This is a genomic window from Gammaproteobacteria bacterium, from assembly GCA_029880545.1.
Lineage (GTDB): Bacteria > Pseudomonadota > Gammaproteobacteria > Acidiferrobacterales > SZUA-150 > JAOUOD01.
Map to the genome: position 1 here is coordinate 115,344 of JAOUOD010000001.1, position 57,671 is coordinate 173,014.

At 54.2% G+C, this 57,671-nt stretch carries 45 protein-coding genes (2 of these 45 cut by a window edge); 14 read left to right on the forward strand and 31 right to left on the reverse strand.

Features of this window, described 5'->3' with window-relative positions:
• Nucleotides 1–138: the 5' end (the start) of a TIGR00730 family Rossman fold protein gene (locus OEZ10_00515; GenBank protein ID MDH5631453.1), read on the reverse strand. 570 nt of this gene lie to the left of the window's left edge; the window shows 138 of its 708 coding nt (coding positions 1–138); the start codon lies at nt 136–138; its stop codon lies beyond the left edge, outside the window.
• A gap of 78 nt (nt 139–216) precedes the next feature.
• Between OEZ10_00515 and polA the strand changes: the two genes are divergently transcribed.
• Nucleotides 217–2,913 (forward strand): DNA polymerase I, encoded by a 2,697-nt coding sequence (gene polA, locus OEZ10_00520; protein ID MDH5631454.1) that lies wholly within the window; start codon nt 217–219, stop codon nt 2,911–2,913.
• A gap of 42 nt (nt 2,914–2,955) precedes the next feature.
• Here polA and OEZ10_00525 read toward each other — a convergent pair whose 3' ends face one another.
• The 5 genes from OEZ10_00525 to yihA all read right to left on the reverse strand — a co-directional run bounded on the left by OEZ10_00525 (nt 2,956) and on the right by yihA (nt 10,131).
• Nucleotides 2,956–4,599 carry a diguanylate cyclase gene (locus tag OEZ10_00525; GenBank protein ID MDH5631455.1) on the reverse strand — a complete coding sequence of 548 codons (1,644 nt, stop codon included), beginning with the start codon at nt 4,597–4,599 and terminating at the stop codon, nt 2,956–2,958.
• The gene (locus OEZ10_00530; protein MDH5631456.1) at nt 4,596–5,684 is read right to left on the reverse strand and encodes a response regulator; all 1,089 of its coding nucleotides are present in this window, start codon (nt 5,682–5,684) and stop codon (nt 4,596–4,598) included. Before OEZ10_00530 ends, OEZ10_00525 begins: the two co-directional genes overlap by 4 nt.
• Before the next feature lie 18 nt (nt 5,685–5,702).
• Complete coding sequence (locus tag OEZ10_00535) at nt 5,703–8,846, reverse strand: response regulator (protein ID MDH5631457.1); 3,144 nt, start codon at nt 8,844–8,846, stop codon at nt 5,703–5,705.
• Nucleotides 8,847–8,869: 23 nt separating this feature from the next.
• Nucleotides 8,870–9,262 carry a response regulator gene (locus tag OEZ10_00540; GenBank protein ID MDH5631458.1) on the reverse strand — a complete coding sequence of 131 codons (393 nt, stop codon included), beginning with the start codon at nt 9,260–9,262 and terminating at the stop codon, nt 8,870–8,872.
• Nucleotides 9,263–9,504: 242 nt separating this feature from the next.
• Complete coding sequence (gene yihA, locus OEZ10_00545) at nt 9,505–10,131, reverse strand: ribosome biogenesis GTP-binding protein YihA/YsxC (GenBank protein MDH5631459.1); 627 nt, start codon at nt 10,129–10,131, stop codon at nt 9,505–9,507.
• A gap of 272 nt (nt 10,132–10,403) precedes the next feature.
• Here yihA and OEZ10_00550 point away from each other — a divergent pair, with 272 nt between their 5' ends.
• The 3 genes from OEZ10_00550 to OEZ10_00560 all read left to right on the forward strand — a co-directional run bounded on the left by OEZ10_00550 (nt 10,404) and on the right by OEZ10_00560 (nt 12,387).
• Nucleotides 10,404–11,012 carry a cytochrome c4 gene (locus OEZ10_00550; GenBank protein MDH5631460.1) on the forward strand — a complete coding sequence of 203 codons (609 nt, stop codon included), beginning with the start codon at nt 10,404–10,406 and terminating at the stop codon, nt 11,010–11,012.
• Nucleotides 11,013–11,250: 238 nt separating this feature from the next.
• A complete protein-coding gene (locus OEZ10_00555) occupies nt 11,251–11,859 on the forward strand; it encodes a cytochrome c4 (GenBank protein ID MDH5631461.1) in 609 nt (202 codons plus the stop codon).
• Nucleotides 11,860–12,150: 291 nt separating this feature from the next.
• A complete protein-coding gene (locus OEZ10_00560; protein MDH5631462.1) occupies nt 12,151–12,387 on the forward strand; it encodes a hypothetical protein in 237 nt (78 codons plus the stop codon).
• A 76-nt stretch (nt 12,388–12,463) separates the two neighbouring features.
• Here OEZ10_00560 and hemL read toward each other — a convergent pair whose 3' ends face one another.
• The 4 genes from hemL to hemH form a co-directional block, all read right to left on the reverse strand.
• Complete coding sequence (gene hemL, locus OEZ10_00565; GenBank protein MDH5631463.1) at nt 12,464–13,750, reverse strand: glutamate-1-semialdehyde 2,1-aminomutase; 1,287 nt, start codon at nt 13,748–13,750, stop codon at nt 12,464–12,466.
• Nucleotides 13,747–14,397, reverse strand: coding sequence for a thiamine phosphate synthase (gene thiE, locus OEZ10_00570; GenBank protein ID MDH5631464.1), 651 nt, complete (start codon nt 14,395–14,397; stop codon nt 13,747–13,749). Before thiE ends, hemL begins: the two co-directional genes overlap by 4 nt.
• An 11-nt stretch (nt 14,398–14,408) precedes the next feature.
• Complete coding sequence (locus OEZ10_00575) at nt 14,409–15,224, reverse strand: hydroxymethylpyrimidine/phosphomethylpyrimidine kinase (protein ID MDH5631465.1); 816 nt, start codon at nt 15,222–15,224, stop codon at nt 14,409–14,411.
• Nucleotides 15,225–15,287: 63 nt separating this feature from the next.
• Nucleotides 15,288–16,268: a ferrochelatase gene (gene hemH / locus OEZ10_00580; protein MDH5631466.1), complete on the reverse strand. Its 981-nt coding sequence runs from the start codon at nt 16,266–16,268 to the stop codon at nt 15,288–15,290.
• Between the two features lie 113 nt (nt 16,269–16,381).
• Here hemH and OEZ10_00585 point away from each other — a divergent pair, with 113 nt between their 5' ends.
• Nucleotides 16,382–16,546, forward strand: a complete 165-nt coding sequence (locus tag OEZ10_00585) for a rubredoxin (GenBank protein MDH5631467.1) — start codon at nt 16,382–16,384, stop codon at nt 16,544–16,546.
• 96 nt (nt 16,547–16,642) lie between these two features.
• Nucleotides 16,643–17,974 (forward strand): outer membrane protein transport protein, encoded by a 1,332-nt coding sequence (locus tag OEZ10_00590; GenBank protein ID MDH5631468.1) that lies wholly within the window; start codon nt 16,643–16,645, stop codon nt 17,972–17,974.
• Between the two features lie 89 nt (nt 17,975–18,063).
• On the opposite strand, the gene OEZ10_00595 is transcribed toward OEZ10_00590, so the two are convergent.
• Nucleotides 18,064–20,598, reverse strand: coding sequence for a hypothetical protein (locus OEZ10_00595; GenBank protein ID MDH5631469.1), 2,535 nt, complete (start codon nt 20,596–20,598; stop codon nt 18,064–18,066).
• A 247-nt stretch (nt 20,599–20,845) separates the two neighbouring features.
• Between OEZ10_00595 and OEZ10_00600 the strand changes: the two genes are divergently transcribed.
• The 5 genes from OEZ10_00600 to OEZ10_00620 are packed head-to-tail and all read left to right on the forward strand — an operon-like array spanning nt 20,846 to nt 28,760.
• A complete protein-coding gene (locus OEZ10_00600; protein MDH5631470.1) occupies nt 20,846–23,275 on the forward strand; it encodes an acyl-CoA dehydrogenase in 2,430 nt (809 codons plus the stop codon).
• A gap of 47 nt (nt 23,276–23,322) precedes the next feature.
• Nucleotides 23,323–24,624: an acetyl-CoA C-acetyltransferase gene (locus OEZ10_00605; protein MDH5631471.1), complete on the forward strand. Its 1,302-nt coding sequence runs from the start codon at nt 23,323–23,325 to the stop codon at nt 24,622–24,624.
• The gene (locus tag OEZ10_00610; protein MDH5631472.1) at nt 24,621–26,630 is read left to right on the forward strand and encodes a 3-hydroxyacyl-CoA dehydrogenase NAD-binding domain-containing protein; all 2,010 of its coding nucleotides are present in this window, start codon (nt 24,621–24,623) and stop codon (nt 26,628–26,630) included. Before OEZ10_00605 ends, OEZ10_00610 begins: the two co-directional genes overlap by 4 nt.
• Nucleotides 26,631–26,660: 30 nt before the next feature.
• Nucleotides 26,661–28,331: a long-chain fatty acid--CoA ligase gene (locus OEZ10_00615; GenBank protein MDH5631473.1), complete on the forward strand. Its 1,671-nt coding sequence runs from the start codon at nt 26,661–26,663 to the stop codon at nt 28,329–28,331.
• A gap of 30 nt (nt 28,332–28,361) precedes the next feature.
• Entirely contained in the window at nt 28,362–28,760 is a 399-nt protein-coding gene (locus OEZ10_00620; protein ID MDH5631474.1) for a hypothetical protein, read from the forward strand.
• A gap of 81 nt (nt 28,761–28,841) precedes the next feature.
• On the opposite strand, the gene OEZ10_00625 is transcribed toward OEZ10_00620, so the two are convergent.
• The 5 genes from OEZ10_00625 to trxA form a co-directional block, all read right to left on the reverse strand.
• Nucleotides 28,842–30,083: a malate dehydrogenase gene (locus tag OEZ10_00625; protein MDH5631475.1), complete on the reverse strand. Its 1,242-nt coding sequence runs from the start codon at nt 30,081–30,083 to the stop codon at nt 28,842–28,844.
• Between the two features lie 78 nt (nt 30,084–30,161).
• Nucleotides 30,162–31,001, reverse strand: a complete 840-nt coding sequence (locus tag OEZ10_00630) for a thermonuclease family protein (GenBank protein MDH5631476.1) — start codon at nt 30,999–31,001, stop codon at nt 30,162–30,164.
• A gap of 17 nt (nt 31,002–31,018) precedes the next feature.
• A complete protein-coding gene (gene rpmE, locus OEZ10_00635) occupies nt 31,019–31,222 on the reverse strand; it encodes a 50S ribosomal protein L31 (protein MDH5631477.1) in 204 nt (67 codons plus the stop codon).
• 111 nt (nt 31,223–31,333) lie between these two features.
• Entirely contained in the window at nt 31,334–32,590 is a 1,257-nt protein-coding gene (gene rho, locus OEZ10_00640) for a transcription termination factor Rho (GenBank protein MDH5631478.1), read from the reverse strand.
• Nucleotides 32,591–32,892: 302 nt separating this feature from the next.
• Nucleotides 32,893–33,219, reverse strand: coding sequence for a thioredoxin TrxA (gene trxA / locus OEZ10_00645; protein ID MDH5631479.1), 327 nt, complete (start codon nt 33,217–33,219; stop codon nt 32,893–32,895).
• Nucleotides 33,220–33,412: 193 nt separating this feature from the next.
• Here trxA and rhlB point away from each other — a divergent pair, with 193 nt between their 5' ends.
• Nucleotides 33,413–34,843 carry an ATP-dependent RNA helicase RhlB gene (gene rhlB / locus OEZ10_00650; GenBank protein ID MDH5631480.1) on the forward strand — a complete coding sequence of 477 codons (1,431 nt, stop codon included), beginning with the start codon at nt 33,413–33,415 and terminating at the stop codon, nt 34,841–34,843.
• A 281-nt stretch (nt 34,844–35,124) separates the two neighbouring features.
• Here the strand turns inward: rhlB and OEZ10_00655 are convergent, their stop codons facing one another.
• The 4 genes from OEZ10_00655 to OEZ10_00670 all read right to left on the reverse strand — a co-directional run bounded on the left by OEZ10_00655 (nt 35,125) and on the right by OEZ10_00670 (nt 39,247).
• A complete protein-coding gene (locus tag OEZ10_00655; protein MDH5631481.1) occupies nt 35,125–35,637 on the reverse strand; it encodes a GNAT family N-acetyltransferase in 513 nt (170 codons plus the stop codon).
• A 23-nt stretch (nt 35,638–35,660) separates the two neighbouring features.
• Nucleotides 35,661–36,425: an NAD(P)-binding domain-containing protein gene (locus tag OEZ10_00660; protein MDH5631482.1), complete on the reverse strand. Its 765-nt coding sequence runs from the start codon at nt 36,423–36,425 to the stop codon at nt 35,661–35,663.
• Between the two features lie 133 nt (nt 36,426–36,558).
• The gene (locus tag OEZ10_00665; GenBank protein ID MDH5631483.1) at nt 36,559–38,373 is read right to left on the reverse strand and encodes an alpha/beta fold hydrolase; all 1,815 of its coding nucleotides are present in this window, start codon (nt 38,371–38,373) and stop codon (nt 36,559–36,561) included.
• 289 nt (nt 38,374–38,662) lie between these two features.
• A complete protein-coding gene (locus OEZ10_00670) occupies nt 38,663–39,247 on the reverse strand; it encodes a hypothetical protein (GenBank protein ID MDH5631484.1) in 585 nt (194 codons plus the stop codon).
• 135 nt (nt 39,248–39,382) lie between these two features.
• Here OEZ10_00670 and OEZ10_00675 point away from each other — a divergent pair, with 135 nt between their 5' ends.
• Together OEZ10_00675 and OEZ10_00680 are read left to right on the forward strand one after the other, a co-directional pair.
• Complete coding sequence (locus OEZ10_00675; protein ID MDH5631485.1) at nt 39,383–39,868, forward strand: TlpA family protein disulfide reductase; 486 nt, start codon at nt 39,383–39,385, stop codon at nt 39,866–39,868.
• A gap of 531 nt (nt 39,869–40,399) precedes the next feature.
• Nucleotides 40,400–42,637: a beta-propeller fold lactonase family protein gene (locus OEZ10_00680; protein MDH5631486.1), complete on the forward strand. Its 2,238-nt coding sequence runs from the start codon at nt 40,400–40,402 to the stop codon at nt 42,635–42,637.
• A 62-nt stretch (nt 42,638–42,699) separates the two neighbouring features.
• Here the strand turns inward: OEZ10_00680 and hemF are convergent, their stop codons facing one another.
• The 11 genes from hemF to OEZ10_00735 all read right to left on the reverse strand — a co-directional run.
• Nucleotides 42,700–43,611, reverse strand: a complete 912-nt coding sequence (gene hemF / locus OEZ10_00685; GenBank protein MDH5631487.1) for an oxygen-dependent coproporphyrinogen oxidase — start codon at nt 43,609–43,611, stop codon at nt 42,700–42,702.
• A gap of 18 nt (nt 43,612–43,629) precedes the next feature.
• Nucleotides 43,630–44,904: a mechanosensitive ion channel gene (locus tag OEZ10_00690; GenBank protein ID MDH5631488.1), complete on the reverse strand. Its 1,275-nt coding sequence runs from the start codon at nt 44,902–44,904 to the stop codon at nt 43,630–43,632.
• 139 nt (nt 44,905–45,043) lie between these two features.
• Nucleotides 45,044–45,646 (reverse strand): NapC/NirT family cytochrome c, encoded by a 603-nt coding sequence (locus OEZ10_00695; protein ID MDH5631489.1) that lies wholly within the window; start codon nt 45,644–45,646, stop codon nt 45,044–45,046.
• A gap of 19 nt (nt 45,647–45,665) precedes the next feature.
• A complete protein-coding gene (locus tag OEZ10_00700) occupies nt 45,666–46,115 on the reverse strand; it encodes a nitrate reductase cytochrome c-type subunit (protein MDH5631490.1) in 450 nt (149 codons plus the stop codon).
• Nucleotides 46,102–46,974, reverse strand: a complete 873-nt coding sequence (napH, locus tag OEZ10_00705; GenBank protein MDH5631491.1) for a quinol dehydrogenase ferredoxin subunit NapH — start codon at nt 46,972–46,974, stop codon at nt 46,102–46,104. The genes OEZ10_00700 and napH overlap by 14 nt, the downstream gene beginning before the upstream one ends.
• Complete coding sequence (napG, locus tag OEZ10_00710) at nt 46,971–47,741, reverse strand: ferredoxin-type protein NapG (protein ID MDH5631492.1); 771 nt, start codon at nt 47,739–47,741, stop codon at nt 46,971–46,973. Before napG ends, napH begins: the two co-directional genes overlap by 4 nt.
• A 20-nt stretch (nt 47,742–47,761) precedes the next feature.
• Nucleotides 47,762–50,248: a nitrate reductase catalytic subunit NapA gene (napA, locus tag OEZ10_00715; GenBank protein ID MDH5631493.1), complete on the reverse strand. Its 2,487-nt coding sequence runs from the start codon at nt 50,246–50,248 to the stop codon at nt 47,762–47,764.
• Nucleotides 50,245–50,511 carry a chaperone NapD gene (locus OEZ10_00720; GenBank protein MDH5631494.1) on the reverse strand — a complete coding sequence of 89 codons (267 nt, stop codon included), beginning with the start codon at nt 50,509–50,511 and terminating at the stop codon, nt 50,245–50,247. The genes napA and OEZ10_00720 overlap by 4 nt, the downstream gene beginning before the upstream one ends.
• A complete protein-coding gene (locus tag OEZ10_00725; GenBank protein MDH5631495.1) occupies nt 50,493–50,975 on the reverse strand; it encodes a ferredoxin-type protein NapF in 483 nt (160 codons plus the stop codon). The genes OEZ10_00720 and OEZ10_00725 overlap by 19 nt, the downstream gene beginning before the upstream one ends.
• A 434-nt stretch (nt 50,976–51,409) precedes the next feature.
• Entirely contained in the window at nt 51,410–52,729 is a 1,320-nt protein-coding gene (locus OEZ10_00730; protein MDH5631496.1) for an SBBP repeat-containing protein, read from the reverse strand.
• A 197-nt stretch (nt 52,730–52,926) separates the two neighbouring features.
• On the reverse strand, nt 52,927–57,671 hold the 3' portion of the coding sequence (locus OEZ10_00735) for an Ig-like domain-containing protein (GenBank protein ID MDH5631497.1). Its footprint extends 1,159 nt past the window's final position; the window shows 4,745 of its 5,904 coding nt (coding positions 1,160–5,904); its start codon lies beyond the right edge, outside the window; the stop codon is at nt 52,927–52,929.

A 57,671-nucleotide genomic window follows, 5' to 3' on the forward strand; every position in this document is an offset into this window, starting at 1 on the left:
CCCAAATATGCTCACGGATGGCTGAATCTGGGAAAGACGCTCAAATCCTTCGACGAATTCAGCCATAATCTGGAAGATTTTCCACGACTCGCGGGACATGACCCGAGACGGTGTGCCTGTTTGTAGTTTCTGCTTCATAGGCGCGTTTTAACACACAATCATTGGTTTCGCAGCATGAATACTGGTAATAACGATAACAGCTCCTCTTCACCGTCTATGGCCGCGCCCGGGAACCCGGATGCTCCGTTGGTGCTGGTGGACGGATCGTCCTACCTGTACCGCGCGTTTCATGCCATGCCCAACCTGAGTAATTCCAGGGGTGAAGCCACCGGGGCTATTTACGGTATTACCAATATGCTGCGTCGATTGCTGACCGACTATGACCCAGGTCATATCGCCGTGGTTTTTGACGCCAAGGGCAAGACCTTTCGTCACGATATGTACCCTGAGTACAAGGCCCATCGGCCACCCATGCCCGAAGAGTTGCGCAGCCAGATCCAGTCTGTACACGATATTGTCCGGGCCATGGGGTTGCCATTGTTGATGGTTGAAGGCGTCGAGGCCGACGATGTGATCGGTACGCTTGCGTCCCAGGCCGGTGCGGCTAAACGCGCTTGCGTCATTTCCACCGGAGACAAGGACTTGGCACAGCTCGTGGACGGTCACGTAACGCTGATTAATACCATGACGGATACGGTATCGGATCGCGCCCAGGTGGAAGAAAAATTTGGTGTTCCACCTGAAAATATTATCGACTACCTCGCGCTGGTCGGCGACAGCGCTGACAATATTCCGGGTGTGCCCAAGGTGGGCCCCAAAACCGCGGCAAAATGGTTGCAACAATACGGGTCGCTGGATCAGCTCATGGCCCATGCCGACGAAATTTCCGGCAAGATCGGCGATAACCTGCGGGACAGTCTCGAGCAGCTGCACTTGTCACGGGTACTGGCAACCATACGTACCGACATTGAGCTGAAACAGGGGATCGATGATTTGCAGCGCAAGGCGCCTGATGAAAACAGCTTGCGTGACCTGTTTCAGCGGTATGAATTTAAAACCTGGCTGGGCGAACTGGGCGGTGCCAATGTCAGCAACGACGCACCGGAGCAAGACTACGAAATCGTGGTGACAGAAGCGCGCCTCGACACCTGGCTTGAACGGGTGAACGCGGCCGAGCTTGTGGCCGTTGATACGGAAACCACCAGCCTTGATGCACAACAGGCCGACCTGGTCGGCGTGTCACTCAGCGACAGGCCGGGTCGTGCTGCATATATTCCGTTAGCACATGATTACCCCGGAGCACCGGATCAACTGGATAGGGCGATGGTCCTGAAGCGCCTCAGGCCATGGCTGGAAAATGAGCAAGCCGCCAAGGTTGGGCAGAATCTCAAGTATGACCTGAATGTGCTGGCGCGCCAGGGAATTCGATTGCAGGGTGTACGTTTCGATACCATGCTTGAGTCCTATGTGCTGGACAGTACCGCCTCACGCCACGACATGGACAGCCTGGCAATGAAATATCTTGGCCACAAAACCATCAAGTACGAGGACGTCGCCGGAAAGGGCAAGTCGCAGATCTGCTTCAACGAAGTGGAGCTGGAGCAGGCAGGACCCTACGCTGCCGAGGATGCAGATATAACATTGCGCCTGCATGGAACCTTGTGGCCGAAATTGCAGCAAACCCCGGAACTGGAAAAGGTCTTTGTCAGTCTCGAAATGCCGCTGTTGCCGGTACTGGCCCGCATGGAACGTCAAGGTGTGCGAATAGACTCGGACATGCTGCACAGCCAAAGCACAGCACTTGCCCACCGGATGCTTGAAACCGAACAACAGGCGCACACGCTTGCTGGCCAGACGTTTAACATGGCCTCACCCAAGCAGATACAGGAAATCCTGTTTGACAAAATGGGTTTGCCGGTTTTGCGCAAAACCCCGAAGGGGCAACCCTCTACCGCGGAAGAGGTGTTGCAGGAACTGGCGCTGGATTACGATTTGCCGCAATTGATTCTAGAGCATCGTGGCCTGGCCAAGCTCAAATCCACCTATACGGACAAGCTGCCACTCATGATCAACAAGGAGACGGGGCGCGTGCACACGTCCTATCATCAGGCCGTGGCGGCAACCGGCAGGCTGTCGTCATCGGATCCGAACCTGCAGAATATCCCGATACGAAACGAGGAGGGCCGGAGGATTCGACAGGCTTTTGTACCGGAGCCCGGTTTCAAAATGGTGTCCGCGGATTATTCACAAGTCGAATTGCGCATTATGGCTCACTTGTCGCAGGATCCAGGCTTGCTCAACGCGTTCAGGCAGGGCGCCGACGTGCATCGGGCCACGGCGGCCGAAGTGTTCGGGGTCGCGCCGGATGCGGTCAGTAACGAACAGCGTCGTCATGCCAAGGCCATTAATTTTGGCCTGATTTACGGTATGTCCGCATTTGGCCTGGCGCGTCAACTGAAGATCGACCGGGGTTCGGCGCAGGACTATATCAACCTGTATTTTGAACGTTATCCCGGCGTCAGGGATTACATGGATCGCACCCGCGTGCAGGCGCATGAGCAGGGCTACGTGGAGACTGTCTATGGTCGACGACTGTACCTGCCGGAAATCAATTCCAGTAATCATCAGCGCCGCCAATACGCCGAGCGAACTGCTATCAATGCGCCTATGCAGGGCACCGCTGCTGATATTATCAAGCGTGCCATGATTGCTATCGACCGCTGGATTGAAGCGGAACAGCCATCGGTGCGCATGATTATGCAGGTACATGATGAGCTGGTGTTTGAAATCAGGGAAGACCGGGCTGTTGAGCTGGCAGGCACCATCAGCAGCATGATGGAAAATGTCGCGCAGTTGAGTGTGCCGTTGGAAGTGGATGCCGGCATCGGTGAAAACTGGGATGAAGCCCATTAGGCCCGGGCAGTTTCGGCAATTACAGTTAAAGGTAAAACAATTTCAGGGTTTCCGGGTTTCAACCCGGTTCTTGCCCATCTTTTTTGCGTTGTACAGCGCCTGGTCTGCAGCACTGTTGAGAGCCGAAGCATCAGTGTAGTCAGGATAACAGGCAAGCCCGCAACTGAACGTTATGCAGAATGTCTCATCGTTGCTGTGTAACGGAATCCTGGAAAAATTTTCCCGGACGTCTTCCATTATTGCCAGGGCCGTATCGAGCCCGGTGTCCGGAAGAATGACGGCGAACTCTTCACCACCGTAACGACCGAGAATGTCCGTGCGGCGCAATCGCTGTTTCATGATCTTTGATAGCAGTTTGAGTGCGTTATCGCCAATGGCATGGCCGTAAGTGTCATTCACTTTCTTGAAGTCATCAAGGTCAATCATTGCCAGGCTTATTGGTGATTTCTGGCGCTGGGCGCGGGCAATTTCCAGTTCAATGCGCTCCTTGATCTTGGTGTGGTTGAGCAAGCCGGTCAGGCTGTCTCGTTCCATCATTGAGCGCAATACACGGTAGCGTTCGATACGATTACTGACCGATGAAACCAGGTGTACCGGGTGAATAGGTTTGGTCAGGAATTCATCCCCGCCGTTTGCCATGGCGCCAATCTGTTTGTCGACATTGGTTTCCGCGGACAGGAACACAATGGGTATACCGACGTAGGCCTCGTGTTGTCGAAGCACCTTGGCGAGTTCGGCGCCGTTGAATTCAGGCATGTACATGTCCACAAGCATGAGTTCAGGCAGAAACGATGAAAGCTTGTCATTAATTTTCAGCGGGTCGTTGACGATTTCTGCGATCATGCCGGCCTGTTTCAGGATCAGGGCGTACTGGGTTGCCAGCGCCTCGGAATCGTCAATAATCAGCACCCGGTAAGGATCCGTTTTTTCTGTAAGGTTCAGTTGTTCCAGTTTGTCGACAATTTTTGCCGGATCCGTATTGGCGGGCAGAAACGCATCACTGCCCGACCTGACCGCCGCCAGCCTGTGACCAAAGTTATCGTGATTTGCGAGAACTATGACCGGCAGAACATTGGGCATGGCTTCCTGGAACGAACGAAAGTTCGGCAGTTCACCGCTCGCCGGCTGAAACGCAATAATGCCGCCAGGACAGACTTTCTGCAGCCTTGCCATGATAGTCGCATCATCGTGAAAACATTCCGTTTGATAACCGAAACGATCAAGTTCTTTGCACAGTTTGCCGGCGTATTCGTCGACATCGTTCAGAACAAATATCGTGCGTGGCTGCGATAATGTTTGCCCGGAGGGCTTCGTATCGGTATTGGAGGTATCGGAATCCGGGCCATTCGCACTGCTGATCAGGGCATCAAGACGGTGCTGCATCAGTTCAATCTGGTCCGGGCCTGGCAATTGCCCTTGCTCCTTGATGGCCTTTAAATCCATTTCCAGTTCCCGGGCGCATCGGCTGACCTCGGGGAAACCGAACGATGCACCGGAACCGGCCAGGCTGTGTGTCTTGCGATGCGCCTCGGTTATCAGGTTTTTGTCCCAGCCTGTCTCCAGCAGTTTCAGCCAATGGGATTTAACGTCGGCGATTTTCCCAGGCAGATCACGGGCATAAGCCAGTTGCAGCGCTTTAAGTTGCTCCGCAATGTTGGCCTTGCCGCTATCCGACAGATGATTCATGACGTATTTCCCATTGCCTGTTCAATTTCAGGCTCCTGATAGCGGTCACGAAACCGGAGTATCTCGTCCAGCACTTCATTGAATATAACAACCAGGTCGGGATCAAAGTGGGCGCCGGATTGCTTGTTGATTTCGTCAACAGCATCCTCAACGCTCCAGGCCTTTTTGTAAGGGCGCGTGGATGTCAGCGCGTCGAAGACGTCGGCAATGGCGACAATGCGGCCTACCAGCGGAATATTCTTGCCTTTCAGTCCCCCGGGGTAGCCACTGCCATCCCATTTCTCGTGGTGGGTGATGGCTATTTCACGAGCCATTTTCAGCAGCTCTGAGTGGTGCCCGGCCAGTATTTCCGCACCGATTTCACTATGAGTTTTCATGATGCGCCACTCTTCATCGGTGAATTTGCCGGGTTTAAGCAGGATATTGTCAGGAATGCCGATTTTGCCAATATCATGCATCGGGCTGGCATTAAGAAGCATTTCCGCGTCCACTTCGCTCATGCCCGCCGCGCGACCAATCATCTGGGAAAATTTGCTCATGCGAATAATGTGAAAGCCGGTTTCATTATCCCGGTATTCTGCTGCACGACCGAGACGACGAACAATTTCGAGTTGCGTTTCTTCAAGTTCCCGGGTTCTTTCCCTTACCTTTTGTTCCAGGATCTGGTTCTGGTTCAGGATTTGCTTGTGCAGCAAGCGTACCTGCAGGATATTGCGAATCCTGTTAAGGACTTCTATGTGATCAAATGGCTTGGTTACAAAATCCATAGCACCGTATTCAAGCGCCCGAATCTTGGTGTTGCGGTCTATTTGAGCAGTCAGCACCAGGACCGGCAGATAGTCGCCAGTCTCTATGTCTTTTAGGCGCTGTAACACACCAAAGCCGTCGATTGCCGGCATATTGATATCCAGCAGCAGGATATCCGGATTGTTGGCGGCATACATGGAGAGCACTTCAACCGAGCTGGTTGTGCTGAACACATTGGTATAGCCCGAATTCTTGAGCATTTTTTCGAGAAGCCGTACGTTGGCCGGCTCATCGTCAACAATCAGAATCCTGCTTTGCTTGAGCACCGCTTCATCCATTATCGTGTCTTTCTCCAGTTAGCCTGGCAAGGCGTCGTTAATCGCATCCAGGAACTGTTTCACGTTCAGTGGTTTCGTCATGTATTGATGGAACCCGGCATCGATTCCCCGTTCGATATCCCGGGGCATGGCATTGGCGCTGAGCGCAAATATTGGCGTGTCACCGATGCCTTCCATTTGTTTCAGCTTTTCCAGGGCCTCAAACCCGCTCATTCCTGGCAGGTTGATATCCAGCACAATAATGTCTGGCTTGTGCACCCGGGCAAGCTCAATGCCGAGCTCGGCGTTGTGGGCGGACAGCATTTCGATGTCCGGTCGCCGCGACAGAATCTGGTCAACCAGTTTCAGGTTGGCCGGGTTATCTTCAACATAGAGCAAGGTATATTTGTTCATACTGTTATCTTCAGGTTTGACTTGTTTATGGGCGATATTTCCCTTTTCTGTAGCGGGATCTCGTTTGGCATTGGTGCTGCCGGGAAGGGTAACGTGAAATATACTGCCCTTGCCTGGCTGGCTGCTGACTGTGATCTGGCCGTCCATGATTTCGACAAATCGCTTGGTTATAGTCAGACCAATGCCGGTTCCTTCAATCGATGAGCCGGATGCGGACAAGCGATCAAAGGGTTCAAATATTCTTTTACATTCCTCGGCGGTAAGGCCGGCGCCAGTATCCTTGACGTCCAGGCGAACGATGTTGCCATCGAGGATTTCCGTGCCTAGAGTAACCGAGCCATTTTTCCTGTTGTATTTTATAGCATTCGAGAACAGGTTGAGGATTACCTGTTTCAGGCGCGTGCGATCGGCGCGAACCCGGGCGTCGGAATAAATGGTTTCGTCAATTATGACAACGCTGTTCTTGATTGCCAGCGGTGACATGATTTTTACGACTTCACTGACAATATCTTCCAGCGAGACATCTTCAATATGAAGATCCAGTTTGCCTGACTCGATGCGAGTCAGGTCAAGCACTTCGTTGATCAGCTCAAGAAGATGAGTTCCCGCTGATACGATTTCCGAAACATTTTCCTGTTGGGATTCGGTCAGTGGTTCGCTTGGATCGGACTCAAGCAGTTGTGAGAACCCCAGGATTGCATTCATCGGCGTGCGTAACTCGTGACTCATCCTCGACAGGAATTCGGATTTCGCACGGTTGGCGCGTTCCGCTTCTTCCTTGGCAACCATTAATTCAGCATTATGTGCTTCACGCTGTATATGCAGGCGCATACCGTGAATGATAAATCCCAGCGTGGCGTTGAACGGTTCGAGAAAACCGAGAATGTCATTATCGTAACCATTGGCACGATTGGCGATCCCGTACATACCGACCAGTTCGGAACCATGAAAAATCGGATAGCCCAGGTAGGTGTTGAGTGGAGGATGACCTTCTGGAATACCGGCCGAACGTGGATCGGTACCTGGTGAATTGGTCATGACGATTTCGCCCTTGGCGATAGTACAGCCGAACAATGTATCCAGGTTCCGGAACTCCATGCCAGACGGAGCATTTTCACGGTAGAATTCCCGGGTTTCATTATTCCACGAAATATCGGTTATGGCGCGGGTTTTCAGGTACGGAACGCCGTCATCGTGAAGTATTTCACCGATAAATCCGTAGGCGCTGTCGGTAATTTCCAGCAAGCCTTTCAGCATCGTTGTAAAAATATTCTGGAATTCCACCGTGCCCACTGCGCGTGATGCTGAGTCACGCAACATGTCGAGCAATTGCTGCTGGAGTTTGCCGGTTTCTTCCGCGTGTATTCTGCGGCTGATGTCTGTCCTTATCGATATGTATTGGTAAGGAATGCCGTTTTTATCCACGAACGGCACGATGCTGCTCTCAACCCAGTATAAACCGCCCTTCTTCTTGCGATTGCAGATGGTGCCGTGCCAGGGCTGGCCGCTGGTGATGGTTAACCACATGTCACTGAAGAATTCCGGCGGGTGCGTGCCGGAGTTGATCAGGCGATGGGTTTGGCCGAGCAGCTCGCGGCGCGAGTACTGGCTGATATTGCAAAATCTTTCATTGACGTAAGTAATGATTCCGCGCGCATCGGTGATGCTGACAATGGAGTGCTCATCAAGGGCATCCTGTTGTCGTTCCAGCTGGCTGAGAACAGTTCTGAGCGTTGAATTGATGCGCTGGTTTGCCCGGCTGCGCCGGACGCGCGCCTGAATGCAGGCGTTGAGCACTTCGGGAGCGACCGGCTTCAGCAGGAAATCGTCACCACCACTGGCAATAGCCGCTGCCTGGCGAACGCTGTCGTTTTCCGATGACATAAAGATGATAGGCAATGATTCTGCAAGGGGATTCTGCCGGATAAGGCCTACAAGTTCATCACCGTTACATTCCGGCATGTACAGGTCCAGCAGCATGGCATCTGGTTCGAATTGGCGGATATTGTCCAGAGCCTCCAGAGGCTTGTTCAATACCTGCGTTTCCATGCCCAGGCCCTGGAGTATTGCGCTGTAATAAGAGGACAAGGTAGTATCATCGTCAACAATCAGTATCCGAACAGGTTTTCGTGGCGCATCTGGCAACATGGTCAGCAAAGCAACCGAGATGGATTCGGTCGTGGTGCCTGAAGGCAGCTGCTTGTTGATGCCATGCCGCAGGCTGACCAGTTTCCTGTCCAGGCTCTCCTCGTCGGTCAATAAAATGATCGATACCTGTTCAGGTTGACAACCCAGAAGGGCGGCATAGGTCTCGCCAGGATTGTCTGGATACCTGTCGGTCACTACCAGGTAGGGTGGTTCGCTACTTGGCTTGCTGATAGTGGGAAGTATTTCGAACTGAAAGCCCTGGCGATGACAAAAGCCGGAAAGATATCCGGCATGGGAATCGGCATTAGCTGATATCAGAATTACGCTGACATGCAGTAAACGCAGTGCCGGCGGTTTGCTACCGGTTGCCGGAGTTCCGGCGGCTATGGAATCCAGCAGATTAATGATTTGTTCCGTCAGTAATGGCTGGGGAACTTGCGAGTTGATGGGGATGTCAGTCAGTAGTTTATGCAGCGCCTGCAGTGCCTCAATGTTGCCATAACGGTCAGCACTTCTTTCCGCCTCGACCAGGCCCAGTAAGTGCTCACCCACACGGGCTGACCAGCCTTGCTTGGACAAGGTTGCCCTGACGGTGGCAAAACTGGGTGTATCATTTGGCATTACTTTGCGAGGCAGTGGTGGCGTCAGCTAACGTGCCTGGACCAGGCTTCACGAATACTGTTGGCCAGGTTCATCGGATCAAACGGCTTGGGAATGACATCCAGTGCACCCATTTCCCGATACTGTGCGATTTCCTGTGGCTGTACCTTGGCAGTCATGAATATCACTGGCAAATCCTTGAGTGAATCGTCGGCCTGCAGTTCCCTGAGTGTGCTCGGTCCGTCCATGTCCGGCATCATGACATCAAGCAGGACCAGGTCAGGACCGAAACCATGAACCACTTCCAGCGCCTCCTTTCCGGAACTGCAAATCTTTACGGTAAATCCACCTACGGTTTCCAGCGCCAGCTTGGCTACTGCCTGAATATCCGGCTCGTCTTCCACGTACATGATTTTTTGCAGCGTCTTGTCTGACATGATCAGTCCTTTTCAGATATTCGCCGTGAACGTTCTATCGCCACTCTATTGATCCAAGTATAAAAGGATGAAATAAGTGTTGTTGTAAAAGTTTGTTAACCTGGGTCGTAATAGTCCCGGAAACCCTTTCGGGGGTTACAGGCAGAATCGGTACCGCCGCTGTTTACTAGAGCAGGTAGTAGGCAGTATTTCCAGAAAAATAATAGTAGTCTCTACAAGGATTTTAGCCAGTGCGCCCGAGTTCAGGCATCCGAAGCCGAATCCAGTCCCAGCCATTGGGCGATCTTGTTGCGGGCTTCGATTACGCCCGATTTGTTCAGTGCGGAAAATAGCTGGAGAGTGACTTCCGCCGGGTACTGCTGCAGGTCGGCGCGGGTTTTGTGCAGTGCTGCCACGGCTTTGTTTCGAGATAATTTGTCAGCCTTGGTGAGCAGAATATGAATGGGAGTGTTGGTGTGTTCAATCCACTGAAGTAATCGAATATCCGGATCCTGCAGCGGATGACGAACATCCATAACCAGTACGAGTCCGCGCAGTGACTGGCGGCTGACGAGATACTCTCCCAGGTGAGCCTGCCACTGTTCTTTCATATTGCGTGCAACCTTGGCATAACCGTAACCGGGCAGGTCCACCAGTTCGCGACCGTTATCCAGGCTGAAAAAGTTAATGGACTGGGTGCGCCCCGGGGTTTTGCTGGTGCGAGCCAATGCTTTTTGACCGGTCAGCGCATTGAGGGCGCTGGATTTGCCGGCATTTGAGCGCCCGGCAAAAGCTACCTCGGTACCGGTATCGGGCGGCAGAGCCTTTCGGTTTGGCGCACTGATGGTAAAGTGGGCGTTCTGGAGCGGATTTCTTTCAAGTTTTTCCATATTTTCCGCGAGTTTCCCGGATTTATCCGGGCAATCATTGACCCATTCAGAGGGTGTTGGTATATAAGGCGGCGCCTGAAAGCAAGCCTGTCGCAGACCTGCTGCGAGGTCGGGCTGGATTGTTTCCGCCATGCTTGCGCCAAGATTGCACGTCACCCGCGGAATGACAAGCCATTCAGTCGACTTGTTCCGGGGCGACCTGAATCGGGGAGTGCCGAAGGCCGGTAACCTCGATGTTCCTGTTAATCGACCCAACCCAAATAGGGGGAATCATGAAGAAAGCAGTATGGACCGTAATCGGGCTGGTTGCCGCAAGCCTGGCAGCCACCAACGCCATGGCCGCCGGCAGCATTGCCAAAGGTAAGGAAAAAGCCGCTGTTTGTGCCGGTTGTCACGGCGCCAATGGTCAGTCTGCCAATCCTATGTGGCCGAATCTGGCAGGCCAGTCCGCTGACTACATCGTCAAGCAGCTGAAAGACTTCAAGAGTGGTGCACGCAAGGATCCGTTAATGCTGGGTCAGGTCATGGCGTTATCGGACGAAGACATGGCCAATATCGCCGCCTATTTTGCCAGTGAGGCGCCCAAGCAAGGCACTGCCAGCAATGAGTCATTGGCGAAAAATGGTGAACGCCTGTATCGAGGTGGTAACGCTGAAACCAAGGTGGCAGCGTGCATGGCTTGTCACGGGCCGTCTGGCCAGGGTATCCCGCCCCATTATCCTGCCGTGTCCGGTCAGAACGCCGCCTACAACGAAAAACAGTTGAAAGCGTTCAAGGATGGTGAGCGTACCAATGACGGCAAGGTTATGACCGGAATTGCATTCAGTATGTCCCTGGACGAAATCAAGGCGGTTTCGGAGTACATGCAGGGATTGCGCTAAACTGCCAACTTGGCAAGTTGAGCTAAAAAGGCCGCACTCGCAAGAGTGCGGCCTTTTTATTTGAGCCAGATCATGTCAGGGGGCCAGTTCAATACCGTATTATTGTGTTTGCCGCTGTAGCCGTTGCGAAGACCGCGAACGGGATAAAATCAATAACAACCTGCAAACCAAGACGAAACGAAAGAGCCCGGGAGGATTGATTTTCCCGTAATTCAGCTTTGGTCAGCGGGGGGTATACATGATTTACAGACTTTTCCCGATTGCCGTGCTAGGCGCTTTGTTGTCTGGCGGCACAGAAGTGTTTGCGGCTGGCGATGTTGGTCGTGGCGCGCAGAAGGCGCGTGCTTGCAGCCAGTGCCATGGCCCAAACGGTATAGCTCCCAATCCCCAATGGCCTGATCTGGCGAGCCAGACCGCCGGCTACCTGGTCAAGCAGCTCGAGGATTTCAAAAACGGGTTGCGCCACAGCCCGGTTATGGCTCCACAGGCAACCGCGTTATCTGATACCGATATTGCTGATCTCGCCGCCTATTTTGCCCAGGCAGTTCCTGCTGGCCGCAAGTCCGGCGATGCAACGCTTCTGCAGCTGGGTGAGCAGGTTTACAGGAATGGTCACGCCGGTACCACCACAGCTGCGTGCGTGGCTTGTCACGGACCTAATGGCGGCGGCATACCACCTCGGGTTCCCCGTGTAGCCGGGCAAAGCGCAATCTACTCCGAAGCACAACTGCTGGCCTTTAAAAAAGGTAAACGCAATAACGATAACAAGATTATGAGCGAGATTGTCCTGGACATGTCAGAGAGGGAGATTCGGGCAGTCGCCCAATACATGCAAACCTTGTATTGACGAAACTGTTTGCCGAGAAACACAAGCCAGGTGGTTCAGAGCCTGCCCGCCCCGGCCAGGAGTTGTCCAACTCCTGGCCGGGGTGCCGGTAAACGGCAGATTGCGCCAGATAAACTGACAAAACACGGTCTGATCATGAGGATACAAAAACGCCCAGACGCACATGATATAGGCAATATAGATATTATTTCTTTAATAAATACAGCAAGTTAAAGATATATTATAAAGTTGGCACGGCCATTGCAAACACTTATTGCAAAGGGACAGGAACACGATAGCGAGAAGCCAACCATGCTAAGCCACATTGTCAATCTGGTGAACACCTATGAAGGGACGTATGGCAAAAAACCGAATCTCGTTTACATGAACGAGACCCATTACAGCTACCTGCGTGAAGAAATGCCGGGCGTATGGGATCACAACGATGTGGTGTCCATGCTCGGTATTGAGATTGCGCTGGACGACGCCATTATTCGGCCCAAGGTTGCCATGGTCGCCAATTCAGAGGCACCGATTCTCGCCAGCTAGACAGATTTAAAGTTACCAGTGTGTGGGTGCAGACCTCGGCCGGGATTCGTCCCGGCCTTTTTTTTGCATTCAGGTTTTACAGATCCTTAAAACATTCACCCGCCGCATTTATGGTGTCGCCCAGGTCTGCTTCAGTATGTGCAGCCGAGACAAAACCCGCTTCGAATGCTGATGGCGCCAGGTAGATGCCGCGATCAAGCATCAGGTGGAAAAACTTTCTGAAGCGGTCGGCATTGCAGCTCATCACTTCGTTGAATCCCCTGACCCGCTTCTTGTCAGTAAAGAACAGCCCGAACATGCCACCTACCTGCTGGGTGGTAAATGGAATACCGGCGCTGTCCGCTTTCTCCTGCAGGCCTTTCAGCAGCAGCGCGGTCTTGTCCGTCAGGTCCCTGAAAAAGTTCGGTGTTGAAATGGCTTCCAGTGTGGCCAGGCCGGCGGCCATGGCAATGGGATTGCCGGACAGGGTGCCGGCCTGGTAGACCGGGCCGTCGGGAGCGATGTGATTCATGATGTCGGCGCGACCGCCAAAGGCACCGACGGGCATGCCACCGCCAATGACCTTGCCCAGGGTAGTGAGATCCGGCTTGATGCCGTAAAGCCCTTGCGCACATTCAAGCGCAACGCGGAAGCCGGTCATGACTTCATCAAAGATGAGCACGCTGCCATGTTTGTCGCAGACTTCGCGCAGGGTCTCGAGGAAGCCCGGAACCGGTGGAATGCAGTTCATATTGCCGGCTACGGGTTCCACGATGATGCAGGCGATCTGGTCGCCAATATCCTTGAAGACATCACGTACCTGTTCACTATTGTTGTATTCCAGTGTCAGCGTGTGTTGTGCCAGGTCGGCAGGTACGCCCGGCGACGTCGGGACGCCCAGGGTCAGTGCGCCAGAGCCGGCTTTGACCAGTAACGAATCGGCATGACCGTGATAACAGCCTTCAAACTTGACGATCTTGTCGCGCCCGGTGAATCCGCGTGCCAGCCGGATCGCGCTCATGGTGGCTTCGGTTCCGGAACTGACCATGCGCACCTTCTCGATGGAGGGCAGGATTTCGCAGACCTTGTCGGCCATGGTGATTTCGCTTTCGGTAGGGGCGCCAAAACTGAGGCCGTTGTCAGCCGCAGATTTGACCGCGTCGATCACCGCCGGATGCGCGTGCCCGAGGATCATCGGACCCCAGGAGCCGACATAGTCCACGTATTGTTTGCCATCCGCGTCCCAGACGTGGGCGCCGGAGGCGCGACTGAAAAATACCGGGTCACCACCTACGCCTTTGAAGGCCCGTACCGGCGAGTTGACGCCCCCGGGGATGTGTTTTTTGGCTTTTTCAAACAGGTCGTGGGATATGTTCTGGCTCATGTTGGTTCACTTTCATTACGGCTAAAAAGGTTCAGGTATTGGCGCGCTGCGCGGGTAACTTCGTTTTCATTGTCACGGTGATGACCGAAAATATCGTCTATAACAGCGACGGCGTCAGCGCCGGCCTCGATCAGGATGTGCGCATTGTCCGCATTGATGCCGCCAATGGCAACAATGGGCAGGTTCAAGCTCGCCCTGGCTTCGGTGAGCAAGTCAGGATGGGCCTGCACGGCATTGGGTTTTGTCAGGGACGGAAAAAACCGGCCAAAGGCAACGTAGCTGGCCCCGGCTGCCGCGGCTTCGAGAGCCTGCTCCAGGCGGTTGTAGCAGGAGACGCCAATAATGGCCTGATTGCCCAATGTTTCGCGCGCATCTGCAACTGATCCGTCGTCTTTACCAAGATGAAGCCCGGCGCCGAGTTCTGCGGCCAGCTCGAGATCGTCATTAATAATGAGTTGCGCCTGGTGGCGTGTACATAGTTCGTGCAAGCCTTGGGCCTGACTTTTTCGCCGGGTGGTGTCTGACGTCTTGTCGCGGTATTGGACCAGGCGTGCCCCTCCGGCGAGTGCCGCTGCTGTATGTCGTAGCAGGCGTTCACCGGGCAGCAGCGCGCTGTCGGTAATGACGTACAGGCCCCTGATCATCATATCGCTTGGGCTCAGGATCGGTCTGGCACCGGCTTGCCGGTGGCCCAGTAAAAATGATGCGGCAGGTGTTGTCCCATGCCTGGTCGGTAGCCGTGGATCAGCGTCTGCTGGGTATAATGCAATGCGTGACCGATGGCATCGATATCTTCGATGCCGTGGGCAAAGCCGGCCGCGCAGGCCGATGCCAGTGTGCAGCCGGAACCGTGATAGCTGTATGGAAGGCGCTCTACGTCAAAACTTTCTTCGAGGCCGGCGCGGCTGAACAGCTTGTGATGGACCCTTTCGGTTCGTTCGTGGGTGCCGGTAACCAGCACCTTGTCGCAGCCCAGCGTTAGCAACTCCTGGGCGCAGGCATCAATGCTGTCACCCTGGTGTGCCAGTCGGCGTATCTCCAGGCTGTTCGGCGTAATCAGTCGCGCCAGCGGCAACAGCGTCGAACGATAGGCATCTTCCAGTGATTCTGTGGATAGTTGATCGCCAGCACCCGAGGCCAGTACCGGGTCTACCACCAGTGGAATATCCGGGTAGCTGCGCACAATGGTAGCAATGGCGGCGATAGTTTCCGGTTGTGCCAGCATGCCGGTCTTGATGGCAGCGACGGGCATGTCCTCCAGGATGGCGCGCGCCTGGGAGATCACGCCTTCGGCGTTGACCGGGTAAAACTCGTGGACGTTAATGGTGTCCTGGACGGTAATGGCGGTTATGACCGGTGCGGCGCGGCAGCCAAGGCTGGCCAGGGTCAGGATATCGGCTTCAATACCGGCGCCACCGGTAGGATCGGAACCGGCAAACACCAGGACGACCGGGGGTGGCTGATGTTGTGTCATCGCGTTCTTACCCTCGTTTCCGCTCGCGCGGCGCAATCTTCCAGGCGTGGCCTTGGGCAGACTTTATTGAGCAGCGTCGGCTTCGAGTACCAGGTCACGCAGGGTTTCAATAAGCATTGGGTGGTCGTTCAATGCCCTGGCCACCCGGTAGCTTGTTATACCATGGCTTTCCGCCAAATGCCGGTATTCTATGCCCAGTTCCTGCAGGGTTTCGATGTGATCTGAAACAAAGGCGATGGGGTAAACCAGCAACTGGCGCCAACCTGCGTTGCCAAGTTCCGGAATCACGTCTTCCGTGTAGGGTTGCAACCACTCGAGCGGTCCGACCCGGCTTTGGTAGCTCAGCCCGGTGTGTGGCCAACCCAGGCGGGTTTTGAGTGATTCGTAGGTGGCTTCGATTTGTTGCTGATAGGGATCGCCACGCTCAACCACTTTTTTGGGCAGGCCGTGGGCGGAAAACAGGATATAGGTTTTTTCCGGATCAGTATCAGGCAGCGTTTTCAGTTCTGTCTCGATGGAATCGATAATGGCCCGTAGATACTTGTCGTGGTCATACCATTGCCGGATTTCAATGCGTTTTGGCCGGTAGCCCTGCCGTTGGCACTCGCGAGTAAATTCATTGAAGGACGATCCGGTCGTGGTGGTCGAGTACTGCGGGTACAGTGGCAACAGAATAACTCGTTGATAACCGCCTTGGCGCAGCTTGTTAACCACTTCGGCAGTCATCGGGTGCCAGTAGCGCATGCAGACGAAACTGTCGAAATGACCGGCGCCGGCTTCAGTCAGTGCCAGTTGCAGCGCGATGGCCTGTTCGTTAGTGCGATCCAGCAGTGGAGATCGACCGCCAATTTGATCATAATTTTTGCGTGCTTCTGGCGCGCGTCTTGTAGACACCAGCCAGGCGAACAGTCGCTGTGTGACAAAGGGCAGTGGGAAGCGAAAGATGTCCGGATCCGAAAACAGGTTGCGCAGGAACGGCTGCACCGCTTCCGGGGAGTCCGGGCCACCGAGGTTAAACAGAATAATGGCAGTTTTTTCAGACAAGTGTCGTTTTCCCGGTAAAATAAAAAAATCATTGTACCGCGTATGCGGTTCGTTTCACTACTTGGTCAATCATGAGAAACTGCCAGCAGCAGATCACATTGGAAAGGAGAACCATGAAAACCTGGATGTGCGTCATTTGTGGTTACATCTATGAAGAAGAAAAAGGTGACCCCGATCATGGGTTGGCGCCGGGAACACGCTGGGACGATGTGCCGGAGAACTGGAAGTGCCCTGAATGCGGCGCCATGAAAGCCGATTTTGACATGGTCGAGATCTAGACGGCATTTGCACAAAGATAACCCGCAAAAAACTTATATTTGGCAACTGGATGTGATTCAATGTTGTCGCCTAAAACTCTTCGAGGAGAACACATAATGAAAAGATTGTTGGTAGCCATGGGTGCCGGTGCCAGTCTGTTTGCTGTCACTGCGCAGGGCTCAGGATTTGCCATTATTGAACAAAGTGTCAGTGGATTGGGCAGTGCTTTTGCCGGTGGATCGGCATCTGCGGAAGATGCCAGCACCGTGTTTTTCAACCCGGCGGGCATGATGAAACTTGGCGACCAGGCCACTTCTGTTGCCGCTCTGCACTCTATTGCGCCGTCAGCCGAGTTTACTGATACCGGGTCCGGACCAACACCACCGTTATCAGGTGGTGATGGCGGTGATGCCGGTCACGGGGCCATTGTCCCCAACCTGTATTATGTTGGCCAAAATCAAAACGGTATGCGCTTCGGTCTGGGTATTGGCGCCCCGTTCGGCATGGGTACCGAGTATGACGCCGACTGGAAAGGTCGTTACTACGGTATCAAGTCCGAGCTCAAGGTTGTTAACATCAACCCTGCCGTTGCCCTCAAGGCCAGTGACAAGCTGTCGATCGGCGTTGGCTTGAATCTGCAGACCGCCAGTGCCACGCTGACCAGTGCCGTCAACGTGGGTGGTAATGGCGTTACCTCTCCGGTGGGTGTCTGCGCCGGCCTGGCTTTCTTTGGTTTCCCGACGGCTGGCTGTATTGGCGCCGGTGATGCGGACGCTGAAATCAGTGGTTCCAGCGTTGGTTGGGGCGTGAACTATGGCGTGTTGTACCAAATGGGTGCCAATACTGATATCGGTTTCCACTATCGTTCCGGCGTGCGTCACGAGCTGGATGGCGACGCTGACTTCACCAATACACCGACGGAACTGTCCAACATGGGCTACCTTGTCGATACCGACGCCGAAGCAGTTATGAACCTTCCCGCTACCGCATCATTAAGTCTTAACCACGGTATGGGCAGTGTTCGCATTCTGGCTGATGCTACCTGGACCAACTGGGAGCAAATGAGTGAACTGCGCGTCAGTTATGACACCGGCAACCAGGGTGACACTGTTGATGCCCTGGGCTGGAAAAATACCGGCCGCTACTCGATCGGCATGTTGTACAGCGTTAACGATGCCATGACTATTCGTGCCGGCGTCGCCCGCGATGAAAGCCCGGTACCCAATGAAGAGCGTCGCAGCGTTCGCGTTCCTGATGGTGACCGTACCTGGCTGGCCCTGGGTCTTGGCTACAAGCTCGGTAACGGCATGGCCATTGATGCAGGCTTTGCCTCAATCGCCGTGGACTCTGTAGAGATCGACAAGAACGAGACCTTCAAGGGTAAGTTGGTGGGCGAGTACGACAACAGCGTCAACATAATCAGCGTATCAGGCTCCATGTCATTCTGATAACTGATCACTGAAAACAAAAACCCGGCTCAGTCATGGGCCGGGTTTTTTATTGCCTGCACCGATGAGTTGCGCAAACCGGAACTATGCTATTTGCCGCTCTTGTCCCTGTCGCCCAGGCCGTAACGTTCAATCTTGTAGTGCAGTGTGTTGGGCTTGAGGCCCAGCTGGCGCGCGGCCTTGGATTTGTTGCCACTACATTGCTCAAGGGCCCGGGCTATGATATCGGCTTCAAAGCGGGCTACCTGCTGATCCAGTGTATGGGTATCCATATCAACGCTGGTGATGGCCTCATCCGATTGTCCCTGCAGTTGTTCATCCAGCATGACAAACACCCGGTTTTTCAGCCTGTGAAGCGAGTCAATATCGGTGGCATTAATGATTGTCTGGGCATCGCCCTGCGACAGGTAACGGTTGCCATTGGCCTGCAAATTGTATTGCAGCGTGTAGTAGTGAATCAGTAATGGCAGATCATCCTTGCACCGGAACAGTTCCGGAATATTGACCAAAACAATGCTGTCGCCAAGCGCTTCCGCGGCAACGGGTGAAATATTCAGCACCAGGCGTACCGACGTGTAGCGTCGGGCGAGGTCAACGAGCCTGCGAACCTGTTCTCGAGTGGGGCTGATCATTTCAATGAACAAGGTGGCCAGCTTCTTGTCAGAGAACCTTGATTCAACGCGTTCCAGCCAGTCTTGCTGGTTACAGCATTCGAGCGCCACGAACCCGGAATCAGCGCCATGCTCGTCATGTATGTGACGGGTGATAGCCATGGCGCGCAAAGGCTCCTTGCTGATGAGTGCAACCGGCTCGTGGAAACCTATATGACTTCTTACCTGGTCCATCGTGTCCCTCATGAGCTTGGATCGAATGACGAGCGGGTAGTCGGGATACGGGATGGACGCGGTGAACCGGATCAGCTTGGCCAGGGCGTGGCTTCGGCGGGCGAGGCGCTCGGGCTTGGCGCCGGGTTCGATCAGCTCGACGATGCCGCCGCGCATCAGGTTACTCAGTCGTTGCTTGATGGCGGAAACGGCTTCTCCATAAAACAGGAAGGCATGACTTCGGTTGTGGTCCTGCAGCATTTGCCGCAATTTCTTTTCGATGTTGGCGCTGAGAGTATCAATATGCGCCAGCAATACATCGGGTTGGGCCTGTCGGGCGAAGCCGGCGGATGACAGGCCAGCATAGGTTTCCAGCTGGGTGTACTGGTTCTTGAGTACGGCAATCGCCTGTCGATCCCTGGACAGCATGGTGATACTGATATTAAGTGCCGCGGTCTCAGGTGTCGGTACCAGGCTGATGGAGTCCGCCGGTTGCTGGTTAATGAGTTGCCGGTTTTCCTGTTCCAGTTGCTGTCTCTCGGTCTGAACGGAGCCCAGTTGCTGTTCAAGCTTGATTCGCTGGATTTCAGATTGACGCAGGGCGCGGGCAGTATCGGCCAACTGTGTCCGGATAGTCAGCATCTTGTCGAGGAACAGTTCCGCCATTTTGTCGAACAGCTCTTCCACCAGCTGGAAATCCAGTGGCGTGTAGACGGTGTTGCTGAACGAGTCACCCAGTAACAACCAGCCGGAAGCGTGTTCACTGTGCGGAAAAAATGGCACCACAGCCGCGATTCCGTGGCGTTTCATGACCTGGTGCAGCGACGGGTGCACTGATTCAATTTCCCTGGCAATCATGATGTGGTCAATACTGGCCAGGCTTGTGCGTGGCAGTCCTGCCATGTGCGAGGCGTTGCCCGCGGCCAGCACCTGCTTGTTGCCGGTAATCAGCGCGACCGGGCAACGCAGCGTATCCGATACGCGGTGAATGACATCTTCAGCAGAGTTCAGATCGGCAATTTCGGAAATCATGTTACGCATGCGTCGGTAAAAGGACGTTTTGCGTTTGCGTACGCGGGTGCCCGGAATATAGAACTGGATGTCAAACAGTCGATGCTGATGGATTGCGTATGCAGTCACCATCAGGAAGAAAGTGGTGGCAACAGGCAGGGTAATGGCGGTGTTGAATTTCAGGATGCCGATTCGCAGCGCTACGGCCACCGATATGCCGACGAGTATGGCCGGGACAATTCCCAGAAGTACTGTAGTCAGGCGCAAGCGTTGCGATTCGCTTTCGGTGTTACGGGCGCCGTGGTACAGGATTCCGATGCCCACGAGGCAGTTACCCAGGGTGAATATTTCGTACAGCACCCACAGTGGGCCGGCTACGCGACTGACACTGGGTCCAACCCGCATCACGTCGGCGACAACCAGGTTGGTGGTGAGCATCAGTGCGAGAATAACGACAAAGCCGATATAGACCAGGAGCGGCACCAGCCAGGCAGGATGGTCCCGGCGGTCCGAGAAAGTCAGCGCAATGGCAAAATGGATAAATATCGCTGTGCCCAGCAGGATGCTTGATGCAATGATGTAGTAGGCGATTCGCGGGATTTCGCCATTGGCCAGGGTAAAAAAGTGACTGATTTCAGCAATATTATGCAGCCCGAAAGCCAATAGCAGCGCCAGGTACAGCATGGTCTGTAAACCGACGTGCCCCGACTGGCGTGCATACAGGTAAATACCGCCCTTTATTAACAGGGCGATGCCAGCGGGTATGCTTAGCAAATACGGATCGAGCATGGGTACAGCTTCAGTCTGAACGATTTGATAATCATTATCTTCTCATACCCGGGAAACCGGGAATAGGCGTACTTTGAAGTTATATTTACCTCTAGTTTTAGACGGTTTTTCTCCTATCGCGCGTTTGGTGTAAAAAATTGTGTTTTGATGAATTTTTTATGTAATTAATTGATCTATGAGAGTGCATTTTGTTAGCAGGCCTATCTAAAATAGAAACATAACATTTCTCAGGAAGGAGGGTAGCAACATGGCAGTGCTGACCTGGATCGTCGCAATAATGGCTGGCCTCTGGGTGTTGGCATACTTGCGGCTGCCTTTGCTGGTGTCCAGCGCCGTACTGGCAGCAGGGTTAGCGGGCATTACGCTGCTTATCCCGGTTTCGCCGGTTATGCTTTACGGGGCCTGGACAATATTTATTGTTATTGTCATCCCGCTTAATATTCCCTTTCTCAGGAGATGGCTGATCAGCGACAAGGTATTCGCCTTGTTCCGCAAGATTTTGCCAAAAATGTCACAAACCGAGCGCGAAGCACTGGAAGCCGGATCCGTCTGGTGGGATGCCGAGCTGTTTTCCGGTCGGCCGCGTTGGCAGAATTTGTTCAAAACCCCGGAGCCGGCATTATCCGCGGAAGAGCAGGCGTTTCTGGACGGGCCTGTAGATGAATTATGCCGGATGATTGATGACTGGCAGATCAATCATGAGCTGATGGACCTGTCGCCGGAAATCTGGGCATTTCTCAAGCAGCACAAGTTTTTCGGCATGATTATTCCGACTCGTTACGGCGGGCTCGGGTTTTCAGCCTTGGCGCATTCGTCTGTAGTTATGAAAATCGCCAGCCGCAGTATCACGGCGGCAGTGACAGTTATGGTGCCTAATTCACTGGGCCCGGCTGAACTGCTGCTGCACTACGGAACCGACGAACAGCGCGATCATTACCTGCCAAAATTGGCTAGCGGCGAGGACGTGCCGTGTTTTGCCCTGACCGGGCCGGAAGCCGGTTCGGATGCCGGGGCTATGCCCGACAACGGTGTGGTCTGCAAGGGCGTGTTCGAAGGCAAGGACGATGTGCTTGGGATCCGGCTGAACTGGGACAAGCGCTATATCACCCTGGGCCCGGTAGCAACCTTGCTGGGTCTGGCGTTCAAACTCTATGACCCTGACCACTTGCTGGGTGATCAGGAGGAGCTGGGCATAACAGTGGCACTAATCCCGGTTACTACTCCCGGTATTACCATCGGTCGCCGCCATAACCCGTTGAATATCATGTTCCAGAATGGCCCGAACCAGGGCAAGGATGTGTTTATCCCGATCGAATGGGTCATCGGCGGCCGTGCCCGCGTCGGCGAAGGTTGGCGCATGTTGATGGAGAGCCTGGCAGCCGGACGCTCCATTTCGTTGCCGGCGCTTTCTACCGGTGCCGGCAAAGTCTGCTCACGGTCGGTGGGCGCTTATGCCCGTATACGGCGCCAGTTCAATATGCCTATCGGCAAGTTTGAAGGCGTGGAAGAAGCGCTGGCGCGTATCGGCGGCTTTGCCTACATGATGGATGCAGCCAGAACCTTGACGGCGGGAGCCGTGGACCGCGGAGAAAAACCGTCGGTGTTGTCGGCCATCGTCAAGTACCAGCTTACCGAGCATATGCGCAAGGTGGTGAATGATGCCATGGACATTCGCGGCGGATCGGGCATCAGCATGGGTCCGCTGAACGTGTTGGGCCGCACTTACCAGGCTTTGCCCATCAGCATCACCGTGGAAGGCGCCAACATCCTGACCCGATCGCTGATTATTTACGGCCAGGGCGCCATCCGGTGTCACCCGTATGTATTCAGCGAAATGCAGGCGGTGGCCAATGAAGACAGGCAAGCAGGTGCGCGTGACTTTGATCGTGCGCTGTGGGGCCATATTGGCTTCACTATCAGCAATGCAGCGCGATCGTTTCTGCTGGGCATTACTTCGGCAGTGTTGGTGCCGAGGCCGGTGGGCGGCATCTCCGGCCGCTTTTGTCAGCACTTCAGCCGTATCAGTGCGGCGTTTGCCTTTTGTTCTGATGTGGCCATGTTGGTGCTGGGTGGTTCGCTGAAGCGACGCGAAAAACTCTCCGGTCGATTTGCTGATGTGCTCAGCCAGATGTACCTGGCCTCTGCGGTGCTGAAGCGGTTTCATGACCAGGGCAGTCCGCCGGACGACCTGCCGTTTGTGAAATGGTACTGCTACCTGGCACTGTATCGTTGCCAGGAAGCGCTGGATGGGGTGATTCGTAATTTTCCCAGCAAGCCGGTAGGCTGGATCATGCGCCTGGTGGTGTTCCCGGTGGGCAAGTGGTTTTTTGAGCCCGGTGACCGCCTGGGCCACAAGATCGCCACCACCCTGCTTGAGCCTTCCGAGGCGCGCGATCGTTTGACCGAGGGTGTATTTGTTTCCAATGATGCCAATGATGCCATGGGTCGCGTTGAAGTGGCCCTGCCCAAGGTAATTGCAGCCGAAGAAGCCACGAAAAAACTGCGCAAGGCTGATATCGGCTATGAATATCGTGCGCTCAAGGACCTGGAAGGTCTGATTGACGAGGCGCTTAAACGAGGAGTGATTGATGCCAGTGAAGCACAGCTGGTTCGTGCAGGAGATGAAGCTCGCCGGTCCGTGGTTCGGGTCGATGATTTTCCGCAGGATATGAATTAACCGATCCAGTCATTCCGTACAGTTGACCTGAATAAAAGGAGCCAAGCATGGCAAAAGCAAAAAAGGTCTTTGTAGTAGATGGAGCGCGCACACCCTTTCTGAAGGCGCGGGGCCAGACCGGGCCTTTCAGTGCCGCAGACCTTGCCGTGGCTGCTGCCCGCCCGGTACTGGCGCGCATGCCATTTGAACCGGAAAGCATCGATGAAGTTGTTATTGGTTGTGTCATTCCGTCGCCGAACGAGGCGAACATTGCGCGTATCATCAGCCTCAGGCTTGGTTGTGGCAAATCCACACCAGCTCATACCGTGCAGCGCAATTGCGCATCGGGCCTGCAGGCAGTAGCGACCGGGCGCGAACGTATACTTCTTGGTTATTCTGACCTGGTACTTTGTGGTGGCACGGAGTCCATGAGCCGGGCACCAATCCAGTGGAATACGGCCATGGTGAACTGGTTGTCCACGCTGATGCGCGCGCGCAACCCGGTGCAGCGACTGGGCGCGATTGCTGCCCTGAGACCGTCCTACCTGAAGCCGGTGATCACGCTGTTGTTCGGCTTGAGTGACCCGCTGGTCAAGTTGTCCATGGGCCAGACCGCCGAGATCATTGCTCATCGATTTGGAGTTGGTCGCGAACAACAGGATGCTTTCGCCCTGCGCAGTCACCAGTTGCTGGCCGAAGCGTACGAAGCCGGGCACATGAGCGGGGAAATCGAGCCACTTTACGACAGCCGGGGCAATGTCTTGCGCGAGGATGACGGTTTGCGCCGGGATTCATCGACAGAAGCATTGGCGAAACTGCGGCCGGTATTCGATCGGAAGTTTGGCAGTGTCACCTCGGGTAACAGTTCGCAGATCACGGATGGCGCGGCGATGTTGTTACTGGCCAGCGATTCGGCTGTTGAGAAATACAATTTGCCAGTGCTGGGTGAATTGCTGGATCACGAATGGGCTGGTGTTGATCCGAGTCAGATGGGGCTGGGCCCGGTTCATGCGGTGGCCGGCCTGCTCAGGCGCAATAAACTGAAAATGAGTGATCTCGATCAGATGGAGCTTAACGAGGCTTTTGCCGGCCAGGTATTGGCCTGCCAGGCGGCCTGGGCCGACAAGCAATACGCGGTGGATGAACTGGGATTGAAATCCGCGCCAGGCAGTATGAATGAGGCGCATCTGAATCCGGAAGGCGGGGCAATTGCTTGTGGTCACCCGGTTGGTGCATCCGGCGCGCGCCTGGTATTACACCTGCTGCACGCGCTCAAGCGCCGTGGTGGTGGCCAGGGAGTGGCAACACTGTGCATTGGCGGCGGCCAGGGTGGCGCCATGCTGGTCAGGGTGGAAGGAGGTGCGCAATGAGCAAGCACTGGAAACGCGAAGATCAGGCCAGCTACTCGATAATCACGCTGGACATGGCTGACGGGTCAGCCAACGTACTCGGATACGAGGTACTCAATGAACTGGATGAAATGCTGGCTGAGTTGGAAACCAATATGCCGGCAGGGCTGGTAATTCGTTCGGGCAAGCAAAACGGTTTTATCTACGGTGCCAACGTCAAGGAATTTACCAATATTGACTCGCCCGACAAGGCAGCCGAACTGGCGGCGCGCGGCCAGGCGATATTCGCGCGCCTTGAGCGTTTACGTTGCCCGACAGTTGCCGTGATTCACGGTCAGTGCCTGGGTGGTGGTACCGAGCTGGCACTGGCCTGTAACTACCGCGTGATGCGTGATGATCCTGGTACCCGTATTGGACTACCCGAAGTCATGCTCGGCATTAATCCCGGTTTTGGCGGGACTGTGCGCTTGCCGAAACTGGTCGGCGCGCCCGCGGCCATGGACATGATGCTCACCGGTCGGGCAATGCCGGGCAAGCTGGCGCGAAAAATCGGCCTCGTCGACGAGGTCGTGCCTGAGCGCTACCTGATGCAGGCGGCCACGACGTTGCTGACCAAAAGACCGCGGCATAGGCTGGCGTTGTGGAAGCGTGCACTGGGTTTGCCCGGCGCGCGTAACCTGGTTGCCGGCGCGCTTGAAAAGAAGGTCAGGCAAAAAGCCAACCCGGATCATTACCCGGCACCCTATCGAATCATTGATTTGTGGCGCAGCGGTTCCGCTTATGCACAAGAAGCCACATCCCTGGGTGAATTGCTCACCGGCAGGACCAGCCGAAACCTGGTCAGGGTATTTCTGTTAAGCGAAGAGCTGAAACGCAAGGGCCGCGCCGTTGACCACAACATCAAGCACGTTCACGTGATCGGTGCCGGCGTGATGGGCGGCGATATTGCGGCCTGGGCAGCCCATAAAGGATTCTCGGTCAGTCTGCAGGATCGTTCTGCCGAGGCTATCGGTCGTGCCATGAAGCGTGCCAACGACTTCTATCAAAAGAAATATCGGAAGGACTCGCGCCAGGTGGAAGCTGCCATGGATCGCCTGATGCCGGATCTCAATGGCGACGGCTTGCGTCGGGCGGATCTTGTTGTCGAAGCCATTATCGAGAATGAGGCGGCCAAGCAGGGTTTATTCAAGGACGTCGAAAAGAAGGTTAAACCCGATTGTGTATTGGCGACCAATACGTCAAGTATCCCGCTGGAAATCATTGGTGAGGCGCTCGAGGATCCATCGCGCCTTGTCGGGCTGCACTTTTTTAACCCGGTAGCCAAGATGCAATTGGTCGAAATCGTGCGCGGTGCCCAGACCAGTGATGATGTTATGGCGCGGGCTCGGTCGTTTACCACCAGTCTGGAACGGTTGCCGCTGGATGTGAAAAGCAGTCCGGGGTTCCTGGTGAACCGGATTTTGATGCCTTACCTGATTGAAGCCATGATCCTGCACCAGGAAGGCGTTCCGTTGGCCGAGATTGACCAGGCGGCAGTGGACTTTGGTATGCCCATGGGACCAATTCATCTTGCCGACACCGTGGGTTTGGACATTTGTCTGTCTGTTGCCCAGGAGTTGTCTGGCCCCCTGGGAATTACTGTGCCGGATGGCTTGAAGCAAATGGTCGATACAGGCAAGCTTGGCAGGAAATCCGGCGAGGGATTCTATCAATATAAAAAGGGTCAACCGGTCAGAACAAAGACCGGAAACAGCAGTGCAATACCCGTCTCCGAACGACTGATACTGCGACTGCTTAACGAGGCCATGGCCTGTTTGCGTGAACAGGTTGTCGATAGCGCAGACGAGGTTGATGCCGGCATGGTTTATGGCACCGGTTTTGCGCCTTTCCTGGGTGGACCGATGCATTATGCAGGCAGCATGGGTGCGGCCGGCATCAGTCATAGCCTGGGCCGTCTTGCAGATGAATATGGGGAGCGTTTCAAACCGGATACCGGCTGGGACAGCAACAGCTTGCCGGCGATCTAGGAGCTGAAGCACAAGGGGATGGAGCAAATCATGAGAATAGAACAAGCAAAAAATGTTTCTGACATTCTGCGTCAGCGCTTGGCAGTGGACGGGAATCGGCCGTCGTATCGCCAGTTTGGGGATGGTCAATGGCAGGAAATAAGCTGGAACGAATTTGGTCAACTGGTGGCGCGATGGCAGGCAGCTTTCAGGAAAGAAAATCTGCAAGCAGGTGATCGCGTTGCCATATGTCTGAAAAACTGCATCGAGTGGGTGGCGTTTGACCAGGCCGCCATGGGCCTTGGACTGGTTACGGTGCCGCTGTTTTATAATGATCGACCGGATAACATGGCATGGTGCATGAATGATGCCGGTGTCAGGCTCATGGTCATAGGCGATGGTTCCTTGTGGCCGGAAATTGCCCGGATTCCCACCAAGATTGAGCGCGTGGTGTGCGTCGAAGGCAAGTGTGAAGATGCCAAGGTCGTGCCACTGAAGAACTGGTTGCCGAATACAGCCGGTGATATCCAGTACAGTGCTGCCGGTGATGATGATTTGCTGACCATTGTCTATACATCAGGTACTACCGGCAGGCCGAAAGGCGTCATGCTTACCCATGGCAACCTGGTAACCAATACCCTGTCACTGACCAATGCCTGTCCGGAGATCGTTGAAGGCGACCGGTTCCTGTCATTCCTGCCGTTATCACACATGCTCGAGCGCACGGTCGGATACTATGTCGCCATGACCGTTGGCGCGCCGGTGACTTTTGCCCGCAGCGTGCTTGATCTTGCCGAGGATATGGTGACGCAAAAGCCGACGATCATGGTATGCGTGCCACGAATTTTCGAACGTGTTTATGGCAAGGTACAGGAAGGCCTGGCAACCAGTGCCCTGAAGCCCAAGCTGTTTAATGCCGCGGTGGCCATGGGTTGGCGCAAGTTTCGCCAGCAGCGTCGCTGGTATGATTACCTGTTTTATCCATTGCTCGATGTGTTGGTTGGCAAGAAACTGCGAGGTCGCCTGGGTGGACGCATACGATACATTCTGCTCGGTGGCGCGCCAATGGCGCCGCACCTGTTCGAGACCTTCATGGGCCTGGGCCTGACATTCCTGCACGGTTATGGCCTGACGGAAACTTCGCCGGCGGTGTGCTTTAACCGGGTTACCGACAACGAGCCATTTTCTGTCGGCAAGCCGCTTGTTGGTGTCGAGGTCAAAACTACCGATGTTGGCGAACTGCTGGTTCGTGGGCACAATATCATGAAGGGTTACTGGAATAATGAGGAGGCTACCGCCGCCGCCATCGACAGCGATGGCTGGTTCCATACGGGCGATGTGGTGGAGATTCGCGAAGGCCGGATTTATATCACTGGTCGTGTGAAAGATATTATTGTCATGTCCAATGGCGAAAAGGTGCCGCCAGGTGATATCGAGCAGGCAATCCTGTCTGATGCGGTATTTGAGCAGGTGATGCTGGTAGGCGAGGGTCGCCCCAGGTTGACCTTGGTGTGTGTCAGCCAGAACAATAATGTCGATGAATTGATCGAACGCGCCAATGCCAGGTTATCCAGTTTTCCCGGCTACGCGAAAATTGCTGCGGTCACCGTGGTTTCGGAGCCGTGGACCGTGGAAAACGGGTTGCTGACACCGACCATGAAACTGAAGCGAAATGTTATGGAGCAACGATTCGCCAACGAGATTGAGAGCATGTATTCTTGATCAAAGCTCGGTACGGAATGAGGAGGTATTATGACGGGCAAACTATTGAAGCGTGTAATTATTACGGTGTTCGTGGCACTGGCCGCAGTGTCTTGTGTCGGCACATCGGAGCAACACGTAACCTTCAAATCCGAGGATGCGGTGCTGGTGTTTGGCGGCAAGGATATTTTCAACGTCACAACTGAACCTGATGCCAACGAAAGCATTCTGATAACGCTGTCATTGAGTGATCAGGGCATACAGCGATTGACCGGACTGCTGAGTAACAAGAGCAACCGCAAGCTCAGTCTTGTGATTGGTGAGCGTACCATTATCCGTGATATGCCCATTGAGGACGTCAGCCTGTTGCATCGAATCCAGTTGCGCGCAGCCAACCAGTCGGTTGCCGACACGTTACTGGATAGCATCAGCCAGGCCAGAAAGCAGTAAGTATTGTATTTGCCTAAACAAAAAACGCCCTCGCAAGGAGGGCGTTTTTATATGTGCCTGTGGTCCGGGTTATTTTCGGCCTCAGTCTTCGGCGCAGCCCTTGCGTCCCCTCGATACACCTGATTCTACCGCCGCCCGTGCTACGGCCTTGGGCACATGCTTGATCAGTCGCGGGTCCAGTGGTTTGGGAATGATGTAGTCCGGGCCGAATGCCAGGCTGTCTAGCCGATAGGCGTTCAGTACTTCCTGGGGAACCGGTTCATGGGTCAAGTCACGCAACGCGTGTACGGCGGCGATGAGCATTTCCGTGTTGATGGTGCTGGCGCAAACATCCAGTGCGCCGCGAAAAATAAACGGAAAGCCAAGAACATTATTAATCTGGTTGGGGTAGTCGGTGCGACCAGTGGCCATGATCAGGTCGTCGCGGACGTTATGCGCCAGTTCCGGTCGTATTTCCGGGTCCGGGTTGGACAGGGCAAACACTACGGGCTTGTCAGCCATACTCGCGATCATGGGCTCATTGACCAGGTTGGCCGAGGCAACGCCGATAAATACATCGGCGCCTTTCATGGCATCTTCCAGCGTGCGTTTGTCTGTTGCGACGGCGAATCGCTGCTTGTGTTCGTTGAGGTCGGTGCGCTCGGTTTGAACTACGCCACGACTGTCCACCAGCAACAGGTTCTCCGGAGCAGCACCCAGCTTGATCAGCAAATCCATGGCAGCAATGCCGGCAGCGCCGGCGCCGAGGCAGACAATGCTGACTGTGCCGAGTGTTTTGCCCTGCAGGCTCAGTGCATTGAGCAACCCGGCGCAGATAATGACTGCCGTGCCGTGCTGGTCGTCATGAAAGACCGGAATATCCAGCCTTTCTTTCAGCGCTTTTTCGATGTCGAAGCAGTGCGGAGCAGCGATATCTTCGAGGTTAATGCCACCGAACGTGGGCGCGATATTGGCCACGGTTTCGATAAAGTCTTCCTTGGTCTTGGCGTTGACCTCGATATCAAATACGTCGATGCCGGCAAAATGTTTGAACAATACGCCCTTGCCTTCCAGTACCGGTTTGCACGCCAGTGGTCCGACATTGCCCAGACCAAGAACTGCCGTGCCATCAGTAATAACAGCGACCAGGTTGCCCTTGCCGGTGTAACGGTAAGCCAGTTTCGGATCCCTGGCGATTTCGCGAACCGGTTCGGCCACACCGGGTGAATAAGCCAGCGCCAGTTCGGCCTGGGTTGTGCATGGCTTGGTGGGCGTTACGCTCAATTTTCCCGGAATGGGTTTGGCGTGATAGTCGAGTGCGGTCTGTTTGAAGTCGTCTTTCATGGGCTGGCTGCTTCGAAAAAGTAGGAAAGATGCGCGCAAGTATAGAGCATTGTCGTGACGTCGGCATAATCCTCGCTGTTAATTGGTCGGTTTACTCTCAAGACCGAGCATGAACGGGTGCGGTGTGACCATGCGCAGGCCGAACCGGGGGTGGCGACTGATCCAGCCTCGGGCTTCAACCTGCAGGCCGACGAGGGACTGCGGCTCGCCGCCAAACAGCGGCCAATTTTTATCCTGGACCAGGAAGACAAAGCGGGCGCGTTTTTTGGCATCATCTTCATCAATCGAGAAAAGGTGCGCGTTTCTGCCGGACCAGGTTCCGGACAGGGTGCCGCGGATGAACTGAAATCCATAGTCATCACGACCCAGTTCGCTAACCGGTTTAGGTTGGTAAGTCTTTACTGCCCAAACTCCCCGATTCGCATGACGGGCCCGGGTTTCGGCGTGGCGGAGTTCGTCAAGGAAAGCAATGTTGGGTGGGATAGCGATGGCCCAACCCAGTCCCTCCTCGATCAGCGCAATTTGTACCGGTTTGCCATCGACAATGAGATAGCCGAGGAGCCGGCCATGGCGGTCCCGGGGCTCTTTTCCGACCCGCAGATACTTGGTTTTGCCTCGTAGCAGTTGTACCAATCGGACCCTGGCTTTTTGTGCCATTGGCTGGTCCGGGCGCCCATCCCTTCCCAGTTCCGGGGTGTTGATGCCAATCAGGCGTACGGTCTCACCACTTTTCAGCCGTACTGTGTCCCCGTCTATGACTTCCGCAACCCGGACGGCTCGGGTATCGGCCTGTTTCGCCAGGCTGTCGACAGCCGGCCAGGCAAGCAGTACGAGCAATAGTGAGGCATAAAAAAACGCGCTGCCCAGCCGGGACAGCGCGTTTTTTGGTAACAGGTGATTCACCGTAGAGGGTCTCACCGGTCGAAATCGCGGCCTTACTTGCGCGCGTATTTCTGGCGGAATTTTTCCACTCGACCGCCGGTATCGACAATCTTCTGTTTGCCGGTGTAGAACGGATGGCATTCAGAACAAACTTCGATGGTCAGGTCTTCGCACATGGTGGAACGGGTAACAAAGCTGTTGCCACAGGTGCAGCTCACGTTGACGTCTTCATATTTCGGGTGAATCTCGGCTTTCATGTCTCTATCCTCGTTCAGACTCCCGGATTCCGACCCGGGAAGGGCGCGTAGTCTAATGAAAATGCTTTGCGCGGGCAAGCCAAAGTGGCTGCCCGCAATGGCCAGAATCGATTAGCGCTTCATGGAATCGAAGAATTCGCCGTTGTTCTTGGTCGAGCGCAGCTTGTCCAGCAGGAATTCAGAGGCTTCCAGCTCATCCATTTGATGCAGCAGCTTGCGCAGCACCCAGGTTTTTTGCAGTTCGTCCGGTTCCAGCAGCAGTTCCTCGCGGCGGGTGCCGGAGCGATTGATGTTGATGGAAGGATAGGTGCGTTTTTCGGCCAGGCGGCGATCCAGGTGTACTTCCATGTTGCCGGTGCCTTTGAATTCTTCGTAAATCACGTCGTCCATCTTGGAGCCGGTATCGATCAGCGCGGTGGCCAGGATGGTCAGGCTGCCGCCTTCTTCGATATTGCGCGCGGCACCAAAGAAGCGCTTCGGACGCTGCAGTGCGTTGGCATCAACACCACCGGTCAGCACTTTGCCTGAGGCCGGCACCACGGTGTTGTAGGCGCGAGCAAGACGGGTAATGGAGTCGAGCAGGATAACGACATCTTTTTTGTGCTCGACCAGGCGCTTGGCTTTTTCAACGACCATTTCCGCGACCTGTACGTGGCGGGTGGCCGGTTCATCGAAAGTAGAAGAAATGACTTCACCGCGTACCGAGCGCTGCATTTCCGTGACTTCTTCCGGGCGCTCGTCGATGAGCAGGACCATCAGCATGCATTCCGGGTAGTTGGCAGTAATGGAGTGCGCAATTTGTTGCAGCATGACCGTTTTACCGCTCTTCGGCGAGGAAACAATCAGGCCGCGCTGACCCTTGCCAATGGGAGCGATCAGGTCAATCACTCGAGCAGTCAGGTTCTCGGTGGATTGATTATCCTGCTCAAGACTCATGTGCTCATTGGGATGCAGCGGTGTCAGGTTTTCAAACAGAATCTTGTTTTTCGCGTCTTCCGGTTTCTGGAAGTTGATTTCTTCAACTTTCAGCAGTGCGAAATAACGTTCGGAATCCTTGGGTGGCCGGATCAGGCCTTTGACCGTATCGCCGGTGCGCAGGTTGAATCGACGAATCTGTGATGGCGACACATAGATATCGTCCGGGCCCGCCAGGTAGGAACTGTCTGCCGATCGCAGGAAGCCGAAGCCGTCCTGCAGGATTTCAACGACGCCTTCGCCGGTAATATCGACACCTTCTTTGGCTTTCTTCTTGAGGATGGCGAAGATCAGGTCCTGGCGACGCATGCGGCTGCCGCCTTCCAGTTTCATTTGGCTGGCCATTTCGGCCAATTCCGTTACCGGCGTTTTTTTGAGCTCGGAAAGATTCATGATGGTTTACTGACTCGGATGATTGTTGTTGACCCGGAGCCGGGGAGAACCGTTCTATGAAGGATTGGTTGCCTTGAGCGAACTGGTTGACTGTCCCGTCGGGAAATCGGTTAAAAGGACATCTAAAGAGATTGTTTATTTTTTCGGGATTTATGATCGAACGATCGTTCGATTTCCATAAACCTTAGCACCGGTGTATTCCGGCGTCCAGTATTTTTAGTGCGCGAATTTGTTACAAATAATGAATTGTTTTGGCGCCGTAACAAGGGGCGCTTCCCCCTGTTACGGCCAAAGCGCCATTGTTACAGGTTTTCGTCCAGGAAAGCGGACAACTGGGATTTGGATACCGCGCCTACCTTCGTGGCCTCGACGTTGCCGCTTTTGAACAACATCAGGGTTGGAATACCACGGATCCCGTATTTGGGCGGCGTGCCCGGGTTTTCGTCAATATTCAGCTTGGCAATTTTCACCCGATCACCGTATTCCTTGGCGACTTCTTCCAGTACCGGGCCGATCATTTTGCATGGACCGCACCATTCAGCCCAATAATCCACCAGTACCGGGCCGTCAGCCTGAAGCACTTCGCCTTCGAAGCTGTCGTCAGTAATGTGAACGATGCCGTCACTCATGATGCGTTCTCTCCTGTTCTTTGTTTATCATTTTGGTTTTTACCGGTTTGCGTGCCCGGTGGTGACCATGTTCTGCGGTCTATTTGAGCGAATTAGGCCAGTGATTGCAAGTAGCATATAACATTTGCCCGGAATACCGTATTATTGGCGGCCGGTTCATAGAGGGGTCAATAACCCCAAATTAATTAGGATTATGAGCAGTACGCACCTTACAGAAACCCGGTTTTCGGACTTTGACCTCCCGGAGGTGATTGCCAAGGGCATCGAGGCCTCGGGCTTTACTCACTGCACGCCCATCCAGGCTGAAACCCTGCCTCTGGCGCTCAATGGTCGGGATGTAGCCGGTCAGGCACAGACCGGTACTGGCAAGTCGGCGGCGTTCCTGATTGCGACGTTGAACCACTTGCTGACCCGTCCGGCGACAGAAGATCGCAAGCCCACCCAGCCGCGAGCCATGATACTGGCCCCGACCAGAGAGTTGGCTATCCAGATTCAGAAAGACGCGGCGCAGCTGGCGCAATTTACCGATTTGAAGTTGGTATTGGCCTACGGTGGTACCGGCTACGACAGTCAGCGCCAGGCCATCCTGGATGGAGTGGATATCCTGGTGGGTACACCCGGGCGCATTATCGATTATTTCAAACAAGGTATCTTCGATCTCAAGGCTGCACAGGTCATGGTGATGGATGAGGCCGATCGTATGTTTGACCTGGGGTTTATCAAGGATATCCGTTACCTGTTGCGGCACATGCCGCCACCAGCTGAACGGCTGAACCTGATGTTTTCCGCGACTCTGGCGCAACGGGTTATGGAGCTGGCGTTTGAACACATGAACGAAGCCACGACCGTCAATGTTGTTGCCGATACCAAGACCGCAGACCGAGTCCGCCAGAGCATTTATCACACGGCCAACGAAGAGAAAATTCCGCTGCTTGTTGGCCTGTTGCGTCACATGGACCCTTCCCGATCCATGGTGTTTGCGAATATGAAGTTCGAAGTGGAGCGTATTGCCGGCTGGCTCAACACCAACGGCTTGCCGGCCGCGGCAATTTCCGGTGACGTACCCCAGAGCAAACGCCAAAGATTATTGAAGGATTTTTCAGAGGGCAGATTGCCGGTATTGGTGGCCACTGACGTAGCCGCGCGTGGCCTGCACATTCCGGAAGTGAGCCATGTATTCAACTACGACTTGCCCAATGATCGTGAAGACTATGTGCACCGTATTGGTCGCACCGCCCGAGCCGGTGCTGATGGCGATGCCATCAGTTTCGCCTGTGAGAATTACGCGTTTCACCTGGTCGAGATTGAGGAATACATCGGTCACAAGATCCCGGTGAAATCCATTACTGACGAGCTGCTTGCCAGGGATCTCGCCAAGCCCGCGGCACGCCCGCGGCGCGAACGTGATGATCGCAAGGGTCGCGGCAGTGATCGTGCTGATGATCGCAGCCAACGTGGCCGCCAGGGCGGACGTCGGGATGAGCAACAATCCCCCCGGCCGCAACAATCTGATGAAGACCGCGTGCAACAGACCATGCGAAGCGATGAGTCCGTCTACAGAAAACAACCGGATGAAAAACCTATTCGCAAGCGACCAGTGAATGATATTCCGGTGATTGGCTGATTGTTGACAGCTCGATGATAAAGCCCCGGCATGCCGGGGCTTTATGTTTGCGGGATACGGTAAGCGCTAGTCCTGTAAGGGAGCAGGCCGGGTTCGGTGAAACCCGAAAAAATAACCGGCCCAGGGCAAACGTTCCGGGGCCGGACTCAAGACGGAGGATTGTGTCCGGGCAGGCTGACCTTCACGACGCAATCAGGCACCCCCACCTTTGAACACGAACTGATCATAAGACATCATAATTACAGGCGAATCATCCATTCGAATGAATCGCCGGAATAATTCTAGTGGGATATTGCCCCGGGTTTCAGGGCCCGCGCCATACGCACATGAGGAATGCCGGCATCGTCGAAAACACCGCCTTCACGAACAAACAGGCGGTTTTCATAAAATCCCTGGAGATGCTCCTGGGCATTGAGAAACAGGCTGTCGAGTCGCCGCGCTTCGCCAATGTGAATCAGGTATACCAGGATCGCACCGCCTACACCAAAGCTGCGCCAGTGTTTTGCCACGGCCAGCCGACCGATTTGGCCGATACGATGCGCGTCGCCACTCACTTCGTCAGTGATGCTGTCTATGCGAATGCGGCCGGTACCGATGGGCAACCCGTGTTTGTCGTAAGCCATGACATGCAGGCATTCCTTGTCCATGCCGTCCCACTCCAGTTCCATGGGAATGTTTTGCTCATCGACAAAGACTTCGTTTCTTACCTTGCGAATGTCGGCTTCAGCCTTTTCCCAGCTTGCCAGGATAAAGCTGAAACTCGGGTAGCCTTTTAGATAACGCAACTCACGCATGATGCATCCTGTTTGGTATGCGATCAGGCCTGGCTTGCGATTTCCCTGAGCTTGTGGACAGCAAGACCGGCCTCATCGGCGGTTTCCAGTGCCCGGGCCAGCCTTGCCGGTGCCGAGCGCCCCATACATTTGTGATCGGGATCGCCATCAAAAGCCTTTAGCATGCCCTTGATCAGCGCTTCACGATCCATTTTTGTGTTCATGAGCCAGTCCTGGATGTCCATCACATCGCCGGCGATTTTCCGGGTGAATTTTTCGTGATCGCGCCACAATTCACTGACCGTGCCGCCACATTCCAGACCGGCGATATTGGTGGTCAGGATGTAGACATTCTTCAAAACCAGCTCAAAAGCCAGCGCTTCACAGGATTCCACGATATGACAAGGAATGTTCAGGGCGGTCAGCGCTGTTTTCACCAATTCGGCATGAGGGCCAAAAACCGGTGACGATATCAATACTTTATAATCCTGTGCCGGCTTCTTTTCAAACCACACAGAGATGACTGTTACATTGCGAATTTCATGTTTTTGCCAGTCCCGGGGCAGCAGCTCGTTTTGCAGCAGGATTAACCGGTCGCGCCAGGCTGCAGGAATGCGTCCCAGCACATCGTCAATGTCCTTTTCGGCCACGGTCACCAGTACCGCCTCGGGTTCCGGGATCTCGCGCGCAACCTGTTCCATGTCCATGTTGCGGGTCACGGGGTAGATCGGTTTGCCGGATTTGAGCAGACCGCGCGCAAATACACCGCCCATCTCGCCGGCGCCAATCATAATAATAGGGTTATTCATTCCTGCTCCTGCCAAAATCAGAATTGGGCGGCGATTTTAGCAGGGCGTGACGGTTGGGTCAGGTAGGAGCCATTACCGGGTGGTGATAATATCCCGGCGTTATCCAGATAAAAAATGGGCTTTAATACGCTGATTATGACGTGCAGGTGTTGGTCTGCCGCGGCCCTTGATCAGTCATATCGGTGCAGGTTTCTTTAATGAAGTCATCGAGTATCTGTTCCAGTTTTTCATAAATCATGTAGTGACCATGATCAGCAACCGGAACAAATCGGCAGCCCGGTATCTTGTCGGCAAACTGCCTGCCAAGCGATAGCGGGACATGGTTGTCAGCCGCCCCGTGCCAATGCCAGGTAGGTGCGCAAATATTTTCCGGGCTAAAAGTCCAGGGCCGCATCAGCAACTGGCATTCGCGGGCGATATGCCGGGAATTACCCTGGGCAACGCCTTCCATCAGTGCACACCAGATGAATTCACGGAAACGTTCCGAAGCGAAAAGCTTGCTTTCGCGTTCGCTGGACTGTGACTGCAAGTTCTTGAAAAACCGTGTGGGATTGCGGGTGATGCCCTTGTACAGGATCGCGGTAGTCAGGTTGTGGACAGCCGGCAGGTTTCGCGCCAGTCGCAGGTCCATGCGGTACAGCGGAACCATGCGCTCAAAATCTTCCGGCCGTGTTGCTGCAATGCTGGAGCTGATCAGCAACAATCCCTTTGTTCGCTGTGGCAGGGATTCGGCCATGGCACAGGCAAACTGTCCGCCCATGGCATAGCCGGCGACATAAAAGTTATCAAGCTGCAGCGCAGTGACAAATTCGGTCATATCGCTGGCCCAGGTTGCGTGTTCAAAGTCCGGATCAGGATCAGAAGAGCCAAAGCCCGGGCGATTGGGCGCGATCAGGCGGATGTTGTTGCGCAAACAATAGCCATGGGCCAACTGACCGATTTCAATATCGGAGCCCAGTGCACTGTGATGAAAAACCAGTGGCGCACCTTTCGGGTCACCGAATTCGCGATAGGCGATGCGTCGGCCATGGCTTAGGGTGACGTAGTGAACCCGACGATGACTCACGTGGCTGAAACGAACCGGCTCGTCGTTCAGTTCCCGAATGCCGGAAGCGAGACTGGAATCCGGTGCTGTCAGCACCAGGCGAACCAGGTCGGCCTGGCGCTTGCTGCCGGTCTTGCGAAACAGTGAGCGTAGTTGTGTCCTGACCGTATCAACGCTGACGTCATTATGTTCAGCGATTTCATTGGGTGTAAAACCGCGCGCCAGCAGTACTGCCACTTCCATTTCACGATCCGACAAGTCGTAAAGTTTGCCCAGCGTAGCCGGTGCCGGCACTGGTTGGGCCTTGGGTGGCGCAATAAATATGGCTACCTTGCTTTTGCCTTCAGGGCCGCCCTTGATCGGGCTGAAAATCAGCAGTAGTGAGTCTTCACTGCTGGTAACAGGCATTTGCAAGGTTTTCCCCTGGCCGCTGTTGGGTGCCATGGCCGAAGTCAGCTGAATATACCGGCTCAGTTTTGCATTCAGTTCCGGGTCCCGGGCGCAAAGTTGCTGGTTCCGGTCATTGATATAGAGCGTGGGGCCTGACGTAATCAGTAGTCGCGCCCGATTGTTGCACTCGATTATTGCGGCGGTGTCATCACAAACGACCAGCGGGATAGGCAGGTGATCCAGCAGTGATCCAACGGTTTCCTGCTGACCTTCGTAGTTGATGAACTGTTGGGATACGGTCAGCGCGTTCTTGAAGTGGTATGCAAGAATATCGTTTATGGCTTCGCTGCCAGCTGCCAGGGAGTGATTTTCGCCGATGGCAATGGCGGATTCCGGGGATTTATCAACCAAATCGGCCAGGGTTTCCAGCAATTCAGGCCAGCGATCCGGGTTTATGGCGCACTCGTAGATAAGTGCAATGGACGAATGAATGTCGTGTTCCAGAATTTTCATAGGGCAATACCACTTTCCGGTCGCCCAGTGTAGACCGGGCACGCGTCATTATTCCACGACTAACTGGGGCGTAAAAACTTCTCAATTGTTCTTACATGTGTCCGGATGTAAAGCCGGGATCGTATGGATCAAAATCAGTTCTGAAGTGTGTGGTTGGCATGTCGCGCTGCTGGCAATATTTGATTTGCCGGGCAACTTTATTGGTATGTTGTAATGCCAAGGTTTCTTATAGAAAAATTTGCCGGCCCGGTCAAGGTGCATGACGAAGTGGCCTGTCCGAGCACGGTAATTACTGTTGTCGAAGTTGCCAGGAATCGACGTAAGTCCGCCCCAATCCCTGCGTGAAGCTCAGTTTTGTGTAATAGCCCTCGGCATTTGGCAGATTTCCGCCTTCGAGAACGAGGTTGGAGCTGCCCAAGGGAGTTTCCATGGGGATCAGACGGTCACCCTGCCGAATAACCATAGGCTCATGCAGCAGGGTGAATTTGGGAACCCAGAGCCCCTGCTGGTGCCGGTAGTAGCGTACTGCCAGGGTGGCAACCGGGATGCGCTGCCTGCCTTTGCCGCGAAAAAGGTCCAGTGCCAGGTCGTTGGGTCGCCGCCGGGAACCGACAGCTGTGCCGGGTTTGATGATAATGCGATCAAAGCCGGTACCGGCTTCCGGTGACTCCTGCTCTTCAGCCCTGAAAAATACGCGCGCAGAGCTTTCGCTCTTGTCACGAAGACTGATGAAATGAATATGAACCAGTGCCGGGTCAGGTTCGACTTCATCACCGAAAACGTCGGTCTCGGCATTGACGCCGGTCCCCAGCCAGGCCATTACCAGGATGGTTGTAAACAGCCAGGCACTTGTACGCGAGCGTTTCCGATTCATGACATGTTCTTCAGCGAATAAGTGATCAATACCAAGGTTACTGACTGCTCGAGCGTATGTCTATATAGTAACAACAGGCAATCCCGGGACAGACAGGTGAGATCATCCGCAGTATTCAGGAGAGCAGCTTCTTGCTTGTTAACAGGACTGATTATCCTGCAGGGAGTGGCCGTTGCCTCTGAACTCAGTCTTGTAAGCCCGCCACGCAAAATTCCGGAAACGGTTTTGCCTGCACTTAATGGCAAGATCTATAACCTTAATGCTGGGCGCGGCAAGGTTTTGCTGGTCAACTTCTGGGCCAGCTGGTGCCCACCCTGTCGTGCGGAAATGCCTTCCATCTGGCGACTGAAGCAGAGACTCGGGAGTTCACGATTTGAGGTCATCGCCATCAACATTGGCGAGGATGCAGAAACTATTAAAGCTTTCATGCCGGACAAATTGCTCAGGGAATTTATGGTGTTGCTTGATTGGAGGTCGCAAGTGTCAAGAGCGTGGAGCGTAGATGCATTGCCCGCTACTTTCGTAGTAGATCGCGAAGGTCAAATTCGATATGTCCTCAAGGGTGCCGCGCAGTGGGACTCAAGGGAAATTATAAGGCTTATAGGTCAGCTAACCGGTTAAACGCTGTCCCAGCCTCTTGCCGCATGAGCTTTAGTGACCTGGCTCACGGTATGATCGCGTAGTTAGAAAAAATTTATCTTTCCATCTTCCATCTTCCTGATTTGCCGTCTAAATTAGTACAGAAGTGCAGTTATCTTTTTGGTTTTAGGTCTACTTTGTCGCCGGCTGCAACCGGAGCCAAAAATAGGGGTTGAGGGGCCCGGGACTGGACGAATCGGTGCCCGGACCGACATCCTGTTTTCCCGAGGGAGCAACCTCGATGGCGACAGCCTGTTTGGTGGCTAAGCACGAGGTCAGGTTGTCCGGAAAAGAAAGTTAAACCGACGAGTGTTGTAGCCTCGCTTGCAGGAAAGGCTGGTCAAGATACAGCGAGGAGTACCTAACAGCTAGAATAGTGCAGAAGTCGTCTGTTAAATAGGGCAGGCCAGGGCGTATTACTGAGTAGCCGCCGAATACATTCTATATGCATAGTATGGCCCCGTTATTCGGTGAAATTCTGTAAAGCCAAATATCATTGTTAACGAGACAATAATGGCAAATAAGGGCGGAATTATTATGAAAAAATCACTGGTTCAAGGCGTCATATTGCTGGTTTTGTCGATACTTTACGGCTGTAACAGCGGCACCGATACAACTGTTGTGTACGTGCCGGCACCCGACCCAGGCTCACCCGGGGGACCTGCCGTCAGTGACTATCCAAGATATGCATATACCACCGGTTGGAATGGCAGTGTCTACCTGGTCTCGTCCTTCGTTTTTGACAGTGTGACGGGTATCCCGAAGTGGACTGGCGAATATGCCACCGGCATCGGCAGTCATTATATTGCCGCGGATCCTTCAGGACAGTATGTTTACAGTGCAAATTGGGGTGATGGCGTTACGGCAGGCAGTGTATCCCAGTACAGGATAGGTGCTGAAGGCAGGCTGACCAGAATCGATGCAGATGCAGCTACGGCCGGTATTCAGGATGTGGCTGCCGGGATTAAGGCCAGGTATATCACCGTACATCCTGGTGGACAATACGTATATGTTATTAATGACTACCAGTTGAATGCGAAACTCGCGCTATACAGCATAGGTACAAACGGTGGCCTGACACCGCTTGTTACTCCATTTATGAATATAAGTTATCTGTCTGATATCGAATTCAGTCCGGATGGTGCTTATGTATATCTCTCTCACGGGTCTGTAATCAGCCAGTACAACATTGGTGCGGGTGGGCAACTGAACTTGGTATCAGATTTTGATTTTTCAACATCCGGCGCTGCAGGAATAGTGAATATCGAGATGCATTCTTCAGGAAATTATATGTATGTATCTCAAGATAATGGATTGTTGCAACTGAATGTAGGCGCGGACGGATCATTAACCCCAATGACTACTGCATATCTTTATACGGGGTTGAGATCGTATCAAATATTGATTGATCCTATTGGTAGTTACCTTTATGTAAATTCACTAGTAGATGACAGTATCTCGCAGTACAGTATTGGTGCTGACGGTGCATTGTCACCTATCGCTCCTTATTTAAGTATGCCTAAACCCCTGAACCAGGGAATGGTATTTGAGCCGCGCTCTCGTCAAATTTATCTGACCGACTCAAATTCTCAAATGCTTCGCAGGCTGAAGCAGGATGATTCCGGGGTTCTGACAGAGCTACAAGGAGTGGCGGCCACTTCCGGAACGACAAATTCAATAGCGATTGTTCGTGGCGGTACACCGGTAATGGCTACACCACGCTATGCCTATGTGACCAACCAGTTCAACGGTACTGTAAGCACTTATACAATAAATACAAATGGTACACTTGCGCCCCATGCAGTCCCACCGGTTGCTGCAGGAGCACACCCAAAATCCGTCGCCGTGCACCCGTCAGGCAAACTTGCATATGCGGCAAACTTCACCAGCAATAACATCTCGCAGTATTCGGTGAGAGCGGATGGCAGCCTGGCCCCGCTTTCTAGCATTCTTGGCCCGATACCCACCGTAGCGGCAGGCAATGGTCCGTCCAGGATCAAGGTTAATCCGTTCGGCAACTTCGTATATGTACTAAACGAAACTGATAGCGCAATATCCTGGTACTCGGTCAGTGATAACCCCTTGACGTATGGCAACCTGGCCCTGGCAGGTACGCAGGCTACGGTGCCTGCCGGGGGAGTTTTACCACCAAGAGATATGATATTTGATTTGTCAGGCCGGTATGCCTATGTACTGACAGACTTTAACCTGATTCTGTACAGGCTGGCGAATACGGGTAGCATGATCGAAATACCGGTTGCCGGGAGTCCTTTACGTACAGGCATGGGTCAATTGGTTTCAGCAGCACAACACCCGAATATGAATTTCGTCTATGTTGTAGGTGCAACCAGCAGAAATGTTGCACAACTTATTGTTGGTGAAGATGGCTATTTGCAGGAATTCGGGATGCGTCAGAGTACCGGCCCCGGCCCTGCATCTATTGCCGTACACCCATCAGGCAAGGCTGCTTACGTGGCCAATTCAGGTGAAAGCACGGTTTCACAATACCAGATAAACATAGACGGTGTGCTACAGCCGATGTCTACACCCAAAGTGGCAACGGCGGGTGGCTTTCCGGTATCAATTACTGTAGATCCGACGGGGCAGTTTGCCTATACGACCGACTATTCCGGCGCGACGTTGTCACAATACACCATTGGTACGGATGGCGAGTTGTTGCCTATGACGCCGGGTTCTGCAGTTTCCGAAGCCAATCCTAGCGGCATGGCCATACAGGGTATTTGGCAGTAGTTTTTGATTCAGTAGAAAGGCGGGCACTGGGTTATCAGTGCCCGCCTTCTCCCTATTTCGGTCTATTTAAGCCAATTGCGGGGTTTCAGGAATTCATCGTACAGCCTGGCTTCCGGCGTACCCGGTTCCGGTGACCAGTTGTAGCGCCACTTCACCAGTGGTGGCAGTGACATGAGTATGGATTCGGTGCGACCACCGGTCTGCAAGCCGAACAGCGTGCCTCGATCAAACACCAGGTTGAATTCAACATAACGACCGCGCCGGTATAGCTGAAAGTCCCGCTCGCGTTCCCCGTATTCGCTGTTCTTGCGCCGGTTCATGACAGGCCGATAGGCCTTGATATAGTGATTGCCAACACTTTGCATGAATGCAAACGCGGTATCAAAATCCGGTTCATTAAGGTCATCAAAAAACAGGCCACCAACGCCACGGGTTTCATCACGATGTTTGAGATAAAAATACTCGTCACACCATTTTTTGTATCTGGCATAAACATCGTCCCCGAATGGATCACACGCTGTCTTTGCCGTGCGATGCCATTCAACAACATCCTCTTCAAATGGATAATAGGGCGTCAGGTCAAAACCGCCACCAAACCACCAGATCGGATCTTCGCCTTCTTTTTCAGCAATGAAGAAACGCACATTGGCATGAGACGTGGGGATGTAGGGATTCTTCGGATGGATAACCAGGGATACACCGGTTGCCTGGAACGACCGGCCCGCCAGTTCCGGGCGTTTGGCTGTTGCTGACGGCGGCAGCCGGGTTCCGTGTACATGTGAAAAATTTACGCCGCCCTGTTCAATGACATTGCCATCAGTCATGACCCGGGTGCGGCCACCACCACCTTCTTCGCGTTGCCAGGCGTCTTCGGTAAATTTCGCTTTGCCGTCTTCGGCTTCAAGTTCTGCGCAAATATTGTCCTGCAGGGATTTCAGGTAGCTGATGACAGTGTTTATATCGGGCACATTCATGGTTTTGGGTACTTTATTTTATTTGATCAAGTGAACGTCCCGTTGCGGGAACGGGATAGTAATGTTGTTTTCCTTGAATGCATCCCAGATAGCCAGGTTCACATCTGAAACAACGCTGCCAACGCCCTGTTCCGGGTCATCCAGCCACAGGCGCAGCTCAAGATCGATACCGTTGTCGCCAAACTGACGCAGCCTGACTTGTGCAGCCGGGTCACTCAATACCCGGTTATTGGCATTGGCGGCCTTGGTCATCAAATCCATAGCCTGGCGAGGGTCGTCGTTGTAACTGATGCTGACCGGAATCTTGACACGTACATTGCGATCGCTGTAACTCCAGTTGGTCACTTCCGAGGTAATCAGGTTTTCATTGGGAATCAGGGTTTCAACACCATCACGATCACGAACAACTATGTAGCGTGCATGCAGGGCGACAACCCAGCCAAAGCGCTGTCCAACGGTAATGACATCGCCCGGGCGAATGGAGCGGTCAAACAACAGTATAAAACCACTGATAAAGTTACTGGCGATGCGTTGCAAGCCAAAACCGAGACCGACACCAAGCGCACCGCCAAAGACGGCAAGCGAGGTGAGATCAATGCCGACACTGTTGAGCGCAATGAGAATGGCGACCGTGTAAAGAATGACCTTGCTGAACTTGGCCAGGCCCACCTGCATGGTCGGGCTGAAGACTTTTGAGCGTCGTGCCCGTTGTTCAATCCAGCGCGTGGTCCAGCTGGCAGCAACAATGAATACGCCGGCAACCAGGATAAACTGGCTGATGGACAGAACCGAGAAGCGAGACTTGCCCAGTGTAAAGCCGACACTGTCCATGGCCTTGAGCATGTCGTCGAGCCATCCGAACAAATGCAAAGCCACCACCAGCCAGACGACAAGACTGATCAGTCCTTCAAAGGCGCGCAGGGTCGGGCTCGGTCCATAGGCGCGGCGCAGTGAGTACAGGGAAAGACGTATAACCGCCAGTGACAGGAACAGCGGGATCAGGATGTCGAACAGGAAAACCTTGATGCCAAACTGCAGCAACAGACCACGTTCGGCGGCGAACAGTATGGCCAGCAACAAGGGTAACAGTACCCGACCGCTGCCGCGAAGAGCAAAACGCTTGAGACCGCGACGCTCATCCTGGCCAATCTGGACCACTATGAATGCCTGCCAGCGTTTGTCCGCGTACCAGGCAATCATGAGTGAAACCAGTACCAGGCCCAGTTGCCAGGCACCGGCAATTGTCATCAGCGGTGACAGCAATTGTTTCAGCAGTGGGGGAAATGCGTCCATGAAACCATCCCAGGATGAATTGATCAGGCATTGTAACCTGAACCGGAACGATTTCCAGATTGGAGTGACGACCGGTTTCCCGGCGCAAAAGAAAACCCCGGCCGCAGCCGGGGTGGACGGTTCGGGAGCCGAGGGCGGTTTAGCTGCCCGTATCGAACCGGTTTTCGATGCCTTCCGGCAGCGTATGGGCTATGCCCTTGTGGCAATCAATACAGGTCTTGCCCGAGGTCAGGCCCTTCTGGTGCTGATCGCGTGATCGACGACCCTGGGCGCTGTAGTCCATGTGATCAAAGTTATGACAGTTACGGCATTCGCGCGAATCGGTGCGTTTCATGGCGCGCCAGACGTTGTTGGCCAGCTTGATCCGTTTTTCCTCGAACTTTTCCCGGGTGCTGATACTGCCAAGCGCCTTGTGCAGCAATTCATTTGATGCCTGGATCTTGCGAATAACCTTGTAGCTCCATTCCTTGGGCACATGGCAATCCGGGCAGGTGGCGCGCACGCCGGTACGGTTGTTGTAGTGAATGGTTTCCTTGTATTCCTCGTAAACAAAGTCACGCATTTCGTGACAGGAGATACAAAAGGTTTCGGTATTGGTCAGCTCCAGGGTCCAGTTGAATCCACCCCAGAACAGGATACCGAAAATGACACCACCGGACAGCAAGGCGCCCAGTGAGTAACGGCTGGTAGGTTTTTTCAGTACTGACCAGGCCTTGTTGGCTGTTTGTTTGAGTTGTTCAATATTCACAGTGCAGCCCTCTTTATTGCTGTTGCTTGACCGCTTCTACCGGCGCAAAGGTGTTGTCCACGAGCGGTTTGGCATCATGTTGCGGTACATGGCACTGGTTGCAGAAATAACGTAACGGCGATACCTTGGCCAGGTCGGTGCCGGCACGATCCTTGAAGTGGGTCAGGCTGACCTTGGTGGCACCGGTTTCGCGGTAACGCTGCCAGCTGTGACAATCCATGCACTTGTTGTGGTTCTTTGTGATCTTGTAACGCTCAATCGCGTGCGGAATGGTAGGTGGTTGCTGAACGTAGTTACGCGCATCCGGGGCATGATCCTTCTGGAAGCCTTTCAGCTCCGGCGCCGCGGTTTCTTCATCCAATCCAACGTTGCCACGCAAGGACTTGAATTCCGCCGCGGTAGCCGCTGTTCCAAGAATCATCATCGCGATCAACGCAGAGACAAAGAGGTTAAATGTTTTCATGGGTTGGCTCCCCTCCAGTTCGATAAAAAGAAAGTTGAAAAACGTCCTGCGGACACGTATCAATGCAGCGCCCGCATTTTGTGCACAGTGCCGAGTTGATCGCCTGTGCACGGGTCTTGTCCCTGAGCGCAGGGTGGATGATCTTTGATTCCGGGCAGACGGCATAGCAATCTGCACAGTCATCACACTGCTGAGGTTTCGCGGCGACGACTTTGAGCGGACTCAGTACATTGAGAACGCTGTAAAATGCACCGACCGGGCACAATCTACCGCACCAGCCATCACGGCTGATAAAAAGATCGAAGAAAAAGACAGCAAGTATTGCCAGCCAGCCGAGGCCCATACCAAAAATGATGCCCCGATGCAGAATGGTCACCGGGTTGACCAGGTCCCAGGCAATGGTTTGTGTGGCAATGGCCATTACCAATGTGGCGGCGAGAATATAGTAGCGACTGCGGCGAGAAAACTGGGTGCCGCTCAACAGGCCAAACCGGTTGCGAATCACGCTGGCAGCGTCGGTAACCAGGTTGACCGGGCATACCCATGCACAATACACGCGTCCACCCACGAACAGGTAGAACACCAGCACAATGGCAGCGGCCAGGAACATGGTCAGTTCCGGCGTATGACCGGCCAGCAGTGATTGCAGCAATATATATGGATCAGCCAACGGCAGCACATCCAGGGTCAGGCTGTAATTCAGATTACCCTTGACGATCCAGATGCCAAACCAGGGCCCGGCAAGGAACAACAGCAACACCGAAACCTGGCTGATTCGACGCAGGACCAGCCATTTATTGGCGCGCCAGAAACTGCGGCCACTGACCAGCTGTTGGGCAACAGGATAGGGTGTGCTCATTGTTGCCCGCCTGTTGCTGAATCTGGCAGCCTGGGTGTCGGCACAAAGGTTTCCGGTGTTTCTACTTCGTTCTTCCAGCCCCAGCGGTAGTGGTGTCCCAGCTCACCGCGCGCCAGTGACAGGGGTAATACCTTGATGGCCGCTTTTTCCAGGACGCAGGCTTTTTCGCATTTGCCGCAACCGGTACAGGCATCGGCATGCACGGTAGGAATGAACAGTGCGTGTTTGCCGGTACGGGCATTGGGAAGGATTTCCAGGGTAATGGCCTTGTCGATGCGCGGGCAAACGCGATAGCAGACGTCACAGCGCAAACCCTGGAAGTTAAGGCAGTTTTCCTGGTCGATGAGGATCGCCAGGCCCATACGGGCGTTATTGATATCTGTTAGTGATTTATCAAGCGCGCCGGTTGGGCAGGCGGCTACGCACGGGATGTCCTCGCACATCTCGCAAGGCACATCACGGGCAATAAAGTAGGGTGAGCCGTTGGCAACAGCTTCACCAAAACTGGACAGCTTCAGGGTGTCATAAGGGCAGTCCCTGACACACAAGCCACAGCGCACGCAGGCGCCGAGAAAATCCTGCTCGGCAATAGCACCGGGCGGACGCACGGCCCATGCCGGCGAGGCATGGCTTTGCCGTGCCAGTTGTGCCAGCCCGAGACCCAGCAGGCTGACGCCCGCCACCATGCGCGCCGACTCACTGATGAATCGGCGGCGGTTGATGCCAACGGTTTGCTTGGCAGCCTGCTTGTTCTCGGGACTGGTCATGGCAACGCTTTACGTGATGATTACGCCTTGATGACTTTCACTGCACACTTCTTGAAGTCGGTCTCTTTCGAGATCGGGCAAGTCGCGTCCAGCGTCAGCTTGTTGATCAGGCGGCTTTCATCGAACCATGGAACAAAGATCACACCCCTTGGCGGCTTGTTACGGCCACGGGTTTCCACGCGAATCTCGATTTCACCACGACGACTTTGCAGTTTGGCGGCCATGCCACGACGCAGTCCGCGATCCTTGGCATCATCCGGGTGCATGAATACCACCGCATCCGGTACGGCGCGATGCAGTTCCGGTACGCGGCGGGTCATGGAGCCTGAATGCCAGTGCTCCAGTACACGGCCGGTAACCAGCCACATGTCAAAATCCTTGTCCGGCATTTCGGCAGGATCTTCGTATGGCAGCGCAAAGATGTTGGCCTTGCCATCTTTTTTGCCATAGAAACGCACGCCTTCACCTTTCTTGACGTAGGGATCATAGCCTTCGCGGAAACGCCACAGGGTTTCCTTGCCGTTGACTACCGGCCAGCGCATGCCGCGAACCTTGTGATAGGTGTCGAAGTCCGCCAGGTCGTGAGCCTTGCCGCGACCGAAGTCAGCGTATTCCTCGAACAGGCCTTTCTGCAGGTAGAAGCCGAAGTGTTTCGATTCATCGTTATCAAAGCCCTTTTGCACCTGGCTGAGCGGGTATTTGTCCACCTGGCCATTGGCATACAGCACCTGGTACAGGGTCTTGTTACGGTAATGCGGTTTCTTGCGAATCAGGTCCTTGGACCAGACGTCGCTGACCTTGAAGCGCTTGGAGAATTCAACAATCTGCCACAGGTCGGACCTGGCTTCACCCGGTGGCGATACCTGCTGGCGCCAGAATTGCGTACGACGCTCGGCATTACCGTAGGCACCTTCCTTTTCTATCCACATGGCTGTGGGCAGGATCAGGTCGGCCGCTTGCGCGGTGACGGTCGGATACGGGTCTGACACGATAATGAAGTTGGCAGGATTGCGATATCCTGGCAGTCCCTCATTGTTCATGTTGGCCGCAGCCTGCATGTTGTTGTTACACATGACCCAGTAAACATTCAGCTCGCCATCCTTGAGTTTGCGGTTCTGCAATACAGCGTGATAGCCGGGCTTGGGCGGTATTGTACCTTCCGGCAATTTCCATTTCTTCTCGGTGATGTCACGGTGTTCCTTGTTCTTGACCACCATGTCAGCCGGCAGGCGATGGGCAAAGGTGCCGACTTCACGGGCGGTACCGCAGGCGGAAGGCTGGCCGGTAAGCGAGAACGGGCTGTTACCTGGCTCGGAAATCTTTCCGGTCAAGAGATGAATGTTATAAATCAGGTTATTGGCCCAGGTACCGCGGGTATGCTGGTTAAAGCCCATGGTCCAGAACGAGGTAACCTTGATCTTCGGATCAGCATAGAGCCTGGCCAGGCGTTCGAGATTGTCTTTCGGTACACCGGAGATCTCGTGTGCCTTGTCCAGCGTGTACTCGGAGACAAACTGCTTGTAAGCCTCAAAATCTATCGGCTTGGAACCACCGGCCTTGTCAGCATTTTTGGCTGCTTTCTCGCGCGGGTCGGTGGGGCGCAGGCCGTAGCCGATATCAGCATTGCCCATGCGGAAGTTCACATGCTTGCCGACAAAGCTCTTGTCGTAGGCATTGTTCTGGATGATGTAGTTGGCGATGTAGTTAAGTATGGCCAGGTCGGTTTGCGGCTTGAAGATCATGCCGTTGTCGGCCAGGTCAAAACCGCGGTTGTGGTATGTTGACAGTACTGCTACCTGGACATTGTCACCGGTCAGTCGGCGGTCGGTCAGGCGTGACCATAATATAGGATGCATTTCCGCCATGTTGGAACCCCAGAGCACAAATGCGTCAGCATTTTCCAGGTCGTCATAGCAGCCCATGGGCTCATCGATACCGAAGGTACGCATGAAGCCGGCCACTGCGGAAGCCATGCAATGGCGCGCATTGGGGTCAATGTTGTTGGAACGGAAGCCGGCCTTGAACAGCTTGGCGGCGGCATAGCCTTCCCAGACGGTCCATTGGCCGGAACCGAACATGCCGATGGAAGTCGGGCCCTTGGTTGCCAGGGCATGTTTGAATTTTTCTTCCATGATATCGAAGGCTTCATCCCACGATACTTCGGTGAACTCACCGTTCTTGTCGTACTTGCCGTTTTTCTTGCGCAGCAACGGCTTGGTCAGGCGATCGTTGCCGTACAGAATCTTGGACAGGAAATAGCCCTTGATGCAGTTGAGGCCCTTGTTCACCGGTGCTTCCGGGTCACCCTGGGTCGCCACTACGCGGCCGTTGCGTACACCCACCTGGACGCCGCAACCGGTACCGCAGAAGCGGCAGGGTGCCTTGTCCCAGCGAATGGATTTGTCGGTTTGTGCCAGGGCTGTGGTGGCCGGCAGTTGCAGGCCGGCCGCGGTGGCAGCAGCCACGGCGGCATTCATTTTCATGAATTCGCGGCGCTTCATTTTCATTGTTGGGCCTCCGTCATTTCAAGGTCAAAATTGGAATCGGTTTCTTCATAAACAAGACAGGTGGCGGCAACGCCGGCCAGCTTGTCCACGGCATAGATTCGATCCGCCACCTGCTTGCGGGATTCGCCGTCGATGGTGACGATGATGCTGCCTTTTTCCACCGAGCTGGTGGCCACTTCAGCGCCTTCTACCTGGCCGATGTTGGCCAGTACCTTCGGCAACTGGTCCGGCAGCGTTTGAACGATTACGCCTGCGACATGCATTGCGTGTCCTCCTGTTCCTGTTGATTGGATCGATTAAAGGGAATGATTGATAAGGCCTTGCCCGGGCAGGCGGCAATACAATAGCCGCAGGCGGTGCAGTCGGCGCTGGATAATTCAGGTGTTGGCACACGGCCGGCAGCCAACTGGAATCGGATGGCCCCGGCATCGCATTGCTCCGCGCATACCTGGCAGACCACGCCCCGGTGAGCGAGGCAATGCTCGTCATTCAGGGAAGCCGAGTAGTTCCAGCCGGGTTCGGTGGAGTCATTGGTATTCAGTAGCGCGCCGGTGTTGCAGGCGTTGGCGCAGTCGCCACAAAAACTGCAACCGGAGTCAGTAAAGACAAGCTGCGGATAGCCGGAATCGGATTGGATCACGCCTTCCTCGCAGGCTGTTATGCAGTCGCCACAACGCGAACACCGCTCAAGAAAGGCGGGTTCTTCGACGGCCCATGGTGGCCGCATGGCTCTGTGTTTAGCCGCAAGACGTCCCCGCAGGAACTGGCGCCGGCTTATAGGAGTTATCATGTAATCACAGCGGAAAAAATTATCTCGGCCGATATTGCTGTATTGGTGCCGAGCCAACTTTGACGAGCGTCAAAAAAATAAGTATTTAATAATCAACTTAAACAGTGTGGGTATTGCGTCTTAGTCTCATTAAAAAGTAAGATATTATACTTATAAATCAGTGTGTTAATGGACAACTTGGCCAGCAAAGGGTCGGCATCCAGAACGTTGAAAGCTGAAACCAGCCATTGATCCAGATGTATCGAAACGTAAAACATTGCAAACCCGCGAAGCCTGGATCACGACAATCGGGTGGTGGATGCTGTTTGATGTGAGCGGTATCGCATCAATCTGGCTCCAGTCATGTGTGGAGCCAGAAGACGATGTACCGGCTAGTAGCGACTACCGCTTGCAGAATATTGGATGATAAAAGAGTCTGACAAGCCAAGATTCAGATTGCCATCAATAGAGCCGGCAGTTGAACCGGTGATATAGATCGCATCACCAGAATCGATAGCAATGCCAGCAACCTGGTCCGCACTTGTGCTGCCATCCAGCCGGGTCCACAGCAGCGAGCCCACGGGGTCATATTTCATGATAAAGCCATCCTGGCCCCCAAGGAATGCTTCGCCGTTTAGCGCGCCATTGGTGTTGCCGACAACGTAAATATCGCCATGGCTGTCAATGGCAATACCGTTTCCGGAGTCCACGGTTGAAGTGCCGGTTTGGCGGGTCCACTGCCTTGTTCCATTGCTGTCAAATTTACTGACAAAAATATCCTTGTTCCCGGCTGCTGCCTGGCCATCCAGCGCACCCGTGGTGTCCCCGGTAATGTAGACGTTGCCGGCCACGTCTGTGGCAATGGCATGCACTTCTTCATCGCTAATGCTTCCCAGGGTCCTGGTCCATTGAAGGTTGCCATCAGTAGTGTAGCGGGCGATGAAGCCATCGCGGCCACCGGCCAGGGGCTGACCGTTCAGGGCCCCGTCTGTGTAACCGGCAAGATATATATTGTTGCCAGCGTCCACGGTTACGGTAAATGCAACATCTGATGCAGGAGATCCAAGCAGGCGTGTCCACAGGCGTGCGCCGCTTGGTGAGTACTTGATAATAAAAGCATCCGGTCCCCCGGCCCAGGTTTGCCCATCAAGGACGTCGCCGGTAACCCCGACAACAAAGATATTGCCCGCGGTGTCGGTGGCAATATCGTACGCGTGGTCGGTTGAGGTGTTGCCGAATTGTCGAACCCAGCTCAACGTGCCGTCTGTTGCATACCGGGCAACAAACAGGTCATCACCGCCAGCCGGGATCTGCCCCGCCAGCATGCCCCCGGTTCGGCCGGCTACATAAACATTGTTGTTGACGTCCGTACCTACCGCGTAACCGACCTGGTCACTGTTATTGCCAGGTTGTCGGGTCCATTGATGGGCACCGGTTACATCGTGACGAGTGATAAACATATCAATACCGCCAAGTGCTGGTTCACCGTAGATGGAACCCTCAGTTGAGCCAGTGACATAAAGATTACCCAGGCTATCGGTAGCGATATCCTGGGCGTCATCGTCGGCACCAGATCCCCATTGTGGTGTAACCCAGGGGGCATCCGGAGCCGGATCACAACCGCAGGCGACGTTTTCACCGCAGGAAGTTATCACACCGAATAGCAAAATAAATGCGCTCTTGTTCAGGTGTTGTGTAATTACTGATGACATGAATCCCCCGTGAGGTAATGTTGTTATTGTGCCAACTGGTAGTCGCTGATGTGGAACATAGCAATGCAAAACCAGGGCGTCTTCATCCATTTGGAGGAAGACCTCGTTATATTGTTGGATCAAAAAACAGCCCCTGTGAAGGGGCTGTCGTTAATGGGCTGCTGAGCAATCTATATTATAACTAGAAGGTCACCCGGTTAGGGCGCCGTGGTAAAACTCCAGACCACGCTATCGGTAACGCCACCCCGGCCATCATTGGCGGTGACCTTCCAGTAATAGGTGGTACCCGGGTTCAGGCCGGTGACCGTGTGGTTGGCGGTAGCCGGTGGCACCACCTGGTTCACCACGGTCGTATCCCCTTCCTTGCTGCAGGCGCTGAGGCCGATCACCGCCATGATGATACCCAGTTGCAGGATGCGTTGCCGGCGTGACGGTGACAGGCCAACCAGGCCGATGAGTAACAGGCTCGAGGTCCCGCCTAATCCTGCCATCAACATTAGGGGCTGGTCGTACCAGGCAACAGCAGCAGGGCTGCAGCCACTGAAGTTGACGTTGTCACACACGGTGATCTCGTAGCTCAAGGTATCGCCATCCTGGTCGGTGGCGAACTGCCATTCGAAGGTGACCGATGCCGCATTGATCGCCGTGGCATTGTTGTCCGGCGAGATCAGCAGTGGCGCCGACGGGGCATTGTTGGCCATGGGGTCAGCTGTCACCGTAATATCAAACGGTGCCAGCGACACCGTCGCCTGGCCATCGGTCACATAGAGCGTAATCCCCGAGTACACCCCGGCATCAGTGTTGGCAGGTGTGCCGGTCAGGGCACCGGTGGCCGTATCAAAGCTCGACCAGGCAGGCTGGTTCACAATAAAGAAGCTCAGGGTATCGCCATCGGCATCGGCCGCAGTGGGCGTAAAGCTGTAGGCTGAACCCGCTGTGACGGCGGTAGCCGGCGTGCCGGTGAGGGTGGGAGGTGTATTGGTGTTGCCACCGCCAGTGCCATTAACGGTCACCAATACCGTCGCCACATTGGAGTCCAATGCGCCATCGTTCACCTTGAAGGTAAAGCTATCGACCCCGGCAAAGCCCGTTGCCGGGGTATAGCTATAGGCCCCGGTAGCGGCATCGGTCATCACCATCGTTCCATGGGCCGCAGCATCCACCACGCTAAAGGTCAGTGCAGTATTATCAATATCCGAACCCACCAGCGTTCCGGACGCGGCCGTATCCTGGGTGGTATCCAGGGTGCCATTCGTAGCCACCGGGGCATCATTGACCGCAGTCACGGTAATATTCACCGTGGCCACCGCACTATCAACAGTACCGTCATTGACCTTGAAGGTCAGGCTGTCACTGCCATTAAAGTTGGCAGACGGGGTGTAGTAGAGATTTGGGGCTGTACCGCTTAACGTGCCGTTAGCAGGATCCGACACAACGGTATACGTCAAGGTATCGCCATCGACATCAGTTCCGGACAAGGTAATGGAAACGCCCGTGTCTTCGTTGGTGCTGAGAGACTGGCTGTTGGCGACGGGGGCATCATTGATCGATGTCACTGTAATGCTTACCGTGCCCACAGGCGAATCCATCGTGCCGTCATTGACCTTGAAGATAAAGCTATCACTGCCAGCGAAGTTGGCAGATGGCGTGTAGGTCAGGTTCGGGGCCACCCCGCTCAACGATCCATTGGACGGATCACTCACAACACTGTAGGTCAGGGTATCGCCATCGGCATCGGTGCCAGTGAGGGTAATAGCCGTACCAGTATCCTCAGCGGTACTCGCAGTGAGACTGTTGGCCACCGGTGCATCATTGACCGCAGTCACGGTAATATTCACCGTGGCCACCGCACTATCAACAGTACCGTCATTGACCTTGAAGGTCAGGCTGTCACTGCCATTAAAGTTGGCAGACGGGGTGTAGTAGAGGTTGGGCGGTGTACCACTTAATGTGCCATTCGCCGGTCCAGAGACAACCGTGTAACTCAAGGTGTCCCCGTCTGCATCACTACCAGAGAGCGTAATACCCACACCCGTGTCTTCGTTGGTGATTAAGGCCTGCCCATTCGCGACTGGGGTTGTGTTAACAGGCGGATTGCCGGTTACCGTAATATCAAATGCCGGTAACGACACCGTTGCCTGGCCGTCAGTCACAAAGATAGTGATACCGGAATACACACCAGCATGACTATTTGAAGGCGTACCGGTCAATGCCCCGGTTGTAGTATTAAATGTTGCCCAGGACGGCTGGTTGGCGATAAAGAAACTCAAGGTATCCCCATCGGCATCGGAGGCAGTGGGCGTGAAACTGTAGGCCGTGCCCGCCGTGATAGTGGTTCCCGGTGTACCGGAAATAACAGGTGCGGAATTGTACGCGGGTATTCCACCAACCGAGATTGTTACCGCAGCCGCGATATCAGAGTAGCTGGTACCGTCTGTTACACGATAGAAGAAATTATCAGTTCCGGAGTATCCAGTGACAGGGGTATAAACAAGGTTTGGTACCGTACCGCTCAAGGTTCCAAAGGACGGTTGTGTAACAATGGAATAACCCAGTATGACATCGCCATCCGGGTCGGCGCCATCAAGAGTGATATTGACCGCAGTATCAAGTGGTGTATCCAGTTGAATCGGAACCGCGTAAGGCGCATCATTCACTGGATTGACAGTAACCGTCACGGTGCCCACCGCGCTGCCACCATCCTTGTCGGATACGGTATAGGCGAAAGTATCCGTGCCGTTAAAGTTTAGTGCCGGCATGTAGGCAAAGCTGCCATCACCTCTATTAATGATATCGCCACCGCTTGAGGACACGCTGTCCGCAGAAGTCACGGATAGGGATGCAATGTCCGCAGGAACATCAGTATCGTTGAGTAGCACATTGCCCGTTATCAACAAGGTGTCTTCATCGGTGCTGCCGCTGTCATCAATTGCAACCGGGTTGACATTGTCGATGATCACCGTAACATCGGCACTGTTGGTTACACCAACGCTGTCCGTTACCGTCAGCGTGGCAGTGTAGATGCCGTTGTCTGCATAGACATGCGAAATTGATGCGCCAAATGTCGGATCATTGCCATCACCAGGATTCCATTCATAAGTGACGATCGCTCCCTGTACTGAAGTGGCGGTGCCAGCCAGGTTTACCGCAATGCCTTCCGTTCCCGTGTACGGGCTACCGGCATCAACAGTTGGAGGTATAGGGGGGTCGTTATCATTTAAGAAGATTTTTGTTGCAGGGACATTGTCAAATTGTGATGGATTGCTATACGAGATAAAGAAGTCTTCTCGCAACTCGTAGATGGTATCACCAACAATAGGTACAGTAATTGTTTGGGTTGTTGTTCCTGCGGGGAAGGTCAGCCTGCCACTTGCAGACGTGTAGTCACTACCAGCGATCGCGGTACCATCAGTTGTTGTGTAGTCAATCGAATAATCTGCTGCCAGCGCTTTGCTTAGGGTAGCAGTTAGTGTGGCGACTGCTGTACCGCTGTCCCCCTCAGTGATTGCGAGTGGTGTTACGGTGAATATAGGTGTTGCGGCCCATAGCTCGGTTCCATTGGCAGGGGTGGTGGCGATAAAGAAAATACGCTCTAAGGATGGGGAGAGAGAGTTTACGATAAATGATCTTGGCCAGCTGCCTGCTGATCCAATATTTACATCAGCAAACAGTACCGTACCCGCTTCGGTGCCATCGGACTTCCACGGCTCATTGCCATTGACGCCATCATGGGCTGAAAAATACAAAACACCGTTAATGTCGGTGAGATTGGCGGGATTGGCAGGACTCGCTCCCGGGTAAATGTCTTTTACCATCGCGGTACCAATCTCGGTGCCATCGGACTTCCATAACTCACTGCCACTGGCACCGTCATCGGCAGTAAAGTATAGCATGCCGCTTACGTTGGTGAGCCAGATTGGGTTGCTAGATTCTACCCCAGGAACAATGTCTTTCACCATCACGGTACCGGCTTCGGTGCCATCAGACTTCCACAACTCACTGCCACTAACGCCATCATCGGCAACGAAATACAATGTTCCATTGACGTCTGTAAGTCGGGTAGGGTAGTTGCTCCAATTTCCGCCGGGCATTATTTGTTTCACCATCACGGTACCGATCTCGGTGCCATCGGACTTCCAGAGTGCGGTGCCTATTGTGTCGTCGCAGGCAACAAAGTACACAACCCCGTTGACGTTGGTGAAAGACTCGGGATAGCTAGAACTTGCTCCTGGATTAATGTCTCTTACCATCACGGTACCGGCTTCGGTGCCATCGGATTTCCAGAGTTCATGACCATTAGTATCGCTATAGGCACTAAAATACAGTACGCCATTGATGTTGGTGAGATCTCGAGGTTGGCTACCACCCGCTCCTGGCCAGATATCCTTGACCATCACGGTACCGGCTTCGGTGCCATCGGACTTCCAGAGTTCTGGGCCGTTGATGCCATCAGAGGCAGTGAAATACAGTACGCCGTTACCATTGGTGAGGTAGGCCGGGAAGCTTAAACTACCTGTCCCAGTAATATCTTTCACCATCACGGTACCGGCTTCGCTGCCATCGGATTTCCAGAGTTCGATACCGTTGATGCCATCAGAGGCAGTGAAAAACAGCATGTCATTGACGTTGGTGAATTCCCTGGGCCAGCCATCTGCACCTCCCGGCCAAATATCTTTCACCATCACGGTACCGGCTTCGGTGCCATCGGACTTCCACGGCTCATTGCCACTGACGCCGTTATGAGCTGAAAAATACAATACACCGTTTACGTTGGTGAGCCAGGAAGGGTTGCTAGATCCTGGCCCTGGCGCAATGTTTTTTACCATCACGGTACCGGCATCGGTGCCATCAGACTTCCACAGTTCAATACCATTCACGCCGTCATTAGCACTGAAATACAATATGCCGTTGGAGTTGGCAAGGTTTGCTGGATAGCTGTCCT

What these genes read in the sequence shown, in the direction of transcription:
- polA (MDH5631454.1), top strand. Translation starts at nt 217, where the DNA reads ATGGCCGCGCCCGGGAACCCGGATGCTCCGTTGGTGCTGGTGGACGGA.
- OEZ10_00525 (MDH5631455.1), bottom strand. Translation starts at nt 4,599, where the DNA reads ATGAATCATCTGTCGGATAGCGGCAAGGCCAACATTGCGGAGCAACTT.
- OEZ10_00530 (MDH5631456.1), bottom strand. Translation starts at nt 5,684, where the DNA reads ATGGATGAAGCGGTGCTCAAGCAAAGCAGGATTCTGATTGTTGACGAT.
- OEZ10_00535 (MDH5631457.1), bottom strand. Translation starts at nt 8,846, where the DNA reads ATGCCAAATGATACACCCAGTTTTGCCACCGTCAGGGCAACCTTGTCC.
- OEZ10_00540 (MDH5631458.1), bottom strand. Translation starts at nt 9,262, where the DNA reads ATGTCAGACAAGACGCTGCAAAAAATCATGTACGTGGAAGACGAGCCG.
- yihA (MDH5631459.1), bottom strand. Translation starts at nt 10,131, where the DNA reads ATGGAAAAACTTGAAAGAAATCCGCTCCAGAACGCCCACTTTACCATC.
- OEZ10_00550 (MDH5631460.1), top strand. Translation starts at nt 10,404, where the DNA reads ATGAAGAAAGCAGTATGGACCGTAATCGGGCTGGTTGCCGCAAGCCTG.
- OEZ10_00555 (MDH5631461.1), top strand. Translation starts at nt 11,251, where the DNA reads ATGATTTACAGACTTTTCCCGATTGCCGTGCTAGGCGCTTTGTTGTCT.
- OEZ10_00560 (MDH5631462.1), top strand. Translation starts at nt 12,151, where the DNA reads ATGCTAAGCCACATTGTCAATCTGGTGAACACCTATGAAGGGACGTAT.
- hemL (MDH5631463.1), bottom strand. Translation starts at nt 13,750, where the DNA reads ATGAGCCAGAACATATCCCACGACCTGTTTGAAAAAGCCAAAAAACAC.
- thiE (MDH5631464.1), bottom strand. Translation starts at nt 14,397, where the DNA reads ATGATGATCAGGGGCCTGTACGTCATTACCGACAGCGCGCTGCTGCCC.
- OEZ10_00575 (MDH5631465.1), bottom strand. Translation starts at nt 15,224, where the DNA reads ATGACACAACATCAGCCACCCCCGGTCGTCCTGGTGTTTGCCGGTTCC.
- OEZ10_00585 (MDH5631467.1), top strand. Translation starts at nt 16,382, where the DNA reads ATGAAAACCTGGATGTGCGTCATTTGTGGTTACATCTATGAAGAAGAA.
- OEZ10_00590 (MDH5631468.1), top strand. Translation starts at nt 16,643, where the DNA reads ATGAAAAGATTGTTGGTAGCCATGGGTGCCGGTGCCAGTCTGTTTGCT.
- OEZ10_00595 (MDH5631469.1), bottom strand. Translation starts at nt 20,598, where the DNA reads ATGCTCGATCCGTATTTGCTAAGCATACCCGCTGGCATCGCCCTGTTA.
- OEZ10_00600 (MDH5631470.1), top strand. Translation starts at nt 20,846, where the DNA reads ATGGCAGTGCTGACCTGGATCGTCGCAATAATGGCTGGCCTCTGGGTG.
- OEZ10_00605 (MDH5631471.1), top strand. Translation starts at nt 23,323, where the DNA reads ATGGCAAAAGCAAAAAAGGTCTTTGTAGTAGATGGAGCGCGCACACCC.
- OEZ10_00610 (MDH5631472.1), top strand. Translation starts at nt 24,621, where the DNA reads ATGAGCAAGCACTGGAAACGCGAAGATCAGGCCAGCTACTCGATAATC.
- OEZ10_00615 (MDH5631473.1), top strand. Translation starts at nt 26,661, where the DNA reads ATGAGAATAGAACAAGCAAAAAATGTTTCTGACATTCTGCGTCAGCGC.
- OEZ10_00620 (MDH5631474.1), top strand. Translation starts at nt 28,362, where the DNA reads ATGACGGGCAAACTATTGAAGCGTGTAATTATTACGGTGTTCGTGGCA.
- OEZ10_00625 (MDH5631475.1), bottom strand. Translation starts at nt 30,083, where the DNA reads ATGAAAGACGACTTCAAACAGACCGCACTCGACTATCACGCCAAACCC.
- rpmE (MDH5631477.1), bottom strand. Translation starts at nt 31,222, where the DNA reads ATGAAAGCCGAGATTCACCCGAAATATGAAGACGTCAACGTGAGCTGC.
- rho (MDH5631478.1), bottom strand. Translation starts at nt 32,590, where the DNA reads ATGAATCTTTCCGAGCTCAAAAAAACGCCGGTAACGGAATTGGCCGAA.
- trxA (MDH5631479.1), bottom strand. Translation starts at nt 33,219, where the DNA reads ATGAGTGACGGCATCGTTCACATTACTGACGACAGCTTCGAAGGCGAA.
- rhlB (MDH5631480.1), top strand. Translation starts at nt 33,413, where the DNA reads ATGAGCAGTACGCACCTTACAGAAACCCGGTTTTCGGACTTTGACCTC.
- OEZ10_00655 (MDH5631481.1), bottom strand. Translation starts at nt 35,637, where the DNA reads ATGCGTGAGTTGCGTTATCTAAAAGGCTACCCGAGTTTCAGCTTTATC.
- OEZ10_00660 (MDH5631482.1), bottom strand. Translation starts at nt 36,425, where the DNA reads ATGAATAACCCTATTATTATGATTGGCGCCGGCGAGATGGGCGGTGTA.
- OEZ10_00665 (MDH5631483.1), bottom strand. Translation starts at nt 38,373, where the DNA reads ATGAAAATTCTGGAACACGACATTCATTCGTCCATTGCACTTATCTAC.
- OEZ10_00670 (MDH5631484.1), bottom strand. Translation starts at nt 39,247, where the DNA reads ATGAATCGGAAACGCTCGCGTACAAGTGCCTGGCTGTTTACAACCATC.
- OEZ10_00680 (MDH5631486.1), top strand. Translation starts at nt 40,400, where the DNA reads ATGGCAAATAAGGGCGGAATTATTATGAAAAAATCACTGGTTCAAGGC.
- hemF (MDH5631487.1), bottom strand. Translation starts at nt 43,611, where the DNA reads ATGAATGTGCCCGATATAAACACTGTCATCAGCTACCTGAAATCCCTG.
- OEZ10_00690 (MDH5631488.1), bottom strand. Translation starts at nt 44,904, where the DNA reads ATGGACGCATTTCCCCCACTGCTGAAACAATTGCTGTCACCGCTGATG.
- OEZ10_00700 (MDH5631490.1), bottom strand. Translation starts at nt 46,115, where the DNA reads ATGAAAACATTTAACCTCTTTGTCTCTGCGTTGATCGCGATGATGATT.
- napH (MDH5631491.1), bottom strand. Translation starts at nt 46,974, where the DNA reads ATGAGCACACCCTATCCTGTTGCCCAACAGCTGGTCAGTGGCCGCAGT.
- napG (MDH5631492.1), bottom strand. Translation starts at nt 47,741, where the DNA reads ATGACCAGTCCCGAGAACAAGCAGGCTGCCAAGCAAACCGTTGGCATC.
- napA (MDH5631493.1), bottom strand. Translation starts at nt 50,248, where the DNA reads ATGAAAATGAAGCGCCGCGAATTCATGAAAATGAATGCCGCCGTGGCT.
- OEZ10_00720 (MDH5631494.1), bottom strand. Translation starts at nt 50,511, where the DNA reads ATGCATGTCGCAGGCGTAATCGTTCAAACGCTGCCGGACCAGTTGCCG.
- OEZ10_00725 (MDH5631495.1), bottom strand. Translation starts at nt 50,975, where the DNA reads ATGCGGCCACCATGGGCCGTCGAAGAACCCGCCTTTCTTGAGCGGTGT.
- OEZ10_00730 (MDH5631496.1), bottom strand. Translation starts at nt 52,729, where the DNA reads ATGTCATCAGTAATTACACAACACCTGAACAAGAGCGCATTTATTTTG.